Below are 56,200 nucleotides of genomic sequence, written 5' to 3' on the forward strand. Positions count from 1 at the left end.
GAAGCGAATGACGTGGTGGTAAACTACGACCTGAGCGGATACGCGAAGAACGCGCTCAAGAAGTACGTCCCACAACTCTGTGGCGGAAGCTACGACGCGAACGAGATTCACGACGACCACCCTGTTCGGTTCACGAACGAAGGTCCGAAGCTCGACCACAACCCACAGAACGCCATCGAGTGGTACGTCAAAATCCCGCACCACGACGACTACAACCTGTGGCTCCCCGCGCAACCAAACCCCGAACAGCGAGAGTGGCTGGAAGCATTGCACGTGGAGGACGCGACGATGGGCGAGTGTCGGCTGTTCGACCGTGGTGGCGAGTGGTACTTGCACATCGTCGCAACGCGGGACGTGGAAGAACGACCCAGTTCGGCGGACGAACCGCCGATTGGGGTAGACATCGGGGAAGCCTCTTTGGTAACGGTGTGTCACCGTGACGAGCGTGGCTCCCCGGCTACACCCAACCTCTGGAACGACGAGGGCAAGCAAGTGCGACAACTCCGTGAGACGTATTTCATGGCGACTCGACGCCTTGAGAAACGCGGAAGCGAACGTATCGCTGAATCCTACGGCGACGAGTTGTGGCGACACGTCGAACACATCCTTCACACGGCCACGTCGGAGGTTGTCGCCTACGCCGGCCAATTCGAGAACCCCGTGCTGGTTCTGGAAGACTTGACTCACATCCGCGAGAACATGGACTACGGCGCGTTCATGAACCGGCGGCTTCACGGATGGGGCTTCGCAAAGATGCACGCTCAGATTCGGTACAAGGCCACCGAGAAAGGGATTCGCGTGGAGACAGTGAATCCTGCATACACCTCAAAGACGTGCCACTGTTGCGGAGAGCAGGGCTACCGACCCGACCAAGCGACGTTCAAGTGTTCCAACTCGGAGTGTTGGGTTTCGGAGTACCACGCGGACATCAACGCCGCGCTCAATATTGCAGACCGCTACCTCGGCGGAGAGAGCCATTCAAGAGAACACACGGATGGCGATGACTCGGCTGAGGAAGGGGGCTGTTTGACCGGCCCGCAAGACAGCCACGCCGATGCTGAAACCCAGCAATTGACGCTTGGAGCGTATGCGTCTTGAAACCTTAGGGCCGCGCTCGGCCTGAAATCCCATGGTGGGATTCCCGCGACTTTAGGCGCGGGAGGTGGTCAAAACGTTCTGAACGGGAGAAGGTTTTCAATACGGTGGGGTTGGATCCGCGGAGACTCATTCACGAGCGACTAGTACTGAGGTCGTTACCGAGTCGAGAACGTCTTCCGTGGTACTTCCGAAGAGTTGTTCCGAGAGGGTTGATCCCTCGCTTTCTCCGATCACAATGAGGTCGATCCCGTTATCGGCGCTATACTGGTGTATTGCGTCGTCCGGAAATCCTTCGAGAACGGCACGCTCGGAGGTGACACCGGCCTCGTCGGCCCTCTCCTCGGCTTGGGTGAGCGCCGATTCGGCGTCCTCATCGAGCGTTTCAGTGAGGTCGTCCGCGATGTTACCGAGACCTGAGGCGGACATTTCCGTCCCGAGATCTACGACATGTAGGAGATGCACCGTCGCACCCGTACTCGATGCGATCTCCATGCCGTGGTCCAGCGCCGTGGCGCTCGCATCGGATCCATCCGTCGGGATCAATAGGTCGTGGTACACGTCGGCTTGCTACTGGACGGACGACAAAAAGCGTGGCGCGGATAGGACGTGACTGATCAGCATCGGCAGAGTAGCGGATTCGGAATGCCTGCCGAGAGAAATCGTTCGTGCTGGCTTCGTGCTCTATCTCGCATTGCTCTACCGAGATCACGGAATGTGGAATCACTGATAGCGGTAGATACCACGCTCGGAGTAACGCGGTCGATACGACGGAGATGAGGAGCGGAGGGCCGTGTCAGTCGGACCTCGCCCGCGAGCCGGTCGTGGCGACCGACCCGTTCGGGGGATGGGACCGACGGGAAAAGTAGCTGCCCCAAGCTGAAAGGACGGTTGTAGCTTGGGAGGGCGACGGGCGCCGATCGCTCGTGGTACAACCCGCTGCGGCGCTCGATCGGTCGTGCGTAACGGAGTACGCCGTCGGTGTCGAGTTCCAGGTGACCGACTGTGGACCGACGGAATGAGCTGCTCGATCCGTCGTGAACTTCCTCGCGAGGGATCTCCAGTGTCCTCCGGGGGACGGACTCCCCTCCCGTGCGGGTCGGATGCTCGCTACCGCAAGCACGCTTCGTCGTCGGTGTCGTCGTGCTCGTAGTCGTCGATTGCGTCCCCGTTCCGGTCTCGAAGCACCACGAGTCCGGTGCCGTCCATGACCGAGGTCTCGTCTCCGTCCCCGAAGCCAGCGTGATGGATGTAGACACCCGGATCCGTATCGAGCCACGTGTCCTCTCCCGCTCGGCTCCTGAGCTCGAGTATCTCTCCCTCCTCTAGCTCGAGTTCGGGGATCGTGTACTGTCTCGTTGCCTCTTCGTTCACGTACTCTACGGTGAAGTCGGTCACGTCGATGGCACACTCTCCCGTGTTCTCGATCCGGAGGTATTCGTAGCTGATGTACTTTCGTTCGACCTCCTCCGGGCACGTGTACTTAATCTCGAGGGCGTCCTCGGTCCTGCAGGCGTCCTCGTCATAGCGCTTCTCGTCGATGACGTCTCCATCGTCGTTCCGAAGCGTCACGACCCCGGAGCCGTCCATCACGGAGGTATCCGTCGAGTCGCCGAAGCCCGCAGAACGGAGGTAGATGGGTGGAGACGACTCCAGTACGGAGTCCGGGCGGCCGTAGCTCCGAAGCACTATCCGCGCACCGGGCTCTACTTCGAGGTCGGAGAGTTCGTACTCGTTTCCGTTCCCGTAATCGATCGTGAATCCGCCGACTTCGATGGCACACTCGCCGTCGTTTACCAGTCGGACGTATTCGTGGCTGATGTAGTCCCGTTCGACCTCGTCGGGATAGATTTCGGAGATTATCAGGTCGCCTTTGCAGTCGCCGTTCCGGTCCGTCCCGTTTGAGCCGTCGTCTTCGTCCGACCCGTTCGATCCCTCGTCCTCATCCGTTCCGTTCGCCTCGTCGGTTCCGCTCGTTCCGCTCGAGCCCCCGTCCTGCTCGGTTCCGTTCGACTCGTCGTCATCGCTCGTCCCGTTCGATTCGTCGTCCCGGTCCGTTCCGTTTGCTTCGTCGTTCTGGTCGAATCCCTTCGCCTCGTCGGTTCCGCTCGTTTCGTTTGCTTCGTCGTCATCGCTCGTCCCGGTCGAGCCCGGCGAACCGTCCATACCCGTCTCCAGACACCCGCCGAGAACGCCAACGCCCGCTACCAGGAGTGTGCGTCGTTTCATGATACGTCGTTCGGATTCTCGGTTGATACGTCTTGGCGACGGTGAAGCTCGTCTATGACCTACCCGAAGGGTTATCCGATGGAAGTCCCCTCGGACGGGGCGCTTCCGACGAAAGACCCACGGACCCTCCGGACCCACTCCACCGCATGGAGTACGAGACCCCGCTTTTCTTCCACGTCATGCGCTACGCGGTCCGGGCCGACCGGGACGTGATCGACATGGTCAGCGGCAACCCCGACTGGGAGCCCCCCGAGGCGCTCCGGGAGGGCCTGCGGGAGTACGCCGACCTCGAGAGCAGCGAGTTCCAGTATCCTCCGAGCGACGGCCTCCTCGAGCTCCGCGAGGAGATCGCCGCTCGACGGGGCGTCGACCGCGACCAGGTGGTCGTCACCAACGGCGCCGGCGAGGCGAACTACCTCGCGATGGCTCGAGCCCTCGAGCGCGATCGGGGCTCGGAGGTGCTCCTGACGGACCCGGTCTACCCCTACTATCCGGGGAAGACGACGCTGCTCGGCGGGAGCCAGCGGTTCGTCGCCGCAGGGGAGGACGGGCAACTCGACCCGGAGAGGGTTCGGGAGGCCGCGAGCACCGACACCGGCTGTCTCGTCGTCAACACGCCGAACAACCCCACTGGAGCGGTCTACCCCGAGGAGACGATGCGGGAACTCGTCGCCGTCGCCGAGGAGTACGACGCGATCCTCCTCAGCGACGAGGTCTACGACCACTACGACCTCTCGGGGACGTTCGCGAGCGCGCTCGGCGTCGAGTCCGAGAACCGGATCGTCACCGACTCCGTCTCGAAGACGCTCGCGATCACAGGGTTTCGCGTCGGCTACGCCGTCTTTCCTCACGACCTCGTCGAGGAGGCCAAGAGCCGCCACATGCTGATCAACGTCGCCGGCAGCCGACCGGCCCAGTACGCCGTCCTCGACGCTCTCCGCGAGACCGATCCCGCCTACCACGAGGCCAACCGGGAACTGCTCGCCGAACGGGTCGAGACCTTTACCGGGGCCCTCGAGGCGGCGGGCGCTGAGTACACCCGTCCCGACGGAGCGTTCTACGTGATGGCCCGATTCGAGGGGTATCCCGGCACCCTCGAGAACGTCGAGGCACTGATCGACGATATCGGCGTCGCGGGGATGCCAGGGGAGGCCTTTGGCGACTCCCGTTCGGACTGGCTCCGGTTCGCGCTGGTCACGCCCCGCGTCGAGGAGGCCGCAGAGCGCCTCGCCGAGCGGTTCGGCTGAGGCGTGAGCGGCCGGCGTAGCGGACGGGAGCGGACCGGGAGGCCTTTGGCGCGGCTTCCCCCATCTCCTCCAATGCGTCCGGCACACCCCACGGAGGAGGCCGTCGGCATCGAGGGTTACGCCAGCGAGGCCGACGGCGTCGGCGGTCGACTGCGGGGCCGCGACGACCGGTTCCGGGTCCGCGAGCTCGAGGCGTTCCCGACCGAGCTCCTGGATGCGAGCACGGACGCCTACCCCCACCTCGTCTTCCGAGCGACGCTGTCGAACTGGGACACCAACGACTTCGCCAAACGGCTCTCCGATGCCCTCGAGATGAGCCGCGAACGGGTCTCGTGGGCGGGAACGAAGGACAAGTACGCCCGGACGACCCAACTGTTCTCGATCGACGCCCCCGATCTCGCGCCCGCAGACCTCCCGGAGATCGACGGCGCGGGGATCGAGCCCATCGGCCGGGCGGGGCGGGGACTCGAGTTCGGCGACCTCGCGGGCAACGCCTTCGATATCGTTGTCGACGACCCCGAGCGCCCCGAGAACGCGCCGGGGATCACCGAGGAGCTGGCGGCGTTCGCCGGCGACGGTGGACCCGATAGCGGGGACGGCGAGGACGAGGCTGCGGAGGGCGACGGGCAGGCGATCGGCGTCCCCAATTTCTTCGGCCAGCAACGGTTCGGCAGCCGTCGACCGGTGACCCATGCCGTCGGTCTCGAGATCGTTCGGGGCGACTGGGAGGGGGCGGTGATGGCCTACCTCGGCGGCCCCACGGCGGACGAACCCGAGCAGACCCAGGAGGCACGGCGGTTCGTCGAGGACACCCGCGACTGGCAGGACGCCCTCGAGGAGTTCCCGCGGGGACTGGGCTACGAGCGGTCGATGCTCCACGAACTCGCCGGCCACGGCGAGGAGCCGGATCCCGACGTGTTCCGGGCCGCCATCGAGAAACTTCCCTCGAACCTCCAGCGGCTGTTCGTCCACGCCGCCCAGTCCTACGCGTTCAACCGGATCTGTAGCGAGCGGCTCCGGCGCGAGTTGCCGTTCGACCGGCCGGTCGAGGGCGACGTCGTCTGCTTTCTCGACGGCGACCTCTCGGGGGAGCTCGCGGTACCGGACCCCGACCGGAGCCAGCGGGTCACCGATCGACGTGTGGAGTCTGTCGCGCGCCACTGTGCGCGCGGGCGGGCGTTCGTCACCGCGCCGCTGGTCGGAACCGACACCGAACTCGCCGACGGCGAACAGGGCGAGATCGAACGCGAAGTCTTGGACGAACTCGACCTCGCGCCCGCCGACTTCGATCTCTCCGGCGAGTTTCACTCGACTGGAACCCGGAGGGCGATCCTCGTCCGGACCAAGATCGAAGTCGAGCACGACCCTCTCGAGTTCTCGTTTGCGCTCCCGAAGGGCGCGTACGCGACCGTGGTGGCCCGAGAGTACATGAAGGTCGACCCGATCGACATGGGATAGACGAGAACGCGCCCGTTTTAGGGCGCCGGCCGAAACCTCGGCCATGGAGTGTCGGCAGTGTGGCTCCCCCATAGAGAAGCCCGGCGACTTCTGTCTGGTCTGCCGGGAGGCCAACACGGGAACGGTGGTCCTCGAGGCGGGCCGCGAGCGGGCGACGATCACGATGCTCGACGGCGAGGAGGTCGTCGGCGAGACGACGGTGACGACGACGCCCGAGGAGGGAGAGTTGGAGCCGGTCGAACGTCGGAACTTCGCGGGGCTCCTCGGCGACGAGATCCGGCGCAAGCGCCCCGAGGAGGTGTACGCCGCGGGCGACCGGGAGGTGGTCCGGGCGGTGAGAGACGACGTCCACCACACGTTCCTGCGAGTCGACGACGAGGACCCCGTCGGGGCGGTCCTCGCGGGCCGGGGCGACCGGGCGCCGGACGTCGTCGAGACTCCGCCTCTGGAGAAGATCGGCGGGAGCCACTCGACGCTCATCGGGGGTCGAACCGGGATGGCGGCGATCCGGGCGGTCGCCGATCACCCCCACGTCAAGAAGGTGATCCCCGGACCGATCGACGCGGGCGGCTCGGGCTCGCAGTCGGGCCTGCGCGCGAAGGTGACCCGCGCCGACGACGGCGGCAACATCCGGATGCTCCTGCGCGACGGTTCGAGCGTCCAGGAGAACCGGATCGTGACGACTGCCCGCGATCGGGAGATAGGCGAGCGGATCCGGGAGGATCTCAACGGCGTCCTGGACGAGGAGGGGTTTCGGTGACGGACCGGACTCAACAGGTTTATTGGCCCGCTGACGATAGGGATAGCATATGGCTCAAGGAACCCGAATCGTCGGCAGCGCGGGCCGGTTTGGCGCACGCTACGGCCGCGTCTCCCGCCGGCGGGTCGCCGAGATCGAAGCGGACATGGAATCGGCCACCGTCGACGACGACGACGTCACCCGCGTCGGCACCGGCATCTGGAAGAACGAGGAGACGGGCGAGCTCTTTACGGGAGGCGCCTACCGGCCGGAAACCCCCGCAGGCCGGACCGTTCGCCGGTCGATCCGGGCCGCCCTCGGCGAGGACGAGTAATGGCCTACAAGTGCTCGCGCTGTAAACGCGACGTCGAACTCGACGAGTACGGCGGCGTCCGCTGTCCGTACTGTGGCCACCGCGTCCTGCTCAAGGAGCGCAGCCGCGACGTCAAGGAAGTCGCCGTCGAGTAGCCGGTGGGGTCTTCGCCCGTACACGAGGCCGTTCTCTCGTTCGAGTACGACTCGCCGGGCAGCGCGCGGATCGTCGCCGAGAGCGTCGCCCGCGAGGTCGGCGAGATCGACGACGATCGGTCGTGGACCGAACTCGACCGCGAGGAGAGGCGAGTTACGATCGAGATCGGCGCCCGCGACGCGGTCGCGCTCCGAGCGGCACTCAACACCTGGTTCTCGCTGATCGACGTCGCCGAACGGGTTGAGGAGATCGCCTCGCGGGACGGTCCTTCGGTCGAGGGTGCGCGTCGCGACGAGTGACGGGCCCACCCCCAACGGGGTTTCGATCGATGGACAAAGCTTGGCTTTATCAGGCCGGATCACGACCGTCGAGATATGCAGGGTAATCTGCCGCCGGAAGCACAGGAGAAAATCGACGAACTGCAGGGCCTCCAGGAGACGGCCCAGACCGTCGCCGTCCAGAAACAGGAAGCCGAGTCGACGATGACCGACGCCGAGAACGCCCTCGACGAACTGGAGGGCATCGACGAGGACACCACGATGTACCGCCAGGTCGGCGAACTGTTCGTCGAGACCGAGTACGACGACGCCGAGGAAGAACTCTCCGAGAAAGTCGACAGCCTCGAGGTCCGCCTCGAGACCCTCGAAAAACAGGAGGATCGCGTCCAACAGCAGTTCGAGGAGCTCCAGGGCGAACTCGAGGACCTATTGGGCGGTGGCGGCGCCATGGGCGGTCCCGGCGGTCCCGCAGGCGGCGCGTAGGATGGCCGAGGGGGGACCCACGGACGAGGAGGTCGTCCGGACCGCGGCCGAGGCCGCCGAGGGCGTCGTCTTCGCCCGCTACAAACAGTCGGCGGTCCGCGATCTGGACGTCACCGTCAGCTTCGAAAACGACGTTCTCGACGTCGACGTCTACCTGAACCCGCCCGCCGACGCCGACCCGGACCCCGACCGGGTCGCCGACGACGCCGCACTGGCCGCACGGTCGGCCGTCGACGACCTCTTCGCTTCGAGCGGGTAACCGTTCTCGCGTGACGTTTTCGCTGGCCCTTTCGCTCGCCCCCAGTCGCCCCCTTCGAGAGCGTCCCGTGTCCTTCCTGAGGGGATATTATACGATATAAAGTTATCTCATATCGACTATGGTTCGGACCCCCGAGATCGTGAGGCGGACCCATATAAGCGAATTAGCGGCCGTGATACCAGCTATCGGAGAGGCCGGACGATGGCTTCCTCAATCGGATTATCGGCCGCCTCGTCACTTGGATAGGATACTTCACGAGAGATACAGAACGAGCGCCGACTTCCCGGTCGACGAGGAATCGAGAAACCTGGAAATAGTAAACCAAATTATTGGATCGATATACTATCGAACTTATGGTACTATCGGCCCGGGCGGGGTCGGAACCGACCCCGTGCCGATCGGGGATCGGGTCCCGGGACCGTCACGGCGCCCGGGATGGCGAACGCCAGGTCGTCGCCGGTCGCGTTCGCTCGCGAAGCGGTCCCTGTCCCGATGGATATTAAACGGTCGGCCAGGGAATGGGGCCATGCATCGGAGTCCGGCCGCCCGCGGTCCCCGTCCCGGGCGATGAGTGCGAGCGAGCGGTTCTGGGACCTGGTCTGTGACCATCGGCCACATCTGACCTTTCTCCTTTCGTTGCTGGTCGGGCTCGGAGCCATTACCGTCCTGGGCTTCTGGCTGGCCGACCCCGGCTCCCCGGAGTACGTCATCGCGGTCGTCAACATGGGAATCGTCCTCGTCGCCTTCGTCCCGATCGGCTACTGTATCCGGCGGTGTCTCCGGCGCGAGCAGTACGCCGAGGACTCCAGCGAGTGAGCCGGCGGCCGGGAACTATTTAACGCTCACGCGGCCCATACCGAGCATGGATCAGACGCGTGAGGTGCCGACCCACCTCGTCGATACCGCCAGATCCGATCCCGACGCGATCGACGGAAAGGACGTCGAGACACTCCTTGCGGACGACCGGGAGGAGATGCGCAACACGGGCCTGAAGGTGTTGGTCGGGCTGGCCATCGACGATCCCGACCGGGTCGTCCCGTTCGCCGACGACGTCGTCGACTGCCTCGACGAGTCCTACGGGCTCGCGCGCAGCCACGCCGCGCTCGTCTGCTGGCTCCTCGCCGAGGAACGCCCCGACCTCGTCGAGCCGGCGATCCCGAAACTCGTCGCCAACCTCCGGGACATCGCCCCGCTCTACCGGTTCCGGGCGGCACGGGCCGTCGCGGCGCTGGGCCGGCAGCGACCGGCGTCGTTCGTCGACCACGCCGACGGGCTGGTCGCGGCCATCGTCGAGGGACCGAACCTCCCCGAACCCGGCGAGCCGACACCACCGGACGCCGAGGAGACGATCGACCTCCCCGAACCCGATCTCGCGCGCTCGGCCGCGACGAAGGAGGTCGCCGCGAACGTCCTCGTGGCGGTCGCCGGCGAGGCCCCGGCGGTCGTCGCCGACCGCTTTCCCGATCTGGTCCCCGAACTCGAACACGACGACCAGGTCGAGCACGTCCGGGGCGGGATCGTGGACGCCATCGGACGCGTCGCCAGAGCCGACCCGGCGGCCGCAGAGTCCGCGATCGACCCCCTGATCGACCTGCTCGAGGACGACTCGCGGCTGGTCCGGAGCCGGGCGATCCGGGCGCTCGGCTATGCCGAGGCCGCCGGGGCGATCGAGCCGCTCCGGGAGGTCGCCGAGAGCGATCCCGACCCGGACGTTCGGGATCTCGCGAGCGAGACGGCCGACTGGCTCGAGGAGAACGTCCTCGCGTCGTAGCCGCCACAGCGACGGAACCCGCCGGTTGGTCGGGAATCTCCGCCGTCGGAGGGCGTTTCTTGCCGAGTCCATCACGTGAAACAACTAAGTAATGTTTATGTATGTCGGGCAGAACAGGATAGGTGTATGGCTGATAAGCGTCAGCAAGACGGATACGACGGGGTAGTCTCGCGACGACGGTTCGTCGCGCTCACGGGCGCGTCGGGTGCCGCCGCGCTCGCAGGGTGTATGGGCGACGACGGCGGGAACGGGAACGGAAACGGGAACGGAAACGGAAACGGCAATGGGAACGGGAACGGAAACGGGAACGGGAACGGGAACGGAAACGGGAACGGGAACGGTAATGGCAACGGCAATGGGAACGGAAACGGCAACGGCGAGGGGAACGAAAGCGAGGGCAACGAGAGCGAGGGCGACGCTCCCGCACAGGTCGACCAGTGGTTCGTCACGGGCAACTGGAGCGACCCGACGAACGTCCAGTTCAACCCCTACAACCCGGCGAACCAGGGCGGCCAGCTCGAGAACGCGCTCTGGGAGGAGTTCGCGAACTACAACATCGCGACCGGCGAGTGGATCGCCCACGCCGCGACCGACTGGGAGATCGGCGAGGAGGAAGTCACCGTAGAGCTCCGGGACGACCTCGTCTGGAGCGACGGCGAGTCCGTCACCGCCGAGGATGTCGTCGTCGGGATGCGCCTCGCGGAGTACCAGGACGGCGAGATCTGGGACTTCGCGGAGTCGGTCGAGGCCGACGGCGAGACGACCGTCGTCATCACCCTCTCGGGGCCCGCAAACCAGGAGATCATGCAATGGGTGCTGTTGACCCAGTGGGTCAACGCCCCCTCCCAGGTGTACGGCGAGTACCTCCAGCGGATCGATGACGGGGAGGACTCGGAGGAGGTCATGGGCGAACTGGCCTCCATGGCCGACCGTCAGCCGGTCACCTGTGGCCCGTTCCAGTTCTCCGACGAGGACTCGACCGAGCAGTACATGGCCGCGCCGGCGTTCGACGACCACCCCGACGCCGACTTCATCAACTTCAACGGCTACCGGATGGAACAGCGAAGCAGCAACGACGCCTACTACCAGGCGCTCGCGGGCGGGGAGTTCGACGGCCTCCTCAGCCTGTTCGTTCCCGTCCAGGTTATCGAAGGACAGTTCGGCGACGACTTAGACGAGATCCAGATCCCCGGCACGTTCGGCGCCGGGATCGTCTTCAACCACGACCACGAGGTCTTCGGCCAGCGCGAGGTCCGCCAGGCGATGGCGTTTGCGACCGACTGGGAGCTCGCGGCCCAGAACGCAGACCCCGAATCGAAGCAGGTCCCGGAGGTTCCCTGCGGGATCACGACCGCGGCCATTGAGGACTACCTCGGCGACGAACTCGACAGCTACGAGTCCTACGACCAGAACCAGGAGCAGGCGGCGTCGCTGCTCGAGGACGCCGGCTACGAGCAAAACGGCGACGGGATGTGGGTCGACGGCGACGGGAACACGATCTCGGCCGAGCTCAACTACCCCGCCGGCTGGAGCGACTTCGTCGCGGCCGCCGAGACGGTCGCCTCCCAGCTGAACGAGTTCGGGTTCGACCTCGAACTCGTCGGCGACGAGCGGGGGACCCTAGAGGAGAACCTGGGAGAGAGCAACTTCGAGCTCGCGAACTTCGAGTGGAACGAGGGCGCCGCCGAGTTCAACCATCCCTACTACTCGCTGCGACACAACCTGCTCAACCGCCAGCTGAGCGCCGACAGCTCGTTTTTCAACTACCCCGAGAGCACCGAGGTGCCCGCCAGAGACGGCGACGGGACGATCGAGGTCGACTTCCAACAGCGGCTGAACGACCTCGCCTCCGAGCCCGACGAGGAGGCGGCCCTGGAGATCATCCGGGAGCTGGCCTGGGTCGTCAACCAGGACCTCCCGATCATGCCGATCCAGAGCAAGTTCGAGCAGTCGTTCCTCCGGAACAGCGGCTGGGAGTACCCCGACCCCGGCTCCGACGAGGTCCAGATCCTCTGGCCGCTGTACTGGCTCCCCAAACAGGACAAGCTCCACGCGACCGAGTAACGCGGCCGTACTCTCATCACTCGTATGAACTGGTTCATAAAGCGGATCGGACAGGGACTGTTTACCGTCTTCGCCGTAGCGACGCTCACCTTCGTGTTGGTCCGGACGATGCCCGGCAGCCCCTCACAGCGCCTGGCCTCCCAGATCAGGGAACAACAGCCCAACATGAGCACCCAGGAGATCAACGCGATGGTCGCCCAGCGGATCGGCGTCGACCCCGACCGCCCGCTCCACGAGGCGTACATCGAGTACATGGTGAACCTCGCCCAGGGGAACCTGGGGGAGTCGATCAACTATCAGGAGCCGGTGTTCGACATCATCGCGCGGGCGCTGCCCTGGACGGCGTTCGTGATGACGATCAGCCTGCTTTTCGTCTTCGTCATGGGGCTCGGTCTCGGGGCCGTCATGGCCTACCGGGAGGGCTCACGGTTCGACGTGGGCTCGAGCCTGATCGCCATCTTCCTCAGCTCGGTCCCCTACTACGTCGCGGCGGTCATCCTGATCTACGTACTGGCTATCGAACTCTCGGCGTTCCCGCTTTCCGGGCGGTATCCGAGCGACGTCGAACCGGGGTTCACGCTCGCGTTCGTCGGCGGGGCGCTCTACCACGCCGTCCTGCCGGCGGCGTCGTTCGTCATCACCTCGTGGGGCGGGTTTGCCCTGGGGATGCGGGGCAACAGCATCCAGGTGTTGGGTCAGGACTACATCCGGGTCGCGAAGCTCCGGGGGCTGACCGACCGGCGGATCGCGCTGCGATACGTCGGGCGAAACGCCGTCCTCCCGATGTGGACGAGCTTCCTCATCACGATCGGGTTCATGTTCGGCTCGTCGATCATCTTGGAGGAGATCTTCTCCTACCGGGGGATCGGCTACTACATGTTCGACTCGATCGACAACCGCGACTACCCGGTGATGATGGGGACGTTCCTCGTCATCACGATCTGTGTGATCGTCGCGGTGTTGATCGCCGACATGACCTACGGGAAGATCGACCCGCGTGTCGAGGCCGGAGGTGACAATGAAGCGTACTGACGACGACCGCGCGACCGACGGCGGGACGAAGCCGGCGGCCGACGGCGGCACCGGCGACGTCTTCGCCTTCGAGGCGACCGAGGACGTCACGACCGTCCAGCGCTACCGCGAGTTCCTCCACGAGGCGGTCTACCTGCCCGCGCGGGAGGCCTGGCGCGACTGGCGGATGAAAGTCGGGCTCTTTCTCATCGCCGGCTATCTGGCGATGGGGCTGATCGCCTGGATCTCGGGTTCGAGCTTCGGGATCTGGGAGGGCGTCACGATCATCGAACAGCCGACCTCCAACCAGTTCGGCGGCTTCGAGTACAACAATCAGCCCCCCTTCCAGAGCATGGAGTACCCGCTCGGGACCGACTCGACGGGCCGGGACATCCTGGGAGGGATCGTCCACGCGACCCCGGACATGCTGAAGATGACGTTCGCCGGCGGCGTCTACGTCGTCGTCGTCGCCACCGTCGTCGGCACCGTCGCCGGCTACAAGGGCGGACGGGTCGATTCCGTTCTCACGACGATATCGGACGTCGTCATGACGATTCCCGGCCTGCCGCTGGTGATCGTCGTCGCGACGATGATCGATCCGCGAAACCCCTGGATCATCGGCCCGCTGCTGGTCGTCGGCTGGTGGGCCGGCCTCGCCCGGACGATCCGGGCCCAGGTGCTCTCGATCCGGGAACACTCCTACGTCGAGGCCTCCCGGACGATGGGGATCACCACACCGCGGATCATCCAGAAGGACATTCTGCCGAACCTGATGCCGTACATCATGGTCAACTTCGTGATGTCGGCACGCCAGGTGATCTTCAACGGCGTCGGGCTCTACTTCTTGGGCATCCTGGCCCACGGGAGCTACTCCGACAACTGGGGCGTGATGATGCAGTTCGCCTACACCCACGCGAGCGCGCTGCTCGTCCCCGAACGAGCCTATCAGCTCCTGATCCCGATGGCGGTGATCGTGGGGCTTTCGTTCGGACTCATCCTGTTCTCCCAGGGGACCGACCGACTGTTCAACCCCCGCGTCAGACACCGGGGATCGGGCGAGACCGAAGAGGAGGGCGACGACCAAGTGACGACGACGATCACATAAATGAGCACGCACGAACCAACGCGAACGAACGACGCGAGGACCCACGAGGTCGCCGACCCGATCCTCGAGATCAGAGACGCCGAGGTCGTCTTCGAGATGGACCGGGGCGTCTCGCGGGTGCTCGACAACGTCTCGATCGACATCGAACGCGGCGAGGTACTCGGCATCGTCGGCGAGTCGGGCTCGGGGAAGTCGATGCTCGCCTCCGCGATGCTCGACGCCGTCGTCGATCCGGGCATCCTGTCGGGGGAGATCACGTTCCATCCCCCAGACGGCGAGCCCGTTGACGTCCTCGCCCAGGACCAGGAAGGAATCAGGGAGCTTCGCTGGGAGGACATCTCGATGGTGTTCCAGGGCGCGATGAGCTCCTTTAACCCGACGATGAAGGTCGGAGGCCATTTCGAGGAGACCCTGAAAGCCCACGAGTACGACGTCGAGGCGGGGATGGAGCGGGCCAGGGAGCTCCTGGCCGACCTCTACCTCGAGCCCGATCGGGTACTCGACTCCTTTGCCCACGAACTCTCGGGTGGCATGCAACAGCGCGCGCTGATCGCGCTCTCGCTGGTCCTAGAGCCCGACGTGCTCGTGATGGACGAGCCGACCGCCGCCCTCGACCTCCTGATGCAGCGCTCGATCTTGGCCCTGTTGGAGGAGCTCAAGGCGAAGTACGACCTCACGCTCGTCTTCATCACCCACGACCTGCCCCTGATCGCCGAACTCGCCGACCGGCTGGCGGTGATGTACGCTTTCGAGTTGGTCGAGGTCGCCGACAGCGATTCGATCCTCTCGCGGGCGGCCCACCCTTACACCCGCTCGCTGCTGAACGCGACGCCGAATCTCGACGCGCCGCTGTCGGAGATGCGCCCGATCGAGGGCTCGGCGCCGGACCCGGTGAACGTCCCGGAGGGCTGTTCGTACCATCCCCGGTGTCCGCTCGCCGACGAGGAGTGTGTGAGCCAGGACCCCGGATTCAGGCCAACCCACACCGAGGATCACCTGGCGGCTTGCTTCCACTGGGAGGAGGCAAGCGAGGCGATCCCGTTCAACATCGAACGCGAGGTGAACGATGAGTAGCACGGAGCCGCTGATCTCCCTGAAGGACGTCGAGGTCCACTTCGAGGAGTCGGGGGGAACCTTCGACTTCTTCAGCGAGCCCGAGACCGTCCACGCGGTCGACGGCGTCAGCCTCGACATCGAGGAAAACGACGTGGTCTGTCTCGTCGGCGAGTCGGGCTGTGGGAAGACCACGCTGGGCAAGACCGCGATCGGGCTCCAGCGCCCGACCGGCGGCAGCGTCTCCTATCGGGGCCAGGACATCTGGCAGGCCAAGGACAAGAAGGGCGACGTGGAGGTTCCCTACGGCGACATCCGCCGGGCGCTCCAGATCATCCACCAGGACCCCGGAAGCTCGCTCAACCCCAACCGCCGGGTGATGAAGACCCTTGAGGCGCCCCTGCGGCGCTGGCAGAAAGACATGAGCGCCGGCGACCGTCGTGCACAGGTGCTCCAGATGCTCGAACGGGTCGGGATGACGCCCGCCGAGGACTACGCGAGCCGATACCCACACCAGCTGTCGGGCGGCGAGAAACAGCGCGTCGCGCTCGTGCGCGCGCTGCTCATGGACCCCGACGTCATCCTCGCCGACGAGGCCATCTCGGCGCTGGACGTCTCCCTGCGCGTCGAGATGATGGACCTGATGCTCGAACTCCAGGACCAGTTCGACACCTCCTTCGTCGCCGTCAGCCACGACCTCTCGAACGCGAGATACTTCGCCGCCCACGGCGGCGGTCGGATCGGGGTAATGTACCTCGGCCGGCTGGTCGAGATCGGCCCCGCCGAGGAGATCATCAACAATCCGAAACACCCCTACACGAAGGTGCTCCGGTGGGCGACGCCGAACTTGAAAGAGGAGGCCAGCGGCGAGCCGCCGGTGCGCGCGATCGACATCCCCGATCCGAAGAACCCGCCCGCAGGCTGTCGGTTCCACACCCGGTGTCCGGAGGCCCGGGAGGCTTGTCGGGGCGAGACGCCCGAGTCCTACCAGGTGGACGCCGACCACGAGGTCGCCTGTTTCCGCGAACTCGACGACCACGAGTACTGGTCGAGCCCGGAACTGGCCGGCGAGGGCCCCGGGAACGAGGGCGAACAGTCGTCGGCGGACTGATCGCGGATCGCCGTTTTCGGGCTCACCCGTTTCTCCGCCTCACGCGGAACGTTCTCCATGTTGGTTGCCGACCAGTTCCGTGGGCGTCCTTGTACTCGAGTAGCAGCCGCCTAATTATCGACCGATGACAGTACGGGCCCGACCAGTGGCCAGCGACGGGAGTAGCGGCGTTTCGGCGCTCGGCGCCGGGCTTTCGGTAGCACAGAAGCCCCGCTAGCTCGCCGGGGCCTGCGTCGGCGACGTGAGCCGGGCGGTAGCCGACGGCCGTTTCCCTCCCTCGGTTCCGTCCCCTAGTCTCCGCTCGACCGAACCTCTTCTACAGGTTATGTCTCGATAGGTGAAAACAGATAATCAACGATAGCGGGACGGCTCCCTCTCCCTGTTCTCGATCGAAAAAGTAGAAAGATATACAGGTAATAAATAGATTACAACCGTCGATTCGGGCGTTCGGATCGTGGAACGTCGACAGTGGAGTTACGACCGTAGGGATGTAATCCGTACCACCCGGACCGGCTCGAAACGGTCCGTCCGGAGCTATTGAAAATAAAATATAATTTTATGTATAGAGAATATACCTAAACGCGAAAGTATAGAGAAAGTGTGGGCATCAGCGAGAGTCCTAAAGGGGTGATATTCGGTGATAGAATCCAGCAACGGCGATAATAGGTGGAAACTCAGCCGACCGCTCAATATATAAATATTGATAATAGTAAATTTCGTAGAATGGTGGGAATATTATATTATGGGAATTATATAATTTTCCGGAGAGGTATCAGTCCTGGGTCCGCGGCGAGAGCTCCCCGGATTCGACGAGCGCCTCGAGAGGGTTGTCCTCGACCTCGACGGGGAGGTCGATCCGGGCGCGCCGGCGGACGGATTCGTAGCCCCCGAAGATCACCCCGGCGGTCTGGAGCCCGATCTCGCCGCGGAGTTCGGAGGGGTCGCCGGTCTCCAGAGAGCGGACGACCGCGGCGATCGAGCGGTCCTGGAACACCGAGCCGAACCGTTCTTCCTCGGTCGGTGCGGCGTGCATCGTCTCGCCGCCGACGTCTACGGACTCGCGTTCGCCGTCGCGTTCGACCTCGAGCATCGGCCCGTCGGGGGCGTCGATCCGGATCGTTCCGCCGGTGCCCCGAAGGGCGAGGGCGGCGTCCACGAAGTCCGATCCCTCGCCGGTGGACATGACGCCGTAGACGCCGTTCTCGTAGCGCCACTGGGCCCAGATCTGGTTCTCCTGGTGGGCGCCAAAGCGGACGTCCTCGGTGCGATAGTCGAGTTGGGCGATAACCCACTCGGCAGGCCGGTCGTCGTTGAACATCCCCGCGAGATCGATCGTGTGGGCGCCGGTGTCGTAGAAGTCGCCCCAGCCGATCTCGACGCGCTCCAGGTCCCCGATCGCGCCGTCGTCGAGCAGCCGTTTGGCCTCGGTGAACGGCCGTCCGAACCGGCGCTGGCGGTTGAAGGTGAGCCCGACGCCCTCGCGGTCGCAGACCTCGACCATCCGGCGTGCGTTCTCCAAGGTGTCGGCCATCGGCTTCTCGCAGTGGATCGCCCGGACGGCGCCGCTCTCCGCACAGCCGACGACGATGTCGGCGTGGATCGCCGGCGGGACGCAGACCGAGACGATCTCCGGCTCGACGGCCGCGAGCATCGCCTCGTAGTCCTCGAAGACGTTCCCCTCGCTGATCCCGAACTCGTCGGCGAACGCCTCGCCGTTCTCGGGGACGACGTCGGCACAGGCGGCGACCCGGCAGTCCTCGTGGTTGCGGTAGGCCTCGGCGTGGCGATAACCCATGGCGAACCCCGAGACGGTTGGATTCGCGGGGTCCGGCCCGGTTCCGACGATCGCGACCGTATGCTGGCTCATGCGGCCGGCGGTTTCGGCTCCCGCGAGAAAGCGGTGTCGTTCCCGGCGGCAGGGGTTACAGCGAAACCCGTTCGCCCCGCTCGGCGGCGTCGTAGGCCGCCTCGATCGCCCGGAGGTCTGCAAGCCCGTCGCGGCCGTCGGGTTCGGGGTCGGTTCCCGTCAACACGCAGTAGCCGAAGTAGTCGAACTCCTCGCGGACTTCATCTACGGGTTCGCCCGCGTGTTCCATCCGCATCTCACCGCTTTCGACTATCATCTCGTGGGGAACTACTCCGCCGAACGCCGAGGCGATCCGGACCCTCCCATCGGTGCCGACGAGCTCGAGCTGGCTGCTGGCGTGGGCGTTGAAACTCGCCGTACAGGAGGCCGTCGTGCCGGTCGGGAACTCGAGCTGGAAGGCGACGTGTTCGTCGACGGCCTCGAAGGCGGGGTCGGTCGAGATCGTCGAGGCGTAGACGGAGTCGGGATCGCAGTCCAGCAGATACCGGACGGTGTTCAGCGGGTAGACCCCGAGGTCGACGAGTGCGCCCCCGCCAGCGAGGTCGGGATCGAGCCGCCAGGTGTCGGGCGAGGCATGATCCAGCAGGGGGTTCGAGAAACCGCCATGGACCTGGACGACGTCGCCGACGACGCCGTCCGCGAGGAGATCACGGGTGCGCCTGACCGTCGGCTCGCACTGGAGCCGGTAGGCGGTCATCAGGGTAACCCCCGCGTCGTCGCAGGCGGAGACGACCTCGCGGGCCTCGGCGACGGAGGTCTCAAGGGGCTTCTCGCAGATGACGTGTTTCCCGGCCTCGGCGGCGGCGACCGCGTACTCGCCGTGGAGGGCGTTGGGCGCGGCGACGTAGACCGCGTCGTATGCCTCGCGTTTCTCGCCTGCGAGGAAGGCATCGTAGCCGACGACGTGGTCGATTCCGTACTCCCCGGCGACCTCGGCGGTAGAGCCCGGCGAGCCGGTCACGAGGACCGTCGTCTCGCAGTACGTCCCGTCCTGGATCCCGGGGAGGGCCCGCTCGCGGGCGAAGCCGCCGATCCCGACGATCGCCATCCGGACCCGACCCTCGGGCGATTCGCGCTCCCAGTCCCGGTCGGTGAAGTCGCTGAAGTACTCCTCCAGGGCCATACCCGTCGTACGGAGGGCAGTCACAAGAATCCGACCGTCGCATACGCGGGGTTCGGGAATATCATGTCTTCAGTTCGACTCCGTCGGAATATCGGACAACCAAAACACGACCACAAAATCGAATAGCTACCGATACTGGTCTTTGAAGGAAAATAGTTTTCAACTAGGGCGTGTGAGTGGTGGTCACTGATCGTAACATGGTCGAGATGGAAACCGCCGAGATCGAGACCGACCTGAGCCTGTTCAAGTACGATAACTTAGAGCAGTTGCCGCCCCGGTACCGGGGACTGGACGAGGCCCAACGCGGGCCCCGAATCGAGGCCGCCCTCTCGGAACTCGGCGACAGCGTCGTCGTGTTGGGCCACAACTACCAGCGCCGGGAGATCGTCGAACACGCCGACTTCGTGGGGGACTCGTACGGACTCTCCAAGCGGGCCGCCGAGGCGGACGCCGACTACGTGATCTTCGGCGGGGTGACGTTCATGGCCGAGAGCGCCGACATCATCACCGACGACGAACAAACGGTGATCCTGCCCTCGATGGAGGCCTCCTGCCCGATGGCGGGGATGGCCGAGGCCCTCCAGGTCGATGCCGCCTGGGCCGAGATCACCGGGGCCGCACCCGACGCCGAAATCATCCCGATAACGTACATGAACTCGTACGCGGACCTGAAGGCGTTCTGTGCGGCCCAGGGCGGGCTCGTCTGTACCTCCTCGAACGCCCACCGCGCCTTCGAGTGGGCCCTGGATCGGGGCGACAAGATCCTCTTTCTCCCGGACAAGCACCTCGGGGAGAACACGGCCCATCGGCTGGGGATGGAGGACTCGATCGCCGAGTGGGATCCCTGGGATCCCGAGGGGAAAGACGCCGCGGAGGTCGCAAAGAGCGATATCGTCCTCTGGGAGGGCTACTGCCAGGTCCACGAACGGTTCCGCGAAAGCCACATAGAGCAGGTCCGCGAGGAGTACGAAGGGGCCAGCGTCATCGTCCACCCCGAGTGCCGCCGCGAGGTCGTCGAGGCGGCCGACCGGGCGGGTTCGACCGCCGAGATCCGCGAGACGATCGAGGAGGCCGAGCCGGGCGAGACGTGGGCGATCGGAACCGAGATCCACCTGACGAATCACCTGCGGCGGTGGTATCCCGAGGTGAACGTCGTCCCCCTCTGTGGCGACGCCTGCATGGACTGCAACGCGATGCGCCAGATCGACCCCAACTACCTCACCTGGGTCTTAGAGGAACTCGTAGCGGGCCGCGAGCGAAACGTCATCGAGGTCGCCCCCGAGGAAAAGGAGCTCGCGGGAGTCGCCCTCGAACGGATGCTGGAGGTCTGAGATGGGCGGGAACGAACACGAACGGCGGGACGTGGTCGTCGTCGGAAGCGGGATCGCGGGCTGTGCGGCCGCGCTCGCGGCCGCCCGCGAGGGGAGCGAGGTTCTGGTGGTCACGAAAGCCGAACGGCCGGAGGGCGCGAGCACCGACTGGGCCCAGGGCGGGATCTCGACGACCCGTGGCGATCCGGACTCGCTCAAGCAGGATATTCTGGTCGCGAGCGATGGGACCGCCGACCCGGCGGCGGTCGACACGCTCGTCGAGAACGCCGATGATGCGGTCCACGAGGTCCTCGTCGAGATCCTGGGAATCGAGTTCGATTCCACTGGAACCGGGTTCGACTACGCCCGCGAGGCCGCCCACTCCGAGGAACGCATCCTCCACGTCGACGCCTCGACGGGAACCCACATCCTCCGGCCGTTTCTGAACCATCTCGACGGGATGGAGGGAGTGGAGATCCGCCAGGACACCGCGGTCCTCGAGCTCGTGACCCACGAGGGCCAGGTACAGGGTGTCCTCACCGACGAGGCGCCGACGGGTCATTCGATCTACGCGGGGGCGACGGTGCTCGCGACCGGCGGGATCGGCTCACTCTACCCCCGGTCGACCAACCCCGCGGGCGCGACAGGGGACGGAATCGCCATGGCCGCACTCGCCGGAGCGGACGTCGCGGACATGGAGTACGTCCAGTTTCACCCGACGGCCTATGATGGCGAAAACACGTTCTTGCTCTCGGAGGCGTTGCGCGGCGAGGGCGCACTGTTGCGAAACGCCGACGGCGATCGATTCATGCCCGCCTACCACGCGGACGCCGAACTCGCCCCCCGGGACGTCGTCGCCCGCGCGGTCGCCCGCGAGCGCGAGGAAACGGGGGAGGTCGTCCTCGACGTTTCGCCCGTGGAGTTCGCCGAGGAGTTCCCGGACCTCGAGACGAAGTGTCGCGAACGGGGGGTCGCGGGCGAGGAGATCCCGGTCGCGCCCTGCGAGCACTTCCTGTGTGGCGGAATCGCGGTCGACGACCACGGACGGGCGAGCCTCGACGGCCTCTACGCCGTCGGCGAGTGTTCCCGGACGGGCGTCCACGGTGCCAACCGGCTCGCGAGCACGAGCCTGCTCGAGGGCCTCGTGTGGGGGCTGCGGGCTGGTGAGGACGCGGCGAGCGAGGCGGGATCGGGCTCGAAGCGAAGCGACCCCGCCCTTGAGGCGCCGGAGCTCTTGGACCGGGATCCCGACCTTCCCGAGCGCTTCGCCGAGGAGAAAGCCCGCCGGCTGCGCCGGACGATGGACGACCACCTCGGGCTTGTGCGCGAGCCAGCGGAGATCCGCCGGGCGGCCGCCGTCCTGCGCAGGCTGAAAGGCGAGGTGGACGCCTACGTCCGTACGCGGACCGCCCGCGAGCTATACGAGCTCCGCCACGCCTGCGTCACGGCGCTGCTGGTCGCGCGGGCGGCCGGCGAGAACCCCGAGTCGCGGGGCTGTCACTACCTCGCTGGGGACGAACGGGGGGTCGAGAGCCCGGGCCAGGAGGCCGGGAACCGGCCGTGATCACCGACTCGGACGTCGAGAAGTGGTTGACCGAGGACGTCGGCCACCACGACGTCACGAACCAGATCCCCGGCGAGACGGTCGGAACGCTGTACGCCACGGAGCCGGCCACGGTGGCGGGCCTTGAGGCGGCGACTGCGGTCTTCGACTACCTCGACTGTGAGGTCGAGCGGACCGTCGGCCCCGGAGACCGGATCGAGGCGGGCGACCCGCTCCTCTCGGTCTCCGGACCGGCCCGCGAGATGCTTCGAGGCGAGCGGGTCGCGGTAAACCTCGTGGGCCACGCCTCGGGGATTGCGACGCGGACCGCGCGGGCCGTCGAAGCCGCCCGCGAGGAGAGCCGGGAGGTGCGGATCGCCGCGACCCGGAAAACGACGCCCGGTCTTCGGGGACTCGAAAAGCGAGCGGTCGTCGCCGGCGGGGGCGACACCCACCGGCTCGATCTCTCGCACATGGTGATGGTAAAGGACAACCACGTCGCCGAGATGGGTCTCGAGGGCGCCATCGACCGCTTCCGCGAGCGGGTCTCGTTCGTGACGAACGTCGAGGTCGAAGTCGAGACGGTCGCCGACGCGCCGCGTGCGGCGGCGGCCGGCGCCGATATCGTCTTGCTCGACAACATGGCGCCCGCGGAGGTCACGGAGGCGGTCTCCCGGCTGGCCGACTCCGCGGTCCTCGCGGAGGCCAGCGGCGGAATCACCGTCGAGGACGTGCCGGCGTACGCCGCAACAGGGGTCGACGTGATCTCGATGGGGAGTCTCACCCACTCGGCGCCGTCGACCGACCTCTCGTTTTCGACCGGCGAGGACGGGCATGCAGGCGACTGTCCGCACAACCGTTAATATCCCGTTCGCTGTAGATCCGGGGTACCATGTCACAGGACGACCCCGACCCGAACACGGACCGGAACGCCTCGAGGAGCGATCCCGCTCCCGGCGACTCCGTTCGATCCGAGGAGGACTTCGCCTACGACAGCTGGCCGATCGCCGACCATGGCGAGACGACGACCGGCTCCGGCCACTACCTCGGCACCTTCGGCGCCGCTGGCGGTACGGGTGCCGGCGGGACGGGCGTGTTGGTCTACGACGAGGAACGCGAAACCGTCTTCGAGGCCGATGTCGACGAGGAAGAGCGCCGTCTCATCCCCCGCGAGGACACCGAACGCGACGTCGACGACTCGGGGGGCCTCGGCGGGGTCATCGAGGACCTCGGCGACAGCCTGGGTCTGGACTCGCTTTCGGAGTTCGCCGAGGAACGCCTCCAGGACGACGACCGCGAGGGGGGCGCCCGCGAGATCTCGACGGGGCCGGGCGAGACCGTCGTCGATCCCGAGACCGCGACCTTTACTCAAAGCAACGTCAGCGCCGAGGCCGACCACGACCTCGAGTTCTCGGGGGCCTACACCTACCGCAAGGCGGCAGGCGACGCCGAGGGCGACCGGGACGACCAGGTGTTCGACGTCGAGCGGGACTTCGTCGTGAGCTTCGACCTCCGGGACCCACCGGAGGAGGCCGCTGTCGAGGTCGAAGAACGGGTCCTGCGGGCCCGGACGCCCGAGGAGGACCGACGGGGCGGGGACGCCGAGCCGATCCAGACCGGGCGGACGAGCTTTACGATCGAGTTCGACGCCGCGAGCGATCGCCACGCCGAGAGCGTCGTCGAGGAACGCTGCCGAGAGTGGCATGACGAGCACCCCGAACCGATCGACGACGGTACCACCGCGGGCGTCGGCGCCGGAACCGATGTCAGCACTGACACGGGACGAGGAACCGGTACAGGAACCGATACCGGAACCGACGTGGGGACCGACGCCGACGTCGATCCCGACTCCCGCCGTCAGTAACCGACAGCCGACCCGTCCTTGCGGGGTTCGGTCGCGCCCGCGAGCCCGTCGGGCCAACCGACGAACTGGGCACCGCCGAACATCACCGGGGGAAGCACGCGGACGTCGTGGCCCTTCCGAGCGAGCTTCGTCGCCCCCGGAAGCCGTTCTTCGATTCCCAACGTACCGTCCTCGCGGTAGCGCCACCGGGGCGCGTCGAGGGCTTCCTGGGGGGTCATCCCGTAGTCGACGAGGTTCGAGACGACCTGGACGTGGCCCTGGGGCTGCATGTAGCCGCCCATCACGCCGAAGGCGGCCCACCCCTGCTCGGGGAACTCCCCGATCGCGGGAATCAGGGTGTGGAACGGCCGCTTTCCTGGCTCTAAGCTGTTGGGGTGGTCCGGATCCAGCGAGAAGGAGGCGCCGCGGTTCTGGAGGGCGATCCCGGTGTCGCCCGCGACCAGGCCGCTGCCGAAGCCCGCAAAGCGGGAGTTGATGTACGAGACGAGGTTTCCCTCCTCGTCGGCGACCGTCAGGAGCACGGTGTCGCTATCCTCCGCGTTCGAACCCGGGACGCCGACGGCGGGATCCTGGATCGGCGAGGGACCGATCTCGCCCGCCCGCTCGTGGGCGTACGATTTCGACCCGAGCGGCGGGATCTGTTCGTACGCGGGATCCGTAATGTAGCGGTGGCCGTCGACGAAGGCGAGCTTCGTCGCCTCGGCGAAGGCGTGGACCCGCTCGGGGGAGTCGTAGTCGTGCTCGCCCGCACCGATCTCCTCGGCGATGTTCAAGGCTTCGAGTGCGATCAGTCCCTGGTTGTTCGGCGGCAGCTCGTAGATCTCGCTGCCGTTGTACGTCGTGCTGACGGGATCGACAAACTCGGGTTCGAAGGAGGCGAGGTCGTCGTGCCTCATGAACCCGCCCTTTCCCCGAATCTCCGAGACGATCTCGTCGGCGATCTCTCCCTCGTAGACGGCGTCTGCGCCCTCCCGGGCGATCGTGGCGAGCGAGTCACCGAGTTCGGGGAGTCGGACCCGCTGACCGACGTCGGGTGCCTCGTCGTCGAAGAGGTAGGCCGCGCGTGCGTGGTCGTCGGTGAACAGGCGGTCGGCGCCCGCCCAGTGGGAGGCGATCACCTCCGAGACCGGATACCCCTCGGTCGCGTAGTGGATCGCGGGCTCGAGGACATCCGGAAGGGTGAGCCGCCCCAGCTCGGAGACGGTCGCCTCCCAGCCGCGGGCGCTGCCGGGCACCGTCACGGTGTGGGGGCCGAGAAACGGCATCTTGATTCCCTCGTCGCTTTCGCCTTCGTCGGTCGCGTAGCCCCGGGAGGCGGGGTAGTAGGAGGATCGAATCTCCGGATCGGCCTCCTCGAGGGCGTTCCTGACTGCGTCGATGGTGGCGTCCTCGGGCGCACCGCCACAGGAGCGCATCGCGCCGACGTCGCCGTCGGCGGTCCGGTAGAGCGCGAAGACGTCGCCGCCGAGGCCCGTCGATGTGGGCTCGACGACGTTTAGCGCCGCGGCGGTCGCGACCGCGGCGTCGAAGGCGTTGCCGCCATCCCGGAGCGTCGAGAGGCCCGCCTGGGCTGCCAGCGGCTGGCTCGTTGCGACCATCCCGCGGTCGGCGCGGACGGTCGAGCGCCTCGAGTCGAAGCGGTCGAGATTGGGGTCCATGCGCCCCGGTTCGGAGAGGGTCGTCTAAAGGGCGGGCCTTCCGGCAGGAGACGATCACCCGCCCTCGGTCCCGTCGTCGCGTGTGCGTTCGATCGCGAGGACGAGTTCGGTGTCGAGGTTCTCGGTCCCGTCGGGATCACGGGACTTGTTTCCGTCGCCTTTGTCGCCGAACCCGATATCGAGGACGACCGACGACTCGTAGGTTCCAGCCTCCAGGTTCGACGTCTCCGCGTGGATCTCGAAGGTCCGGGTAATCGATTCCTCGGGCTCGAACTCCGAGACGAGAGCGACGTTCGTGAACGTCTCGAGGTCTTTCCCGTCGGTTTGGACGTGATCGGTCTCCTCGTAGGCATCGCTCCAGAGGGTGATCGCGTCCCCGTTGTCGGATTCGGCCCGAAGAACCCCGAAGGGCGCGGGAGCGCCGGAGGTGACCAGGATCGCCTCCTCGGCGGTGTTGGTGAGCGTGGCCTCGAGAGCGGCCGGTGACTCTGGTTCGACGTGTGGATCGACCAGTTCGATCTCAAGCGCAGCAAACTCACCACCGTCCTCGACGGGGCCGTTCTCGAGCGCGACGGTGTATCCAGCATTGCCCCCGTTTCCCGCCTCCTCTGGGTCGTCCGTTCCGTCGCTTCCGGGATCGCCGTCCCCGATCGCGAGGACGAGTTCGCTCTCGAGGCTCTCGCGGTCCTCGGAGTCGTCCCGAGGTCCGATCCCGACGGTGATCGACGTCCCGTAGGATCCCGGCTCGAGACCGGGAGTATCCTCGTGGATCTCGAAGGCTCGGGTGATCGACTCCCCGGCGCCGATTTCCTCGCCGACCCCGATGTCCTCGACATCCTCGACGCGTTTCCCGTCCGTCCCGACGTATTCGCTCTCCTCGTAGGCATCGTTCCAGAGCGTGATCGACTCGCCGCCGTCCTCGGACTCGGCCCAGAGAACTCCAAAGGGCCAGGGTGCACCCGAAGAGACTGCAAGCGTCCCCTCGGTCTCGTTCGTGAGCGTCGCCTTGAGCGCCGCCGGCGAGCCGGGTTCGACGTGGGGATCGACGAGTTCGACCCGGAGGGTGGCGAACTCGCCGACGGTCTCGACGGGGTCGTCCTCGAGCGCGACGGCGTAGCCGCTCCCGTCGGCGTCCCCGTCCGGGTCGTCGCCCTCCGTCCCGTCGCTGTCGTTTCCCTCGGGTGAGTCCTCGCTCTCCCTGGTCCGGGTTCCATCGGTTCGGTCGCCCGGATCGCCCGTTCGGTTCCCGTCGCTCCCGTTTCCATCGTCGTCCGCGGGGTCGCGCCCGGCCCCCGGACCGTTACCCAGACAGCCGGCGACCGTCGGGCCCAGTCCGCTCCCGACCGCCGCCACGAACGTTCGACGCTTCATATCCGTATATCGGTCGGCGATCACAAAGGTATTCGCGAGACTGAAAGAGCGATTTTACCCACCCGAGGACGCAACGTTGACGGGGACCTGGACCGTCGGTGAACACGGACGATGAACGACGGCTCCCGGCTCCCCGGCGTCGGCGGCGAGGGCGAGGAGGAAGAGCGGATCGTCCTCCACGTCGACGCCGACTGCTTCTATGCGGCCTGCGAGCGCCTCCGGGAGCCGGAACTCGAAGGCGAGCCCCTCGTCGTCGGAATGGGCTACGAGGAGGGAGAGACCATCGGTGCGGTCGCGACCGCGAGCTACGAGGCTCGTGAACACGGCGTCGAGAGCGCCCAGGCGATCTCGACCGCCCTGGAGCGGCTCTCGCGGCGCGACGAGACGGACGCCGACGCGGGCGAAGGGGCTGATGCGGGCGAGGGAAGCGAGGACGAGATCTCGGGCTACTACCGCCCCGTGGACATGGAACACTACGAGGAGGTCGCGGGCGAGGTCCGGGAGATCCTCCACGACTGTGCCGACGTCGTCCGGGAGGTAAGCGTCGACGAGGCCTACCTCGACGTCACCGACCGGACCGGCTGGGAGGTCGCCGAGGGCTTCGCCCGCCACGTCAAGGAGCGGGTCAGGCGGGACGTCGGCGTCACGGTCAGTGTCGGCGCGGCCCCCTCGATGAGCGCGGCGAAGATCGCCAGCGACTACGACAAACCCGACGGGCTCACGGTCATTCCCCCCGGCGCAGTCGAGGAGTTCCTCGCGCCGCTCGAGGTCGACCTCCTCCACGGCGTCGGCCCCGTCACCGCCCGCGAACTCCGCGAGCGGGGGATCGAGACTGCGGGCGACATCGCGAGGGCCGATCCCGACTCCCTGGTCTCGGCCTTCGGCGAGCGCGGCCGGGAACTCTACGACCGTGCCCGCGGCGAGGACGACCGCCCGGTCGAGCCTCGAGGACGACCAAAGAGCCTCTCGCGGGAGTCGGCCTTTGCCGAGGCGGTCGTCGAGGCCGCACCCAAACGCGAGCGGATCCGGACGCTCGCGGCGGCGGTCGCCGACCGCGCCAGCAGGAAGGACGCTCTGTATCGAACGATCGGCGTGAAGGCGGTGACGCCGCCGTACGACGTCCACACCCGCGAGACATCTCTGCCGGGGCCGGTGGACGATCCGCCGCTCGTCGAGCGCACCGCGCTCTCGCTGTTCTCAGAGTTCGAGGACGACCCCGTCCGGAAGGTTGGCGTCAGAGTCGCGAACCTCGAGTTCGCCGGGGGCGACCAGACGAGCCTCGAGGGGTTCGCCGGCGAAGATCCGACGGAGATCGAGACCGGGGACGGCGGGCAGCCACCGGCGGCCGACGACGCTTCGGGCGCGGATTCGACCGCACGCCGGCGACGGCGGGAGGGTCAGACCTCCTTCGGCGACTTCGATTAGCCGACGAGCGTCGCGACGCCTTTCGTCTGGCGGTAGTCCGAAGCCAGTATGGCGGCGATCGCTCCCCGGATCGCCTCGGCGTCGTCGTCGGTCCACTCGGTCGGCTCGCGGATCGGAACCACGAGAAAGCCCCGGCCCCGGAGGTCGGTCGCGTGGAGGGCGACCATATCGAGCTCCCGGCCGAACCGGTGGCGCTGGGTCGTGTACTCCCGGAGGACGTGATCGGTCGCGCGCTCTCCCACGGGAAGCAGGATGTGGGCGTTGATCGCGCGCAACTCCGCGTCGAAGTACCGTTCCAGATCGGCGTACGCCCGCTCGGTCGGCTCCCCCTTCGCGACGCACATATGGAGGTAGCTACAGAAGGCGTTCTCGAGGACCGGCTTCTCGGGAGGTCCGCTCGCGAAGCCGGTCTCGAAGAGGAGGGTGCTGATTGCTCGCCCGGCCTCGGTCTCTGTGAAAGGGATTCCGCTCGTCTCCCCGCCGTGGGGTCCGGGGTGGTCGCCGATCAGGTGGAAGTCGGCGTTGGCGTCGCCGTAGCCGAAGACCGCCTCCTCGCAGGGCGGGCGCATTCCGAAGGGGTTGCTCGTCCGGTCGGTGACGTTCTCCACACCCCGGGTAGGCCAGGGGGGAGAATAACGGCCTCGATTTCCGTTCTCGATCCCGGTCCGGGATCACGGACTGTCCTCGCTCGCCTCGCCCTTGAGTCCGCCGTCGCCCCGCAGGAGGACTACCGATACGCGGCCGACGGCGTCGAAGTCCTTCAGCCGGTAGACGAGTTTCCGGATTCGGTCGGCCGCCCCCTCACAGAAGACGGTCTCGAGACACCACTCGCCGTGGTGGACGTGGGAGGTGGTGTCGATCTCGGCCTGGAACTCGTGTTGGACGTCGTGGAGGTCCTCGATGATCCGGTCGTGGGCGTAGTCGAAGATCAGCGCCGCGACGACGGTGCCACTGGCCTGCTCTAAGCGGTGGTGGGACTCGACGTACTCCTGGATCGCCTCCCGAAGCGCCCGCGAGCGCGAGTCGAGCCCCTCGGCCTGCCAGGTGTGGTCGAACTCCGCGAGCATTTCCTCGGGGACGTTCAGGCTCGTGCGCATGCGCCCGCTTCGAGGGCGAGCGGGAAAGCTCTCGCGCCCGCTCGGCCCCTCGCGGTAGCGGTTGCCTGTGGACGGTAGGACGATCATAACCACGGCCGACCCCGGGATAGGTTCCTGCAGGGAGATGGACGACCTGACCGCGTTCCAGCGCGACCTGCTCTACGTCATCGCCGGCGCCGACCGCCCCTCAGGGCAGTCGGTCCGCGAACGGATCCAGGGCTACTACGACACCGAGATCAATCACGGCCGGCTCTACCCGAACCTCGACACCTTGGTCGAGGTCGGCCTGGTCGAGAAGGGGGAACTCGACCGACGGACGAACTACTACGCGATCACCGCCGAGGGCGAGGCGGCGATCCGGGAGCGCCGGGGCTGGGAGTCGATCTACGTCGAGGAACCGCTTTCGCCCGCGGCTCCATAGACCACATACGGCCGCGAGGGGATTTATCACGCGGGCGTCCGTCCAGCTCGGTAGATGTATCGCGCCGGCCACTACGGCGCCGCACTGCTGGTCTACGCGCCCCTCAGCGCCGCCGTCGCCCTTGCGGGCTACGAGGCGCTCGCGGTCGTCGGGGGGGGGGGGGGCGGTCGCCGTCGCCCTCTCGACGACCCCCGACTACGACCACCGCGTCCCGCTGATCGCCCACCGGGGGCCGACCCACACTCTCCTCTTCGCGCTCGTCGTCGGCGCCGTCCTCGCCGCGGTCGCCGCCGTGGCCGCCACCGAGGAGGCCCCAGTCGAGGCCCCGATCCTTGCGACGTTCGCCTTCACGGTCGGGACGCTCTCGATCGGCTCGCACCTCCTCGCGGACTGGCTGACGCCGATGGGGATCCACCCTTCTGGCCGATCTCGAGCCGGCGGTACTCGCTTTCGGTGACGACCGCCGCGAACCCGGTCTCGAACTCCCTGTTGCTCGCGGCCGGGGTCGGAACGGCGTTTCTCGCAGCCGCGGGCATTTCGACCGTCTAATCGCGCCGGGCGAGGGCGACGCCCGCGGCGAGGGTCGCGAACAGCGCCACGCTGGCGAACAGGTAGAGGGCGTCGAGGGCGGGCGCGAACGTCATCACGGCACGGCGCCCGAGCACCAGAACGGCGACCGCGAGGGCGGGCGCGGCGAGGACGACCGCCCGCGCGGGCCGACCGTCGTACCGGCGGCGGCCGACGATTGCGCCCACGATCACCGCGGTCAGCAGGGCGAGGACGGCGGCGTACTGGGCGGTCTGGATCACGGCGGTGTACGAGCCGATGAACAGCGGGCTCAGGGCGACGTGGACGGGCACGGCCGCGGCGCCGATTGCCATCGCGGCGGTAACGTGGCCCGCCGACAGCGAGGGCGCCCAGACGAGGACGACCGCCACGGCGAACAGCGCGAAGATGGCGACGGCGGTCCAGAAGTGAAGCGAGAGGATCGTCATCTCGTAGGTCAACACGGTTTCGCGACCGAGGAGGACCTGGACCGGGGTCAAGAGGAGTCCGAGGGTGACCGCGTAGCGCACCCGCGGGTCAGCGACCGCGCCCCACCAGGCGGCGAGGGCGGTGCCGACGATGAAGAAGCCGGCGACCATCGCGACGACGCGGTGGATCCACTCGAAGAAACTCGGGAAGTTCGCCGGGAACAGGTTCAGCAGGCCGCCGTCACACAGCGGCCAGTTCGCCTGGCAGGCCAGCCCGGAGCCGGTGGCCTTCGCCGCGACGCCCAACAGGATCGTCGCGGTCACGAGGACGACCGTCGCGGCGAGCAGGTGCGGGAAGCCGGCCCGGGCGAGCGGGCCGGGGAGACCGGAGGTGCGGCTGTCGTACGACACGGATAGGAGGAGGTTGGGATCGGCCCTACTTAGGCTGCCCGTCTCCCCGGCGAGGGCCGTCCGTCGGATTCAAGGCCGCGCCCGACGACGCCCGTCCATGGAGAAAGTAGACCGCCTCGAGGCCGTCCTCGACGGCGAGGATCTCTCTTCGATCTGGTTCGCTCGCCCGAACGCCTTCGCCTGGCTGACCGGCGGCTCGAACGTCGTCGATCGCGAAACGGACGCCGGGGTCGCGGCCGTCGGCTACGACGGCGACCTCCGGGTGCTCACGGACACCATCGAGGCCGACCGGATCGCCGCCGAGGAGCTGCCGGACCTGCCCGACGACACGCCCGTCGAGACGTTCCCCTGGTACGCCTCCTCTCTGCCCGAGGCAATCGCCGAGCGGGTCGAGGGACCCGCGGCCGCAGACGTCGCGGTTCCAGATGCCGAGGTCGAACACGTCGATCCCGTCGACCTCCGCCAGCCCCTGACCGAGACCGACGTCGAACGCTACCGCGCCCTCGGCCGGGACACCGCGGCGGCCGTCGAGTCGGTCGCCCATGGGCTCGCGCCCGACGACACCGAACACGAGGCGGCGACGTCGCTGCGGGCCGCCCTCGGCGCCCGCGGCATCGAGTCGCCGGTCGCCCTCGTCGGCGGCGCAGACCGGGCGACCCGGTATCGCCACTACACGCCCACGGAGAGCGAACTCGGCGACTACGCCCTCCTCTCGGTGACCGCCCAGCGCGAAGGACTCCACGCGAGCTGTACCCGAACGGTGGCGTTCGATCCCCCTTCCTGGCTCGATGACCGCCACACGATCGCCGCGAGGATCGAGACGACGGCGCTGGCGGCGACCCGCGAGATCGCCGGCTCCGGCACCGCGGGCGACGTCTTCGAGGCGATTCAGGACGCCTACGCGACGCTGGGCTACGAGGGCGAGTGGGAGCTCCACCACCAGGGCGGCGCCGCCGGCTTCGCCGGCCGGGAGTGGATCGCGACGCCGGACCACCCCGCAGACGTCCACGCGCCGATGGCCTACGCCTGGAACCCGACGGTCCAGGGGGCCAAAAGCGAGGGGACCGTCCTCGTCGGCGACGGCTTCGAGGCGCTGACTCCCGCCGGCGAGGAGTGGCCGACGAAGGCGGTGGATGCGGTCGGCGAGGTCGTCGGTAGCGAGGTCGAACTCGAGCGGCCGGCGATCCTGGAACGCTAGCGCCCGCCCGCGGGGAACTCCTCGTCGTCGCTCCCCCCGTGGCCGTCGCGCTCGTCGTCGCTCCCCGAGGCGTCCTCGACGTCGATCGTCACCGGATCGACGGCGGGTTCGTCGGAGGCTCCGAAGAGGGCATCCAGGCCCTCCTGGAACTCCCCGAGGAGCCGGCCGGCGAGCTCCGTCGGCTGGATCGCGGTGTAGCCATACCGGCCCTTCTCACCCTCGAGCTCCCGGCGGTCGAGAACGCCCTCCTCTCGAAGATCCGCGATCGTCCGCCGGACCGTCTCCGGGTAGAGCCCGGTTCCGCGTGCGACTTCCTCGCTCGTGGCCCCCGGATCGCGGAGCACGTGGACGTAGACCTTTCCGCGGGTCTCGGTGTCGAGCAGCCGCCCGAGCAGGTCGGTCAGCCGGCGGTCGAACTCGCCCTCCGAGGCTTCGGGCTCGTCGACGATCCGGACCTCGACGTCCTCCCCGTCGTCGGGATCCCGGTCGGCATCGGGTGTCATCGGTGGCCATCGGCCGGCCGCGCGGATAAATCTTGCTCGCCGCTCGTCCCGTTCGGATCCCGGGCCGGGACCGACGGGGCGTCCCGGTCCCCCGATCGCCACCACGAGGAAAAAACATAAGCAAGTAGTTGTTTTCTCACACTTGATTCGGAGAGTGAGTACGGGAAACGACGTGGTGACGGCCGGATCGAACCCGATCCGTTCGTCGCCGACCACCGTTCGCGGACGATTGATCCGGCGGCGGAGAGAGCGAAATCGGAAGGATCGTCTTCGTCGTTCCGGACGCGGTTTCCTCAAAAACGGCTCTAACTATGGAAAACGCCATTTATATAGAGGTCATCCGTCGTAGGATCGGCTACGTTCGGTGCGGCCGACGTTCGTCGGATCACCTCTCTAAGCGTCCCGGATCCCGCATGCTACGGGCTGCCAGTCACGCCCGTCTCCGTCGATCGCCCGCAAAACGGCCGAAACAATCGAAAACCATATTTATCTGTGATTATGTCATATATTCGGATGGGGATTGAACGGCGAGACGGCGCCGGAGACCCGACTCGCCTCCCGCTCGCCGCCCGGATGCGCGTCCCCGATTTCGGGCGGCAACGCCGGCCGACGGTCGGCCGAACCGATCCGATCGGGCCTGGTCCACGCGGGGAGACTATTCCACGGCGTACATCCGGCCGTCGGTCCCGCCGAAGTAGAGCGTTCCGTCCGCGAGTGCGGGACTGGAGCCGACGCCGCGTCCGCCGACCTCGAGGAACCACTCCTCGGTCCCGTCGGTCGAGATCGCGTAGACGCCGAGATCGTCGCGTTCGGTCTGGCCGTGCGTGCCGACGTAGAGCCGGTCGTCGGTCACGGCGGGACTGCTGCCTACCTCGAGGGCGGCCGTCTCGAAGCTCCACCGTTCGGCGCCGGTCTCCCTGTCGAACTTGAACACCTCGCCGTGATGCGTGAGGGGGTCGTCCAGGGTGTTGTACGGCGTGTGGCCGACGTAAACCGCTTCCTCGTCGACGGCGACCGATCCCGAGACGTAGTTCCCGACCGTATCGGCAGTCCACTCGGAGTCGCCCGAGGCGGCATCGACGGCGTGGACCAGTCCGTTCCAGTCGGCGAAGAACACGGTCCCGAACGCGAGCGCCGGACTCGACCAGATCATGTCCTCGGCGTCGTAGGTCCACTCGACGCCCCCCGATCCGATCTCTAAGGCGTACAGCGTCGCGTCCGAGGCGCCGACGTAGACCGTCCCGTTGTCGACCGCCGGCGTACTCACCACCTCGTCGCCGACGTCGTGTCTCCAGACCGTCTCGCCGGACGCCACGTCGAGAGCGTACACCCACCCGTTCTCGGGAACATCGGCGTCCTCGGCGTACCAGCTACAGGCCAGGTTGTAACAGCCGACCCCCAGGATGACGGTGCCCTCCCGGACCGTCGGGCTTCCGCGGATCAACCCGCCGAGGTCGCGGCTCCAGCGTTCCTCGCCCGTCGCGGCATCGAGGGCGTAGAGGTGTCTGTCGTAGGAACCGATATAGACGGTGCCCTCGTCGTACGCCGGCGCGCCCTCGATGCGATGTTCGGTGTCGAAGGTCCACCGTGTCTCTCCCGATTCCGCATCGAGCGCGTAGACCGACTGGTCCGTACTGCCGACGTAGACGGTGTCCTCCGCAACGATGGGACTCCCCCAGAACGGTCCGTCGGCCTCGACGCGCCACGCGACCGAGGGTTCGGAACCGGGGCCCTCGACGCCCTTCGCGTAGCCCGTGTTGTAGCGACCTCCTCGGAACGACGGCCACTCCGACACCGGGTCGGCGACGGGATGGGTGCCCTCGTCCGACTGGCCGGCGGATCGGCCGGCAGAAGGGGCGGTACATCCCGCTCCGACTGCGAGCGCCGACGTCGAGATAGCCGCGAGGAACCCCCTCCGGTTCGTCCTCGTCATACGACCGCCCTTCGGCGTGTCGGGTAATAACGCTGTGGTCGACCAGCCCCTCTACGGGTGCCGGGTCCGCTTGTCTCCCGATCCGACGCGATCGGGTCTCGACTCAGACGACGAGATACTGATCGAGGTCCTCGTTCTCGAGTTCCTCGACGGTTCCCCGGTAGACGATCTCTCCCTGGTCCAGGACGTATCCCCGATCCGCGAGCGCCAGGGCCTCCCGAACGTTCTGTTCGATCAGCAACACGGTCAGTCCCCGGTCTGCGATCTCTCCGATCGCCTCCGAGACCGACCGGATGATCTGTGGGGCCAACCCCTCGGTCGGTTCGTCCAACAGGAGCAGTTGGAGGTCGGGAAGCCGCAGGGTGCGAGCGATCGAGAGCATCTGCTGTTCGCCTCCGGAGAGGGTGCCCGACTGCTGGGTCTTCCGTTCCTCCAGGCGCGGGAACAGGTCGTAGAGTTCGTCGATCCCCATGGTTGCGTTGCCCTCTCCCGGCGCCCGGCGGCGGATCCGGTTCCACTTCCCGCGAGTGATCTCCGACATCCGGAGGTTCTCCTCGACCGTCAACTCGGCGAACAGCCGACGGCCCTCGGGGACGACGCCGACGCCCGCCATCACGACGTCCTCGGCCGGCCAGTCGGTGACGTCGTCGCCGTCGAACCGGATCGTCCCCGAGCGCACTTCGGGGGGTTCCGCACCGACGATGCTCCGGACCGTCGTCGTCTTGCCCGCGCCGTTTCGCCCGAGAAGCGAGACGACCTCCCCCTCGGCGATCTCCATGGAGACTCCCCGGAGGATGTGACTCGCGCCGTAGTAGGAGTGGACGTCCTCGAGTTCGAGGAGGCTCATACCTCCTCACCCCCGAGATACGCTTCCCGAACCGCCGGGTCGTCCCTGATCTCCTCGGGAGCGCCCCTCGCGATGACCCGGCCCTCGTGGAGGGTGAAGATCCGGTCGGAGACGTCGAAGACCACGTCCATGTCGTGTTCGACGAGGAAGATCGTCATCCCCCACTCCTCGATCAGGTCGTCGATCAGGGAGACGGTCATCCGCGTCTCGCCGGGGGACATGCCCGCCGTCGGCTCGTCCATGAACATCAGGTCGGGATCGGTCGCCAGCCCGATCGCGACCTCGAGGCGGCGCTTGTCACCGTAGGGCAGCGACTCCGCGTCGTTTCCGGCCACGTCCTCGAGTTCGATCGTCTCGAGGATCTCGTCGGTGCGATCGCGGACCGCGTCGTACGAATCCCGGCGCCGAAGGAAGTTGACGCTGAACGAGTCGTGTTCGGTCGCAAAGGACGCGACCTCGACGTTCTCCCTGACCGTCAGCTCGGGGAATATCGATGCCGTCTGGAACGAGCGCCCGATGCCCAGTTGCGTAATCTCGTAGGGACTCAGGTCCACGACGTCGGTTCCGTCGTAACGGATCTCGCCGGCCGTCGGCTCCAGCAGCCCGGTGATCACGTTGATAAGCGTAGATTTCCCGGAGCCGTTCGGCCCGATGAGCGAGACGAGTTCGCCCCGTTCGACCCCGATGGTCACGCCGTCCAGTGCTCTGAGCCCGCCGAACTCCTTCGTGAGATCCCGAGTTTCCAGTAGTGCCATCACCGATCACCTCCCGATCGAAGCCGCGATCCGAGGTTCGTCAGCATTCCCCACAGTCCGTCGGGATACCGCCAGACGACCGCGGTGAACGCGACGGCGAGCATCAGGAGCCAGTAGCCCCCGATCCGGTCCCAGCCGTTGACGACGCCCTCGAAGTACAGAAAGACGATCACGCCAAGCACGGGACCGACGATCGTTCCCAGCCCGCCCAGGACGGTCATCATGACTACGTCACCGCTCGTCGTCCAGTGCAGGCGCTCGACGCCGGTGAAGAACGTCTCCATCGGGAGGAGCCCGCCCGCGATCCCCGCAATGAACCCCGAGAGGACGAACGCGGCGAACTTGTAGCGCCAGACGTCGAGCCCGACGAACGCCGCCCGGGTATCGTTCTCCCTGATCGCCTTGAAGATCAGTCCATAGGGTGACTTCCGGATTCGCGTGATGAAGACGACGACGCCGACGAAGAAGACGGCGAGGAACACGTACATGTAGTCGATCCAGAGCGTCCCGAAGAGGCCCGGGAGCGGCTCGCTCAGGTCTATCGTCCCCAGAAGCTCCCCGCGATCGACTCCCAGTCCGTTTATCCCCCCGGTCAGGTCCTCGAGGGGTTCCCTGGCGACGTAGTACAGCATCTGGGCGATCGCCAGCGTCACGATCGCGAAGTAGACGGTGTGGAGTCGCAGGAGGACGAACGGGGTGACCACAGCCAACAGGAGCGCGAACGCCACTCCGGCGACGAGCGCCAGGAGCGGGTCCCCGGAGACCTCGTTGGCGAACAGCGCGCTCGCGTACGCCGCGCCCCCGAAGAACATGGCGTGGCCGAACGAGAGCAGCCCGACCTGGCCCAGGAGCAGGTTGAACCCCAGGGCGAAGATCCCCCAGATGAGGATGACTCTGACGAGGCTGTCGTAGCCGAGGGCCGAACCCGGAACGAACGGCGCACTCGTAAAGAGCCAGGGAAACGTCGCGACGAACGCGATCGTCGCGAGGAGGACGAACCGTTCGGTGTGTTTGATCCGGTCCCAGGTGTCCCAGCTGACCATCGACGAATCCCCGTCGGAGACCTCTTCGGAGGTTTCCGTGCTCATTGGCCGATCTCCCCCGTCGGATAGATCCCGCTCGGCCGAATTGTCAGAACGACGATCGCGAGCGCGTAGATGCTCGCCGTCGCCATGCTCGGCCAGACCTGGGTCACCCCCGCGAAGACGAACCCCGCGAGCAACGCCCCGATCGTCGTCCCCTTGATGCTTCCGACGCCACCCATGATGACGATGACGAGCGCCGGAATGATGTTGCTAAAGCCCATTCCGGCGTTGACGCCGAACAGCGACCCCCCGAGGATCCCCGCCAGACCCGCGTACGCGGCGCCGACTGCGAAGATCAACAGGAACGGCCGGCCGATCCTGATCCCGAGCAGCTCGGTCATCTCCGTGTCCTCGGTTCCCGCCCTGACCGCCAGCCCGTAGTCGGTGTACTTGTAGAAGGCGACGAGTACCCCCAGGAAGAGAAAGGCCAGGACGAACACGTAGATCCGCCACCGCGAGACCGACCCGACGCCCGGAACGAGAATCGGCCCCGACGCCCAGTCGGGTCGCGCGTAGGTGAACCCGGTGCGTCCGAACAGGAGGTTGAACCCCTCCTGGAAGATCAGCAGGACCCCGAACGTCACCAGTAGCTGATCGAGTAGGTCGCGATCGTACAGCGGGTTCGCCAGCAGGCGTTCCATGGCGACGCCGAGGACGAAGACGACGACCGGCGTGGCGACGAGGGCGGCCAGAAACCCGAGTTCGAGACCCAGCGGCGACAACCCGTAGCTCCCGACGAGACCGCCGAACGTGATCTCGAACCCGATCAACAGCCCGACGTAGGCACCCATGAGGTACAGTGCCCCGTGTGCCATATTGACGAACTGGAGCGAGCCGAAGACGATCGACAACCCCAGTGCTACCAGGAGGTAGACCGACGCGACGCTCAGGGCGACGAACAGGAACTGGATCGACGACTCGAGGAGGCTCATCCGAGCCGCCACCTCGTGTGGCTCGATAACATGTCCTGTAGGGCTTTCCATTTGCTAATGAATCTTACGCATCCCGGGCAGATCACGAACCCGGCATCGGGGACCGGATCGGCGCGTCGCACCGCTGTACGGTCGCTTCTCCTCCTGACGGACGACCCTGAAGCGGACGGGTACGTACGTGGCGCTCGAGATCGGTCGCTACCGGGCCGCGTGATCCCGGCCGACCCATCTTCTCTCGGGCGCTTGCGCGTGGCGTTCCGGGAGATGGTTACTCGTCGCCGTACTCGTTGTCACCCATGCTACATTCGCTCGCCGGGTACGACTCGCAGTCGTAGACCAGGGGCTCGGTCGTCTGGATGACCTCGGTTCTGATCCCGAGTTCCTCGGCCGTCGAGTCGTCCACCCCCTGGACGAGGTGCCACGGGCGTTCGACCTGGTGGTCGCACTCGCGGAACTGCGAGGGACCCCACGCCTGCTCCCAGGAGAACTCCTCTAAGGTTCGGACGACGGTCGGCGGGTGGAAGGTGCCGGCCTCCTCGACGGCGGCGGCGTAGACCAGCATCGACTCGTAGGTGTGCAGGGAGCTCTGATTCGGCATCTCGTCGTACTCCTCCTGGTAGGCCTCGACGAACGTCGCCGAAGCCTCGTTGTCGTAGTTGGGGTTCCAGGGCTCCATCCCGTAGACGCCCTCGGCGTCCGACCCCATCGGATCGAGCGTGAACGCGCTGACGTGGGGGATGAACACGTCCACGTCCTCGGTGACCCCCGCGTCGACCATCTGGGAGAGCCCGCTCGCCGCGAACTCGCCGAAGCTGGCGAAGTGGACGACGTCGGCGTCCGAGTCCTGGAGGTCCTGGATCTGCGTCTGGTGGTCGCTTTCGCCCTCCGCGATGGCCGACTCGCCGACGTCCTCCCAGGGCCCGTCCTCGGTGAGATGGGTTCGCACCGCGTCGCGGTTGGACTGGCCGTAGGAGTAGTCCATGAAGATATGGAACAGCTGTCGGTCCTCCCCGAGTTCCTCCGGGAGGAGGTTTCCGGCGGCCATCCCGATGATCTCGGCGTGGAACGTCGGATGGAAGTAGTACCGCGAGCAGTTCTCGCCGCTGATCCCCGCGGACGTCGAGTTTCCGCCCATGAACGGAACTTTCTCGCGCTGGGCGACGTCCTGCATCGCCATCGTGACCGTACTCGACATCCCGCCCGTCCAGAACTGGATCCCGTCCTGCTGGATCATCCCGTTTATGTTCTGGTTCGCGGTGTCCGGGTCACCCGCAGTATCCGCCTTCGTGGGTTCGATCTGGTACTCGAGAACCCCCTCGCCGCTCAGCGCGTCCCAGCTATCGACCAGCCCGCCGCCCTCGTTCAGGTGCTGGACCGCGAGGTCGAATCCCAGCTCCTGGTCCTGACCGTCGGGGCCCAACGCGCCCGAGAGCGGCCCGTTGAACCCGATGGCCACCGTGTCTCCCTCCGGCGGGAAGTTGCCGATCGCCTCGTAGTCCCCTCCGTTGCCGCCGCTTTCGTTTCCGTTCCCGTTACCGTTACCGCTGTCGTTGCCGTTCCCATTTCCGTTTCCGTTCCCGTTGCCGTTTCCACTCGCATTCCCGTTACCGTTGCCGTTCCCGCCATTCCCATTACCGTTACCGTTGCCGCCGTTACCGTTTCCACCGTTTCCGTTACCGTTCCCGTTTCCATTACCGTTGTCGTCGCCGAGACAGCCCGCAAACCCGGCGGCCAACCCGCCGGTGGCGATCGCTTTCAAATAACTACGCCTGAATCCGTCCGGTAGCTCTGATCTATCAGTCATGGTTGATTGGGCAACTCGTGAATACGTGGGACGATACACAAGTTAAAACATTTGGCTATACATCTGACTTATCATTTCAATAATGTCCGGTCGTCGCAGTCATCGGACGGCACGGGCGCGGGCGATGACTCGCCCTCGAGAGCCGGACGCGGTTCAGGACTCTCCCTGCACGAGTTCGTGGAGGCGTTCGGCGATCGTTCGGGCGAACGCCTCGTCGTTGATTGCGTGGTCCGTCTCGATCACCTCGACGTGGTCGTCTACGTTCTCGCGCAGGGCATCGAACAGCGCCGCGTCGGCCTTGGGGTCGTGGAATTCCTCTCCCTCGACGTCGAGCATGGAGACGCCGCCGAGCGGCAGTGCCAGCACCGTCGGTCCCCGGGCCGCGTCGAGCTTCTCGGCGATGATCCGGCCGAGTTCGGCGTTCTCCTCGGCCGTCGTCCGCATCAGCGTCACCTGCGGGTTGTGGACGTGAAAGCGTCGCCCCTCGAACTCCTCCGGGACGGAATCGCGCGGGCCGAAGTTGACCATGTCGAGGGCGCCCACCGAGACCACCTGCGGGATGCCCGCCTCGGCGGCCGCATCGAGGCGATCCGGCCCCGCGGCGAGGACGCCCCCGACGTGCTGGTCGGCCCACTCCGTCGTCGTCACGTCGAGGACGGCATCGATCACCCCCTCCTCGATCAGGTCCTCCATCGCCCGTCCCCCGGTCCCCGTCGCGTGAAACACGATCGTCTCGTACCCCCGATCCTCGAGCCACGCGCGTGCCGTCTGGACGCAGGGGGTCGTGACGCCGAACATCGTGATCCCGATAGTGGGTTTGTCGGGGACCTCCACGTCCGGCTCGTTCGTGACCATCCCGGCCACGGCGAGGGCGGCGTTCGAGATCACCGTCCGGGAGAGCTGGTTGAGCCCCTCGATATCGGCAACCGAGTACGTCATCGTGACGTCGCGGGTCCCGACGTACGGTTCGATATCGCCGGAGGCGACGGTCGAGACCATCAGCTTCGGGACGCCGACGGGCAGGGCGCGCATCGCGGTCGTCGCGACCGAGGTGTTTCCGGAGCCGCCCAGACCGAAGATTCCGTCGAGGACGCCCTCCTCGTGGAGGCGCGTCGCAACGCTCGCGGCGCCCTCGCCCATCGCTTCCATTGCGTCGCCCCGATCGCCCGCCTCCCGGAGCGCCTCCAGCGTCGTTCCCCCTGCCTCGGCCACCGCCGTCGCCGACGTGTCGGGGTCGATCTCCGGCTCGCCTAGGACGCCGACATCGACGAGGTGGACGGCGACGCCCTGGGATTCGAGGACGTCCCGGGCGAACCCGATCTCCTCGCCTTTCGTGTCGAGGGTCCCGATTATGACGACGGTCGGCTCCTCGTTGGAAGGGGCCATCAGAACTCGATCTCCTTGAACTCCCGTGCCTGCTCGCGGATCGCCTCCTCCGTGGGGAGGCGTTCGATGCTCGAGGCGCCGAAGAAGCCGACGACGCCCTCCGTGTGCTCAAGGACGTAGGCGGCGTCGTCGGGCCAGGCGATCGGGCCGCCGTGACAGATCACCATGACGTCCTCGTTTGCCTCCGTGGCCGCGTCGTGGTGGGCCTGGACGCGTTCCGTGGCCGTCTCCAGATCGAGGGCGGTCTCGGCGCCGATGTCCCCCGAAGTCGTCAGCCCCATGTGGGAGACGACGACGTCGGCGCCGGCCTCGGCCATCGCGCGGGCCTGTGCCTCGTCGAAGACGTAGGGGCAGGTCAACATCCCTTGGTCGCTGGCCTCCCGGATCATCTCGATCTCGCGGTCGTAGCCCATCCCGGTCTCCTCTAAGTTCTGCCGGAAACTGCTGTCCTCGTCGATCAGCCCCACCGTCGGGAAGTTCTGGACGCCCGAGAAGCCCCGCCGGCGGAGGTCCTCGATGAAGACGTCCATCTCCCGGAACGGGTCGGTCCCGTTGACGCCCGCGAGCACCGGCGTGTCCTCGACGACGGGGATCACCTCGTTTCCCATCTCGACGACGATCTCGTTCGCGTCGCCGTAGGGAAGGAGTCCCGCGAGCGACCCGCGGCCGTTCATCCGATAGCGCCCGGAGTTGTAGATGATGAGCAGATCGACGCCGCCCTGCTCGGCGAACTTCGCGGAGATCCCGGTTCCCGCACCGGCGCCGACGATCGGCTCGCCGCTCTCGACGACGGACTCCAGTCGATCGAGGGATTCGTCCCGTGTGAACTTCATGGACGACTCGGACATCGTCGCTCCAGCTAATCAATATTGGGGTGGCCGGCTACTGCTCCTCGGGCGGAACCACGGTACACTCCGCGAGGTGACGGAGTTCGGCCTCGGGGCCCGGCGGCCCGTACATCGCCAGGAAGCGGAGCGGCTCCCAGGAGGTGTTCATCGTGCTGTGTTCGACGCCCGCGGGGATGTACAGCATCTCCCCCGCGGTGATCTCCCGCTCCTCGTCGGCGATCGTCTGGACGCCCCCGCCGCTGAGGACGTAGAGGACCTCCTCGCTGTCGGGATGGGTGTGGCGCTCGTGGCCCTTGCCTGGCTCGAGGACGACGACCCCCGCACTGAACGTCTCCGCGCCCGTCGTCTCCGGCGTGCTCAGCCACTTGATCGTCCCCCAGTCGAGCTCGAGCGTCTCGATCGCCTCCGGCCGTACGAACCGTTGCTGGTCGCCCATGACGTCCGAGGTGTCAGCGGTATCGTTCATAAATGTTTGGGAGGTGTTCCCATCGTCCTCCGGCGGGGACGACCGCAGGACGACCGACCAGCGATGGGGCCGTGGCAGAGGGGCGGACGGACTCCTCAACGATCCGGGCGTTCTCCATCGATGAATACCTTGATGATCGATCGACACGTTGGTCCCCGTATGAACGACGGCGCACGCCACCCGGTCAAGGCCCTCGAAACCACCATGGAGATCGTCGAGACGCTCACCGAACTCCGCTCGGCACCCCTCCGTGAGATCGCCGCCGGGTTGGAGATGAACAAGAGCACGGTCCACAACCACCTCAGTACCCTCCGCGAACACGAGTACGTGGTCAAGGAAGGGGAGTCCTACAGGTTGAGCCTCAGATTTCTCACCGTCGGCGGGATCCTCCGAAACGAGATCGACCTCTACGAGGCCGCAAAGCCGAAGGTCGACGACCTGGCCGACGAGACGGGCGAACTCGTCACGCTCGCGACCCACGAGCGGGGGCTGGGCGTCGTCCTCTATCGCGCCAAGGGCGGCAACTCGGTGGAACTCAACACCCACATCGGGACGCAGTTGCCCCTCCACAACTCCGCGCTCGGGAAGGCGATCCTCGGCCACCTCCCCGACGAACGGATCGAGGCGATCATCGACCACCGCGGGCTCCCGCCCGGAACCCCGAATACGATCACCGACGAGGGGCGGATGCACGAGGAACTCGAGCGGATCGCCGAACAGGGGTGGGCCTACGACGACGAGGAACGGTGGCGGGGACTCCGGTGTGTGGCCGCCCCGATCCGGACCGAGGACGGCGCCGTCGAGGGCGCGGTGAGCCTCTCGACCCCCAAAAGTCGGCTGGCGAACGACGACGCCAGAGCGGAGTACGTAGACGCCGTCAAGAACACCGCGAACCTCGTCGAGTTGAGCATCACCTACTCGTAGGTCCTCCTCGAATCACGGGCCCGGTTCGGCCCACGCCGGACACGAGGCGAGAGGCGACCTACCGGATGACGACCCGGTCGAGCATCTCGATCGGGTGTGGCGGAATTTCTCCAGAGCCGTCGCCGATCTGGCTCCGACACGAGCCCCCGGGGGCGACGACCTGCTCGCCGTCGCTCGCCCGAATCTTCTCGAACAGCAGTTCGCCGATCGCTTTCGAGAGGTCGTAGTGTTCGGCCTCGTAGCCGAAGGAACCGGCCATTCCACAGCAGCCCGAATCCAGCGGATCGACTGCGTAGCCCGCTCGGCGGAGCACGCCGACCGCGTGGTGGTCCTTCCCCGCGGCGTGTTGGTGGCAGTGGCCGTGATAGGTAAGGGAGGTCGTCTGGTCGGTCGTCTCGAGGCCCTCGACCAGCCGGTGGACGTCGAGGTACTCACAGACGCCGTACGAGTGGGCGGCGACGATATCGACGGCCGAATCGTCGACGAGATCCGCGTACTCGTCCTGGAAGAGGACCGCGTCGCTCGGCTCGACCGAGACGACCTCCCACCCCTCATCGATGTACTCGGTGAACACGTCCACGTTGGTATGTGCGCGCTCTTTAGCGATGTCGAGCAGGCCCACGGAGTAGGCGGCGCGCCCGCTCGCGACGACCTCCGACGGCACGCGGACGTGGACGCCCGCCGCCTCGAGGACCCGAATCGCCGCCTTTCCCGGCTTCGGATAGTTGTAGTTCGTGTAGGTGTCGGGAAAGAGGAGCACCTTGCGGTCGGCCTCCTCGGCGGAAATTGTTGGCTCCCTCCGGTCGGCCCACTCCCGAAGCGATTCGTCGGCAAAGCGCGGGAGCGACCGGTCGGCCGCGATGTCGAACACCGACTCGAGCACCCGCCGCGACCCCGGTATCGCCGTCGCCCGGTTCGACAGCGGGGCCGTCAGCGATCCGAGCCACGAGAGCCGGTCGATCCGGCCGAAGAGCTTCGTGCGCAGGCTCGAACCCTCCCGCTCGTGGTACTGGTGTTTGACCTCCGTCTTCAGCTTCGCCATGTCCACGCCGGTCGGACAGTCCGACTTGCAGCCCTTGCAGCCGACACAGAGGTCGAGGACCTCCGTCTGGAACCGTTCGGTGTAGAGCTCGTCCTCGGAGAGGTCGCCGCTGATCGCCGCGCGGAGCATGTTCGCACGCCCCCGGGTCGTCGTCATCTCGTCGCCGGTCGCCCGGTAGGTCGGACACATCACGTCCGTCTCGGTCTGGCGACAGGTCCCACAGCCGTTACAGAGTTCGACGAGGTGGGCAAACCCCCCTTCGTCCGAGAAGTCGAGTTCCGTCTGGGACTCCAGCGAGGAATACCCCTCCCCGTACCGGAGGTGCTCGCGCATGTCCGTCGGCTCGGCGTCCCGGTAGACGACCTTCCCCGGGTTCATCCGCCAGTCGGGGTCGAACGCGGTCTTGAGCTCCCGGAACGCCTCCCAGAGCGTCTCGCCGTACATCTTCGGGTTGAACTCCGTCCGGGCCAGCCCGTCGCCGTGTTCGCCCGAGAACGCGCCGTGGTGTTCGACGACGAGGTCGGTCACGTCGTCGGCGATCGATCGCATCGTCTGGATTCCCTCGCCCTCCTTCAGCGAGAGGATCGGACGGATGTGGAGCGTGCCTGATCCTGCGTGAGCGAAGTAGGCCGCCGAGGTGTCGTGGGCCGCGAGGATCTCCTCGAATCGCCGGGTGTAGTCGGCGAGCTCTTCGGGAGGGACCGTCGCGTCCTCGATGAACGGATACGGCTTGGGGTCGCCCTCGAGGCTCATCAACAGGGGAATCGCCGCCTTCCGGAGCTTCCAGAGATCTGCCTGTGCGTCGTCGGTGTACGCCTCGATGGCGTCGAACGCCGTGCCGGATTCGAGAAAGCGCTCGTTCGTCCGCGAAATCGCCGCCTCGAAGTCGGCGACCAGTTCGGAGTCGAACTCGACCATCAGGGCGGCGGCGGTCCCCTCGGGTATCGGCTCCTCGTAGGTCGCGTACTGCTCGGAGTCGCGGGCGAGGCGAAACACCTCGTCGTCCATCAACTCGACCGCGCTCACGTCGTACTCGAGGGCCACGGGAACCGCCTCGAGGGCGTCGATCAGGTCCTCGAAGCAGTAGAGCGCGAGCGCGGTCTCGGCGGGCTTGGTGACCAGGGAGAGTTCGGCCTCGACGACGATGCCGAGCGTCGATTCGGCGCCGACGAACAGTTTCGAGAGGTTGATCGCCCGCTCGCCGTCCTCGTTCCGATAGATGACCTTCTGGAGGTTGTACCCCGAGACGTTCCGTTTGAGGTCGGGATACCGGCTCTCGATCTCCGTTTCGTTGTCCTCGACGAGGCGTCGAACCGTCCGGTAGAGTTCCGCCTCGCGTGAATCGCCCTCGACGATCCGATCCCACTCCGGGCTATCGAGGACGACCTCGCGAGTTTCGATCCGACTGCCGTCGGCGAGGACCACATCCAACCGTTCGGTGTACTCGTCGGTGATCCCGTATCGTACCGAGTGGGCGCCCGTCGAGTTGTTGCCGATCCCGCCGCCGACGGTCGCCCGGTTCGAGGAGGCGGGATCGGGAGCGAACTTCAACCCGTGTGGAGCCAGCCGGGCATCCAGATCGTCCTGGACGACCCCCGGCTGGACGACGGCGCGACGGTCCTCCGGCCGGATCTCGACGACGCCGTCCATGTGCGTCGAGAGGTCGAGGACGACACAGCCCGGGCCGACCGCCTGGCCGCCGAGCGAGGAGCCGGCGCCGCGGGCGATGATCGGGACGTCGTGGTCGGCGGCGATCCGGACGGCCGACTGGACGTCGGCGACGTCCCTCGGCTCGACCGCGCCCGCCGGGCGTGCCCGGTAGATGCTTCCGTCGGTGGCGTACAGGACCCGGGCGTACTCGTCGAACCGAACGGCGCCATCGACCGCGGCCCGCAGGTCCGCCGCGAGTGCAGCGTACTCCGCGGCGTCGTCTCCCAGCGGTCCCTCCTGCCGTGTCTCCCGCGAGTTCGCCGGTGTCTCGTAGGCCATTTGTCCTTCCTTCATCTCAAACCGGGATATAGTTTGTGAGTCAATGCCTGACGGTAGCCGTCGGCGCGACTCCCGCCTCCCCCGAACCGGCCGGCTGCTGCTGACGCCCGCGCTCAGACGTCGAGGTCCAGCGCCCGCTCGACGACCTCCGGTCCGTACCGCTCCTTGAGTTCGTCGTGCTGGTCGGGCCGGTGTTCGTGGACGTCCCGGAACAGTGCGATGGGCGTCCCCGCGGCCTGGTAGGTCGCCTCGTCCCACATCCGGTCGGTGCTGATCTCGACTTCGATCCCGTCGACGACCAACGTGGCCGACTGGGTCATGGCGATGGCGCCCCTGCCGGCCTCCTTTGCGGCCTCGAACTCCGCCATCGAATCGACGATGTCGTCCATGCTCGGGACGTACGAGACCATCTCGACCAGCCGTTCCCGTAACTGCTCCTCGTCGAGTTCGTGGATTTCACCACCTTCCTCGAGACGGTACATCCCCTCGTCGAGCTCCTCGAGGCCCAGTTCGGTGCCGTCGTAGGCCTGCCCTCCCTCGACGTCGTCCAGTTCGACCTCGGACCCGCCGACGTCGAGGAGCCAGCGTTCGGTTTCTGGCGGCAACGGCCCCTCGTTGGCCTCGACGACCTGGCCCGGCGTGAGCGACCAGATCCCGATCATGCCTTTCGCCCGGTTTTCCTCCATCCGGGCGTGGTAGCCCTCTACGTTGCGGATGTCGTCGTATGGACCATCGACGGCGATCAGTCCCGCGGCGCTCGCCCCCCGCGAGGTGTTGTGGCGGAGTTCGGGCCACGCCGGCAGCTCGCCGGTCGGCGTCATCGCGCGCATGTCCTTGGTGTAGTCGACCTCGCCGTCGACGAGCATGAAGAGCCGCTCTAAGTTGTTCGAGGGGTTGCCCATCTCCTCGCGGAGGTCTCCGAGGGCCAACTCGGCGGCCCCGCTCTCGACGATGACCGACATCGAGAGGCTGCCCTCCTCGAGCCCGTGTTCGGATTCGATGATCGTGAAGAACTCGTCGGCTTTCTTCCAGTCGTCTATATCGCCGACCTCGGGGATGACGAACCCGTCGACGTGTTCGACGGCCCCCGCCTCCGGGTCCGCGATCCGGAGCATCTGCTGGAACCCCTCGTACCGGGTCGAGGGATCGTCCCTGTGCCAGACGATGCGCGGGTGGATCTCGCCGGGGAACTCCTCTCCGTGTTCGGAGACGACCTCGACGATGTTCTCGACTCCCTCCTCGCGCATCGAGGGCGCCGTCGCGTCCTCGTTGTCCGGAATCCAGGCGTCGGGTGCCTGCATTCCTCGAAGCTGTGACGCGCTCCGTAACATCTTCGCCGAATCGTCTCCCTCGACGGCCGTCGGCGAGGTGAAAAACGTTCGGACGAACTCCCGTTGGTACTGACGTCTACTGCTCATCCTGTGTCGGATACACAACTCGATCGAGCCATTATAACTCTTTTCGTGCCCTCGACGTTCCGTTCCGGCGTGTCTCGCGGCGTTCCAATGGGCTTTCATTTCCCGTTAGAAAACACATGGCCGGCCCGAGCACGGGAACCGGAGCAGGGATCGGCTTCGAAACTCCCGAAACCCTCCCCACTCGGCGGGCAAAACGGAGAGTGAGGGTCCCAGTAGCGATCCGCGGGCGGCCCCATGTTCTCTAATAGAGAATTGACTCGATCGTTCCCGGAGACGGTCCCACCGCAAACCCGTTCCGCTCAGGAGCGCGTGTCCGGGGCCGCATCGACCACTCCTTTTCAACGATCCTGGATTTACTGACCTATGTTTGTAATCCCTACTGGCTGTGTCCCAGTCGGTCCCGAGTGGTCTCGAGAGACGAGAGGAGCGTAAACGGAACGTGTCCGGTAGAGCGGCTATCGGTGGCTTCCAGAATTCTCTATCAGTGAATCCTTCGATCCGATCGTTTTGAGACGGTTGCCACGCGCGCTGGTGAGACAGTCTCCGGATCCGGTATACCGATCTACCGTTCCTATAGAATTTGAATGTTGATCGAATAAAATATGAATCTGAATCGATTGGTCGTCTATCGGACCGTCAACGGATCTCAGAACCCGATTATAAGGTCGATATATTGGCTATTGGGGAACTACAGGAGTGTTTTGAGCTGGTAGAACGGTTCCCTGTTATCAACAAAGAAATCCAATAGGTTTATTTATTAGTCAGGATATTTTTATAACTAGGATGCGGCCATGCCATCCAAAACGAGGGTTATGTCTGATTCTACTATCCCCATCGAATGCACTTCGGCTGGATCGGACGGTCGACGTACGGTAGTAGGTGCATTCCGACCCGGGACGGAGTGTGCTCGACGCTCGCCCGTCCGTGACGCTCCCGATACCTCGGGTTCTACTCGCCGGTCTCGAGGTCCAGCGACGCACAGAGCACGTCGTCACTTTCCTCGCGGAGTCGGCGCTGACGAGTCGCGCCGCTCTCGCGGTCGTGGACCTCTCGAATGCCGGAGATTCCAAGCCGATCGCACTCCCGCTCGACGACCTCGCCCAGCGAGACGGTCCCTGACAGGTCGCGGTCGATGAAGGTCGCGTCGTGGCCGTGGCGGATCGCGCGCCACTTGTTCTCGTCGAGGAGTTCGCGGCGATGGTCCCTCGAGGGGACGCCGTCGTCGTAGTCGTCGGCTAACGCCTCGACGAGCGCGTGGGTGTACTCGACGAACGCGAGGACGACGTCGGGGTCGGCCTGGCCGTCGGGCGCCCGGATCTCGACGGTGCCGTGGCCGGTGTGGGGTCGGACGTCGTACCAGAGTTCCCCCCGGTCCTCGATCGCGTCGCTCTCGACCATCAGGCGCTCGAAGGCGTCGAACGCCTCGAAGTCCTCGAAGTGGGTCGGCATCCCCGTATTGGGCAGCGCCTCGAAGATCTTCGCGCGGGCGGACTCGAGCCCGGTGTCGAACCCACACCAATAGGGCGAGTTCACCGACAGCGCGAGCATGATCGGCATGTACCACCGCAACTCGTTTGCGATCCAGACCGCCTTGTCGGCGTCGTCGACTCCGACGTGGACGTGGATCCCAGCGGTCGTGTTTCTGTGCTGGGGGTACTGGATCCGATCGAGCTGGGAGCGATAGCGTGGTTTCTCGGCGTGCTCGAGCTCGCGCCAGTTCGCCAGCGGATGCAGTCCCGCTGCGGCGATCCCGAACCCCTGGGAGCCGGCGTGATCGACCAGGGCCTCCCGGATCGAGAGCAGGGCCTCGCGGGCGTCCTCGGGACGCTCGATGACTGGCGTCTGGGTCTCGATCACGAACTTGAACAGCTCGTGGTCGAGACGGTCCTCGAGAATCTCGGGGGGTTCGCTCTCGTAGACGAGTTCGTCGGTTCCGCTCGTGGGCCGGCCCCGCTCGTCGACGACGAAACACTCCTCCTCGATCCCGAGCGTGCCCATCCGCGTGAACGCCTCCGGCGACCCCCGTTCCATCGTCCGGAATCTCCCGCCGACGGTAAATAACGGTTTGGAGTCCGCGTCAGCGCGGGCTGGCGACCACGCCCAGATGGTCGTCGTGGTAGTCGTCGAGGCGACTCCGTTCGAGGACCTCGTACTCCTCTTCGAGTTCCTCGAGGACCTCCTTGAAGACGGCTTCGGGACCGCGGGTGACGTCCTCGCTTCTGGCCTTCACCGAAAGCAGGAGCCGGCCATCGTCGGCGAGGAATCGGCGGTTCAACCGGGCGACCCGGGCCTGGCCGCGGGTGGCGACGTCCTGGACGACGGCGTCGAGTCCAGCCTCGACGACGTGGGCGTACGTCTCGGGCTTGCGGGCGTCCTTGAGAAGCGGGAACAGCCGCGGCCGGGAATCGGCGACCGAGAGGAGGTCGCGTGCGGGCCGGGCCGCGAACTCGACGGCGTAGGTCGGCCCCGCGAAGTCGGCGACGTGACTCACTGTAGTGCCGCTTGCAGCACCCAGGTACAACACTCGATCGCCGCCCGAGAGCCCGACGTCCATCCCGAGTTCGATCATCGCGCCGAGCTTCGACCGATCGGGGTCCCAGGCGCGCCACTCGCCGTCGGTGGGTTCGCCGTAGACGGCCTCACCGCGGGTCGCGAGCCGTTTGCGCCCGTCGATCTCCCGGCGTTCGACGCCCTCGGGGAGGGTCTCACTCATGGCCGTCCCCCTCGGGTCCGTCCCCGGCGCGCGCCTGGATCGTCTCGATGCGCTCGGCGAGGTCGGCCTCGAGTTCCGGCCGTCGGTCGCCCGAGTAGTGATCGATCCGCGCGGCGATCGAGAGCTTGCCGGCGAGGGCCCGCGCCGCGGAACCGCGATCCTCGGGACGCGTCCCCCGGACGGCGTCGTGGGTGTAGATGACGCCGTGTTTCGGCGAGGTGGCCTGTCCCCGGAGGTGGGCGAACAGCGCGTCCTCGGCGCCGAGCACCTGGACCGTGCCACTGGGTTTCTTCGCCAGCGATTCGAGTCCGCCCGCCAGCGAACAGAGCCGCGCGGCGAGGACGGGTCCCGCGAGCGCCGCGAGATTGGGGGTAACGGAGGCCGCCAGCCGCTCGACGTCGTCCTCGAGACGGTCGGCCTCGTCGGCCAGATCGACGACCCGATCGGCGAGCGACCGGACCGCAGGATCGGCGGGACCGGACTCGCCCGCGACGACCGTGCGGGCGTACTCGACGCCGGTCCCGCCCTCGTCGACCGAACTGCCCCACTCCGCGAGGCGTTCGGCGAGTTCGTTCGAGAGCCGGCGGCAGTCGTCCATCGCCCGAACCATGTGGATCAGCCGGCGGTCGTCGGCGACCTCGCGCTCGGCGACGGCGGCTCGGGTCGCCGCGAGCGTCGCCCCGTGGAGCGCGTCGTAGTACTCTTCCGTATCGGCCGCGAACCCCGTCTCGACGGCTGCGGCCGGCCAGTCGCGGGGCTCGTCGGCACGCCCGTCGGTGATGGCCGCGCGGGCGCCCTCGAGATCCCCGGGCTCGACGTCCCGGAACCAGCCCTCGGACTCCTTCATGGACCTCCTTGCCGGCCGAGGCGGATTAACCCCCGCGGTCTACACGCCGAAGGTCGCCCGGAGCATGTCCCGGGTGCCGGGGCCGAGGCCGACGGCGACGACGGTCACCATCAGGAGGTAGGCGAGACGCGGACTCTCCTCGAAGAACCGGGCGTCGAACACCCGGACGATGAGGACGGCCGCGGCGATCTTGACGAGCAGGAACGGCCAGGCCTGGCCGGTGACGGCGACGACGTCGGCGGGGAGCAGCCGGCCGGTGTAGTCGACGATCGCCGCGTTGATCGGGTGTTTCGGGACGAGGTTCGCGGGCAGGCCGAGCGCGGTCGCCCAGTCGAGGCCGACGACGTTCGCGACGCCGTCGACCGCGTGGGCCCAGATGACGACGATCCCCATGTAGCGGGTCCCGTAGTTGGTCTCGGGCGCGTAGGTCTCTATGGCCCACCACGTGATCGCGGTGACGGCGCTCGCCCCGACGAGGACGACCAGCGGGATCAGCGGGTGGAACGTCGAGTAGGGTTCGGTCGCCGCGACGTAGCTCAGGTAGGCAATCGTCCCGACCAGGAGCGTCGTCCCGATCCCCGCAAGCGGGTACTCGTAGCCCTCGACGTACCCCTTCCGGTCGGCGATGACTGCGATCGCCGCCGCCGCGAGCGCGACGAAAAAGACCGTGAAGTAGATCAGCGGGCTGATCAAGAATCCGGAGTAGGGCATCGGGATCGCCAGCTCCCCCGTTCGGGCGAAGGCGGTCGCGTTCGCGTCCTCGACGACCCGGAGTGCCCCCCCGAACAGCATGAACGGGAAGAGGGCGAAAAAGCCCGCCCGGTAGCGATCGACGTCGTAGCGCCTGATCAGAAAGAGGATACCGACGAGCAGGAGCAACAGCGTCGGTACGTAACCCGCGTACGAGACGACGGTGTACCCCGGGGAGGCCGTCGGCCCGGTCGTCTCGGGGCCACACTCAACTGCCGCGCCGCCGTTCCAGGCGACACACGACCAGCTGTGGGCGTCGGCGACGACCGGACCCCAGTAGTACTGCCAGACGAAATCGACGTAGACCCGCTGGGGGAAGGCGACGATCCCGACGACCAGGGCCGTCGCCGCCGCGATGACGACCGCGACCCAGAGACGCACCGGGCCGACGCGATCGACGAACTCGTTCATGCCCGATACCCCGTCGTACGACCGTTTTATGGTTCCGATCCTGTGGCGCTGGCGGCGGATCGCGAGTCGGTCCTACCGCACCTCGTCGGTCGCGCGAGCCGCCGCGAGCGCCTCTCCGTGGATCCCCTCGGCGCCATTGGTCGCGACGAGCCCCCTGCTGTCGTGGCGCCAGGGCTCGCCCGCGAGATCCGTGACCCGTCCCCCCGCTTCCCGGATCATGTGGACGCCGGCGACGGTGTCCCAGGGGTGGGCGTAGACGTTCGAGATCGTTCCCTCCAGCGCCCCCGAGGCGACCATCGCGAGCGTCGCCTGCCCGCAGCCAAAGCGGCGCATGTCGTCGAAGCGCTCGACGATCTCCCGGCAGGCAACGGCGTACTCCTCGCGACGATCCCGTTCCCACCAGAACGTCGGCGACAGCGTGGCGAGTTCGGGATCGTCGACGGCCGAGACGGACATCGCCTCGCCGTTTCGGGTGGCACCCTCCGGACCCGACAGATATCGGTCTTCGAGCGCGGGAAAGACCGAGGCGCCCGCGATCGGTTCGCCGTCGCGGACGACGCCGATCGCGGTCCCGAAGACGGGGATCCCCCGGACGTAGTTGTTCGTGCCGTCGATGGGATCGACGATCCAGGCGGGGCCCGACTCGGGGACCTCCTTCGGGGTGCCCTCCTCCTCGCCGACGACCGTCTCCCCCGGATACTCGGCCTCGATCGCCTCGACGACGGCGGTCTGGGCGTCCCGGTCTGCCTGGGTGACCGCGTCGGTCTTCCCGTCCTTGTAGTCGATCGCGAGTTCGGCCCGGTAGGACTCGAGGGCGATCTCGCTCCCGATCTCGGCCGCCCGGCGGGCGACCTCGATCCGTGGTTCGCGCGTGTCGCTCATGTCGGCGACAAATGGGACCAACCGTCAAAGCCCTGTGGTTGTCTCGGCAGGCCTGGGCTGTCGATCCGGTCGGTAGCCGTCGCTTTCCGGGTTCGATCAGTAGTTTGCGAGGGCAAGAGGTGCGCTCTCTTGCCGCATCGCGGCGCGTCGGCGCGCCTCGTGCGATGCGAGGGGAGGGAATCGAACCCACGAACTCCTACGAGAGCGGATCTTGAGTCCGCCGCCGTTGGCCGCTTGGCTACCCTCGCACGCGGCCGTCCGTTGGGTCGAATCACGGTTAAGTGCCCCGGTTTCCACTCTCTCGCGCTTCGATCTCTACTCGAGACCCGCCGCGTACTCGTAGTCGGCCTCCCGGGCGGCCGGATGGTCGCCGTCGAGTTCGATCCGCCAGCCCTCGAGGGTCGCCGGCTCGGCCAGCGCCTCCGAGAGCGTGGCCCGGACGTCGGTTACGTCCACACCGTAGTAGTCGTCGGGTACGCCCTGGAGGTACTGGAGGGCGGTCTCGAACAGCGAGCGCATCCCGGTATCGTCGCCGAAGTCGAAGTGCTTGTAGGCGCCCGCGGCGACCTGGACCATCCCGTGGAGGAAGGCGCTTTCCGTGGTGCCCCGGCCGTAGTTGTACCACTCGGCCTCGAAGCAGTCGTGGGACTCGTGGAACGCGCCGTCGTTGTAGAGGGCGACGCCGCGGACGACCGAAAGCCGGAGCGTGCCGTGTTCCCACCCGTTTGACGGGCCCCTGCCGGCGTCCCAGCCGGCGGGATTACCCGATGTCGGCGGCCCGACGGACTCCTCGCGGGTGTGGTCGTTCACGGACGGACCTTCGGACTCCACCTACGTAACCGGCACGCCGGGAACCGAGGGTGACGGGAAGTCGCCGAATCGAACCGCCTTTCAACCGGCTCGACCTACGTCCGGCGATGAAAGTCGCCAAACTCGGGTCGGGCCACCCCGAGATCGCGGTCGTCGCCGGGGTTCACGGCGACGAGCCCTGTGGCGTCCGGGCGATCGAACGCCTGCTCGACGACGACCCCGCCGTCAGCCGGCCGGTGAAGCTGATCGTCGCCAACGAGGAGGCCCTCGAACGACGGGTCCGCTTTCTTGACGAGGACCTGAACCGGGCCTTTCCCGGCGACCCCGACGCCGACACCCACGAGGGTCGCCTCGCCGCGGAACTCGCGGCCGAACTCGAGAACTGTCTGACGTTCTCGATGCACTCGACCCAGAGCCACGCCGAGCCGTTCGCCATCGTCAACGGGCTGGGCGACCGTGCGAGGGAGATCTGCCCCCGGCTTCCGATCACCGCGATCGTGGATTCGGGTCCGTTCGCCGCGGGTCGGCTCTTTACCGCCGTCGAGACGATCGAGGTCGAGTGTGGTCTCCAGGGAAGCGAGACCGCGGCGGAGAACGCGGACCGACTGACCCGGGCGTTCCTGACCGCCGTCGGCGCCCTGCCGGGGGACACCGTCCGGCGGGACGTTCCGGTCTTCCGGCTCGTCGATCGGCTCTCGAAGGGCCACGCGGAGAACTACGAGGTCTTCGTCGAGAACTTCACCCGGGTCGACGCCGGCGAGGCGTTCGCGGCCGCCGACGGCGAGGCCCGAACCGCCGAGGAGCCGTTCTACCCGGTGCTGGTCTCTCCGTACGGCTACAGCGACGTCTTCGGCTACGCCGCCCGGAGAGTCGAGGTCGATCTCGCGGAGGGGACGGCGGAGTCGGCGACGGTTCGTGACTGACCGCCGGCTGGCGATGCTTGCAACAGGATTACCCCTCCGGGCGCCAACCATCGGTCATGGTACGCATCTCGACCGTCGTATTGCTGGCCGGCGTCGTATTCCTGTTCCTCCCGGAGCCGATCACATCGCTCCTCGGGGCCGCCGTCATCCTGACGGGGCTCGTCCTGCGGGTGCTTACGGACGCGTGACCGCGCCGGTGCGACCGGCGTGGTAACGCGATTCGCAAACGCCTAAATCCTTCCCCCGGCACCGTACCTACATGACCACCGACACGGCCGGCTCCGAGGGTTCCTCGGGA

Annotated in this window: 54 protein-coding genes, 1 tRNA gene and 1 pseudogene (1 of these 56 cut by a window edge); 28 read left to right on the forward strand and 28 right to left on the reverse strand. The window is 66.7% G+C overall.

Annotated elements, in window-relative coordinates:
• A partial coding sequence (locus DVH23_RS11040; protein WP_157972393.1) for an RNA-guided endonuclease TnpB family protein occupies positions 1-1,098 on the forward strand: 1,098 nt, incomplete at its 5' end.
• 126 nt (positions 1,099-1,224) lie between these two features.
• Here the strand turns inward: DVH23_RS11040 and DVH23_RS11045 are convergent.
• Together DVH23_RS11045 and DVH23_RS11050 are read right to left on the reverse strand one after the other, a co-directional pair.
• Positions 1,225-1,656 (reverse strand): universal stress protein, encoded by a 432-nt coding sequence (locus DVH23_RS11045; protein ID WP_114577494.1) that lies wholly within the window; start codon positions 1,654-1,656, stop codon positions 1,225-1,227.
• Between the two features lie 549 nt (positions 1,657-2,205).
• Positions 2,206-3,324 carry a lamin tail domain-containing protein gene (locus DVH23_RS11050; RefSeq protein WP_114577495.1) on the reverse strand — a complete coding sequence of 373 codons (1,119 nt, stop codon included), beginning with the start codon at positions 3,322-3,324 and terminating at the stop codon, positions 2,206-2,208.
• A 146-nt stretch (positions 3,325-3,470) separates the two neighbouring features.
• Here DVH23_RS11050 and DVH23_RS11055 point away from each other — a divergent pair, with 146 nt between their 5' ends.
• The 15 genes from DVH23_RS11055 (at position 3,471) to DVH23_RS11125 (ending at position 16,372) form a co-directional block, all read left to right on the forward strand.
• Positions 3,471-4,571, forward strand: a complete 1,101-nt coding sequence (locus DVH23_RS11055; RefSeq protein WP_114577496.1) for a pyridoxal phosphate-dependent aminotransferase — start codon at positions 3,471-3,473, stop codon at positions 4,569-4,571.
• A gap of 72 nt (positions 4,572-4,643) precedes the next feature.
• On the forward strand, positions 4,644-6,029 hold the full coding sequence (truD, locus tag DVH23_RS11060; RefSeq protein ID WP_114577497.1) for a tRNA pseudouridine(13) synthase TruD: 1,386 nt from the start codon (positions 4,644-4,646) through the stop codon (positions 6,027-6,029).
• Positions 6,030-6,072: 43 nt separating this feature from the next.
• Positions 6,073-6,789, forward strand: coding sequence for a DUF2103 domain-containing protein (locus DVH23_RS11065; RefSeq protein ID WP_114577498.1), 717 nt, complete (start codon positions 6,073-6,075; stop codon positions 6,787-6,789).
• Positions 6,790-6,838: 49 nt separating this feature from the next.
• Positions 6,839-7,102, forward strand: a complete 264-nt coding sequence (locus tag DVH23_RS11070) for a 50S ribosomal protein L37ae (RefSeq protein WP_114577499.1) — start codon at positions 6,839-6,841, stop codon at positions 7,100-7,102.
• Positions 7,102-7,236: a DNA-directed RNA polymerase subunit P gene (locus DVH23_RS11075; RefSeq protein WP_114577500.1), complete on the forward strand. Its 135-nt coding sequence runs from the start codon at positions 7,102-7,104 to the stop codon at positions 7,234-7,236. The genes DVH23_RS11070 and DVH23_RS11075 overlap by 1 nt, the downstream gene beginning before the upstream one ends.
• 3 nt (positions 7,237-7,239) lie before the next feature.
• Entirely contained in the window at positions 7,240-7,536 is a 297-nt protein-coding gene (locus DVH23_RS11080) for a KEOPS complex subunit Pcc1 (protein WP_114577501.1), read from the forward strand.
• 75 nt (positions 7,537-7,611) lie between these two features.
• Positions 7,612-7,998 (forward strand): prefoldin subunit beta, encoded by a 387-nt coding sequence (locus DVH23_RS11085; protein ID WP_114577502.1) that lies wholly within the window; start codon positions 7,612-7,614, stop codon positions 7,996-7,998.
• Between the two features lies 1 nt (position 7,999).
• Complete coding sequence (locus DVH23_RS11090) at positions 8,000-8,257, forward strand: DUF3194 domain-containing protein (protein ID WP_114577503.1); 258 nt, start codon at positions 8,000-8,002, stop codon at positions 8,255-8,257.
• A 567-nt stretch (positions 8,258-8,824) separates the two neighbouring features.
• Entirely contained in the window at positions 8,825-9,073 is a 249-nt protein-coding gene (locus DVH23_RS11095) for a hypothetical protein (protein ID WP_114577504.1), read from the forward strand.
• Between the two features lie 46 nt (positions 9,074-9,119).
• The gene (locus DVH23_RS11100; RefSeq protein WP_114577505.1) at positions 9,120-10,028 is read left to right on the forward strand and encodes a HEAT repeat domain-containing protein; all 909 of its coding nucleotides are present in this window, start codon (positions 9,120-9,122) and stop codon (positions 10,026-10,028) included.
• Positions 10,029-10,154: 126 nt separating this feature from the next.
• Positions 10,155-12,092, forward strand: a complete 1,938-nt coding sequence (locus DVH23_RS11105) for an ABC transporter substrate-binding protein (protein WP_114577506.1) — start codon at positions 10,155-10,157, stop codon at positions 12,090-12,092.
• Positions 12,093-12,116: 24 nt separating this feature from the next.
• The gene (locus DVH23_RS11110; protein WP_114577507.1) at positions 12,117-13,124 is read left to right on the forward strand and encodes an ABC transporter permease; all 1,008 of its coding nucleotides are present in this window, start codon (positions 12,117-12,119) and stop codon (positions 13,122-13,124) included.
• On the forward strand, positions 13,111-14,208 hold the full coding sequence (locus DVH23_RS11115; protein WP_114577508.1) for an ABC transporter permease: 1,098 nt from the start codon (positions 13,111-13,113) through the stop codon (positions 14,206-14,208). Before DVH23_RS11110 ends, DVH23_RS11115 begins: the two co-directional genes overlap by 14 nt.
• On the forward strand, positions 14,209-15,282 hold the full coding sequence (locus DVH23_RS11120) for an ABC transporter ATP-binding protein (RefSeq protein ID WP_114577509.1): 1,074 nt from the start codon (positions 14,209-14,211) through the stop codon (positions 15,280-15,282).
• The gene (locus tag DVH23_RS11125; RefSeq protein ID WP_114577510.1) at positions 15,275-16,372 is read left to right on the forward strand and encodes an ABC transporter ATP-binding protein; all 1,098 of its coding nucleotides are present in this window, start codon (positions 15,275-15,277) and stop codon (positions 16,370-16,372) included. Before DVH23_RS11120 ends, DVH23_RS11125 begins: the two co-directional genes overlap by 8 nt.
• A gap of 772 nt (positions 16,373-17,144) precedes the next feature.
• On the opposite strand, the gene DVH23_RS11130 is transcribed toward DVH23_RS11125, so the two are convergent.
• Positions 17,145-18,239, reverse strand: coding sequence for a Gfo/Idh/MocA family protein (locus DVH23_RS11130; RefSeq protein ID WP_198667912.1), 1,095 nt, complete (start codon positions 18,237-18,239; stop codon positions 17,145-17,147).
• Positions 18,240-18,294: 55 nt separating this feature from the next.
• Positions 18,295-19,362, reverse strand: a complete 1,068-nt coding sequence (gene gfo6 / locus DVH23_RS11135; protein WP_114577511.1) for a D-xylose 1-dehydrogenase Gfo6 — start codon at positions 19,360-19,362, stop codon at positions 18,295-18,297.
• Between the two features lie 197 nt (positions 19,363-19,559).
• Between gfo6 and nadA the strand changes: the two genes are divergently transcribed.
• Genes nadA through DVH23_RS11155 form a run of 4 tightly spaced genes read left to right on the forward strand, consistent with a single transcriptional unit; the run spans position 19,560 to position 24,079 of the window.
• Positions 19,560-20,693, forward strand: coding sequence for a quinolinate synthase NadA (gene nadA, locus DVH23_RS11140; RefSeq protein WP_114577512.1), 1,134 nt, complete (start codon positions 19,560-19,562; stop codon positions 20,691-20,693).
• A gap of 1 nt (position 20,694) precedes the next feature.
• Positions 20,695-22,236: an L-aspartate oxidase gene (locus tag DVH23_RS11145; protein ID WP_114577513.1), complete on the forward strand. Its 1,542-nt coding sequence runs from the start codon at positions 20,695-20,697 to the stop codon at positions 22,234-22,236.
• Positions 22,233-23,078 carry a carboxylating nicotinate-nucleotide diphosphorylase gene (nadC, locus tag DVH23_RS11150; protein ID WP_114577514.1) on the forward strand — a complete coding sequence of 282 codons (846 nt, stop codon included), beginning with the start codon at positions 22,233-22,235 and terminating at the stop codon, positions 23,076-23,078. Before DVH23_RS11145 ends, nadC begins: the two co-directional genes overlap by 4 nt.
• 29 nt (positions 23,079-23,107) lie before the next feature.
• Positions 23,108-24,079, forward strand: a complete 972-nt coding sequence (locus tag DVH23_RS11155) for a hypothetical protein (protein ID WP_114577515.1) — start codon at positions 23,108-23,110, stop codon at positions 24,077-24,079.
• Here DVH23_RS11155 and DVH23_RS11160 read toward each other — a convergent pair.
• The gene (locus DVH23_RS11160) at positions 24,073-25,737 is read right to left on the reverse strand and encodes a gamma-glutamyltransferase family protein (protein ID WP_114577516.1); all 1,665 of its coding nucleotides are present in this window, start codon (positions 25,735-25,737) and stop codon (positions 24,073-24,075) included. The two genes, DVH23_RS11155 and DVH23_RS11160, sit on opposite strands and share 7 nt — an antisense overlap.
• 54 nt (positions 25,738-25,791) lie before the next feature.
• Positions 25,792-27,108: a hypothetical protein gene (locus DVH23_RS11165; RefSeq protein ID WP_114577517.1), complete on the reverse strand. Its 1,317-nt coding sequence runs from the start codon at positions 27,106-27,108 to the stop codon at positions 25,792-25,794.
• A 111-nt stretch (positions 27,109-27,219) separates the two neighbouring features.
• Here DVH23_RS11165 and DVH23_RS11170 point away from each other — a divergent pair, with 111 nt between their 5' ends.
• Positions 27,220-28,533 (forward strand): helix-hairpin-helix domain-containing protein, encoded by a 1,314-nt coding sequence (locus DVH23_RS11170; protein ID WP_114577518.1) that lies wholly within the window; start codon positions 27,220-27,222, stop codon positions 28,531-28,533.
• Here the strand turns inward: DVH23_RS11170 and DVH23_RS11175 are convergent.
• Both DVH23_RS11175 and DVH23_RS11180 read right to left on the reverse strand, forming a co-directional pair.
• The gene (locus tag DVH23_RS11175; RefSeq protein WP_114577519.1) at positions 28,530-29,141 is read right to left on the reverse strand and encodes a uracil-DNA glycosylase family protein; all 612 of its coding nucleotides are present in this window, start codon (positions 29,139-29,141) and stop codon (positions 28,530-28,532) included. The genes DVH23_RS11170 and DVH23_RS11175 overlap by 4 nt on opposite strands.
• A gap of 63 nt (positions 29,142-29,204) precedes the next feature.
• A complete protein-coding gene (locus DVH23_RS11180; RefSeq protein WP_114577520.1) occupies positions 29,205-29,630 on the reverse strand; it encodes a CopG family ribbon-helix-helix protein in 426 nt (141 codons plus the stop codon).
• Positions 29,631-29,754: 124 nt separating this feature from the next.
• On the opposite strand from DVH23_RS11180, the gene DVH23_RS11185 reads away from it, so the two are divergent.
• Together DVH23_RS11185 and DVH23_RS11190 are read left to right on the forward strand one after the other, a co-directional pair.
• Positions 29,755-30,051 carry a PadR family transcriptional regulator gene (locus DVH23_RS11185; RefSeq protein WP_114577521.1) on the forward strand — a complete coding sequence of 99 codons (297 nt, stop codon included), beginning with the start codon at positions 29,755-29,757 and terminating at the stop codon, positions 30,049-30,051.
• A gap of 54 nt (positions 30,052-30,105) precedes the next feature.
• Positions 30,106-30,600, forward strand: a pseudogene (locus DVH23_RS11190) (metal-dependent hydrolase).
• Here the strand turns inward: DVH23_RS11190 and DVH23_RS11195 are convergent.
• Positions 30,597-31,436: a COX15/CtaA family protein gene (locus tag DVH23_RS11195; RefSeq protein WP_114577522.1), complete on the reverse strand. Its 840-nt coding sequence runs from the start codon at positions 31,434-31,436 to the stop codon at positions 30,597-30,599. The pseudogene DVH23_RS11190 and the gene DVH23_RS11195 sit on opposite strands and share 4 nt — an antisense overlap.
• Before the next feature lie 97 nt (positions 31,437-31,533).
• Between DVH23_RS11195 and DVH23_RS11200 the strand changes: the two genes are divergently transcribed.
• Positions 31,534-32,634, forward strand: coding sequence for a Xaa-Pro peptidase family protein (locus DVH23_RS11200; RefSeq protein WP_114577523.1), 1,101 nt, complete (start codon positions 31,534-31,536; stop codon positions 32,632-32,634).
• Here DVH23_RS11200 and DVH23_RS11205 read toward each other — a convergent pair.
• The 10 genes from DVH23_RS11205 to DVH23_RS11250 all read right to left on the reverse strand — a co-directional run bounded on the left by DVH23_RS11205 (position 32,631) and on the right by DVH23_RS11250 (position 43,163).
• Positions 32,631-33,137 (reverse strand): winged helix-turn-helix transcriptional regulator, encoded by a 507-nt coding sequence (locus tag DVH23_RS11205; RefSeq protein ID WP_114577524.1) that lies wholly within the window; start codon positions 33,135-33,137, stop codon positions 32,631-32,633. The genes DVH23_RS11200 and DVH23_RS11205 overlap by 4 nt on opposite strands.
• A gap of 655 nt (positions 33,138-33,792) precedes the next feature.
• A complete protein-coding gene (locus tag DVH23_RS11210) occupies positions 33,793-35,070 on the reverse strand; it encodes a PQQ-binding-like beta-propeller repeat protein (RefSeq protein ID WP_114577525.1) in 1,278 nt (425 codons plus the stop codon).
• Between the two features lie 103 nt (positions 35,071-35,173).
• A complete protein-coding gene (locus DVH23_RS11215) occupies positions 35,174-35,917 on the reverse strand; it encodes an ABC transporter ATP-binding protein (RefSeq protein WP_114577526.1) in 744 nt (247 codons plus the stop codon).
• Complete coding sequence (locus DVH23_RS11220) at positions 35,914-36,672, reverse strand: ABC transporter ATP-binding protein (protein ID WP_114577527.1); 759 nt, start codon at positions 36,670-36,672, stop codon at positions 35,914-35,916. Before DVH23_RS11220 ends, DVH23_RS11215 begins: the two co-directional genes overlap by 4 nt.
• Positions 36,672-37,760 carry a branched-chain amino acid ABC transporter permease gene (locus DVH23_RS11225; protein ID WP_114577528.1) on the reverse strand — a complete coding sequence of 363 codons (1,089 nt, stop codon included), beginning with the start codon at positions 37,758-37,760 and terminating at the stop codon, positions 36,672-36,674. The genes DVH23_RS11220 and DVH23_RS11225 overlap by 1 nt, the downstream gene beginning before the upstream one ends.
• Positions 37,757-38,689, reverse strand: a complete 933-nt coding sequence (locus DVH23_RS11230; RefSeq protein ID WP_114577529.1) for a branched-chain amino acid ABC transporter permease — start codon at positions 38,687-38,689, stop codon at positions 37,757-37,759. Before DVH23_RS11230 ends, DVH23_RS11225 begins: the two co-directional genes overlap by 4 nt.
• A gap of 268 nt (positions 38,690-38,957) precedes the next feature.
• Positions 38,958-40,493 carry a substrate-binding protein gene (locus DVH23_RS11235; RefSeq protein ID WP_114577530.1) on the reverse strand — a complete coding sequence of 512 codons (1,536 nt, stop codon included), beginning with the start codon at positions 40,491-40,493 and terminating at the stop codon, positions 38,958-38,960.
• A 153-nt stretch (positions 40,494-40,646) separates the two neighbouring features.
• The gene (locus DVH23_RS11240; protein WP_114577531.1) at positions 40,647-41,879 is read right to left on the reverse strand and encodes a Tm-1-like ATP-binding domain-containing protein; all 1,233 of its coding nucleotides are present in this window, start codon (positions 41,877-41,879) and stop codon (positions 40,647-40,649) included.
• Positions 41,879-42,712, reverse strand: a complete 834-nt coding sequence (locus DVH23_RS11245; protein WP_114577532.1) for a phosphoenolpyruvate hydrolase family protein — start codon at positions 42,710-42,712, stop codon at positions 41,879-41,881. The genes DVH23_RS11240 and DVH23_RS11245 overlap by 1 nt, the downstream gene beginning before the upstream one ends.
• 49 nt (positions 42,713-42,761) lie before the next feature.
• Positions 42,762-43,163: a cupin domain-containing protein gene (locus DVH23_RS11250; RefSeq protein WP_114577694.1), complete on the reverse strand. Its 402-nt coding sequence runs from the start codon at positions 43,161-43,163 to the stop codon at positions 42,762-42,764.
• 189 nt (positions 43,164-43,352) lie between these two features.
• On the opposite strand from DVH23_RS11250, the gene DVH23_RS11255 reads away from it, so the two are divergent.
• On the forward strand, positions 43,353-44,117 hold the full coding sequence (locus DVH23_RS11255; protein ID WP_114577533.1) for an IclR family transcriptional regulator: 765 nt from the start codon (positions 43,353-43,355) through the stop codon (positions 44,115-44,117).
• A 58-nt stretch (positions 44,118-44,175) separates the two neighbouring features.
• Here the strand turns inward: DVH23_RS11255 and DVH23_RS11260 are convergent, their stop codons facing one another.
• From DVH23_RS11260 to DVH23_RS11300, 9 genes are all read right to left on the reverse strand, one after another.
• On the reverse strand, positions 44,176-47,148 hold the full coding sequence (locus DVH23_RS11260) for an FAD-binding and (Fe-S)-binding domain-containing protein (protein ID WP_232833754.1): 2,973 nt from the start codon (positions 47,146-47,148) through the stop codon (positions 44,176-44,178).
• A gap of 113 nt (positions 47,149-47,261) precedes the next feature.
• Positions 47,262-48,566 (reverse strand): malate synthase AceB, encoded by a 1,305-nt coding sequence (gene aceB, locus DVH23_RS11265; RefSeq protein WP_114577535.1) that lies wholly within the window; start codon positions 48,564-48,566, stop codon positions 47,262-47,264.
• A gap of 948 nt (positions 48,567-49,514) precedes the next feature.
• Positions 49,515-50,597 (reverse strand): glutamate--cysteine ligase, encoded by a 1,083-nt coding sequence (locus DVH23_RS11270; RefSeq protein WP_114577536.1) that lies wholly within the window; start codon positions 50,595-50,597, stop codon positions 49,515-49,517.
• 46 nt (positions 50,598-50,643) lie between these two features.
• On the reverse strand, positions 50,644-51,279 hold the full coding sequence (locus DVH23_RS11275) for a fibrillarin-like rRNA/tRNA 2'-O-methyltransferase (protein ID WP_114577537.1): 636 nt from the start codon (positions 51,277-51,279) through the stop codon (positions 50,644-50,646).
• A complete protein-coding gene (locus DVH23_RS11280) occupies positions 51,272-52,126 on the reverse strand; it encodes an NOP5/NOP56 family protein (protein ID WP_114577538.1) in 855 nt (284 codons plus the stop codon). The genes DVH23_RS11275 and DVH23_RS11280 overlap by 8 nt, the downstream gene beginning before the upstream one ends.
• A 39-nt stretch (positions 52,127-52,165) precedes the next feature.
• Complete coding sequence (locus tag DVH23_RS11285; RefSeq protein WP_114577539.1) at positions 52,166-53,287, reverse strand: DUF63 family protein; 1,122 nt, start codon at positions 53,285-53,287, stop codon at positions 52,166-52,168.
• 72 nt (positions 53,288-53,359) lie between these two features.
• Positions 53,360-54,169, reverse strand: coding sequence for an inositol monophosphatase (locus DVH23_RS11290; protein ID WP_114577540.1), 810 nt, complete (start codon positions 54,167-54,169; stop codon positions 53,360-53,362).
• Between the two features lie 165 nt (positions 54,170-54,334).
• Positions 54,335-54,417, reverse strand: a tRNA-Leu gene (locus DVH23_RS11295).
• A gap of 67 nt (positions 54,418-54,484) precedes the next feature.
• Positions 54,485-54,979: a DUF309 domain-containing protein gene (locus DVH23_RS11300; protein WP_114577541.1), complete on the reverse strand. Its 495-nt coding sequence runs from the start codon at positions 54,977-54,979 to the stop codon at positions 54,485-54,487.
• Between the two features lie 107 nt (positions 54,980-55,086).
• On the opposite strand from DVH23_RS11300, the gene DVH23_RS11305 reads away from it, so the two are divergent.
• The 3 genes from DVH23_RS11305 to DVH23_RS11315 all read left to right on the forward strand — a co-directional run.
• Positions 55,087-55,902 (forward strand): succinylglutamate desuccinylase/aspartoacylase family protein, encoded by an 816-nt coding sequence (locus tag DVH23_RS11305; RefSeq protein WP_114577542.1) that lies wholly within the window; start codon positions 55,087-55,089, stop codon positions 55,900-55,902.
• A 56-nt stretch (positions 55,903-55,958) separates the two neighbouring features.
• Positions 55,959-56,090: a transporter gene (locus tag DVH23_RS11310; protein ID WP_114577543.1), complete on the forward strand. Its 132-nt coding sequence runs from the start codon at positions 55,959-55,961 to the stop codon at positions 56,088-56,090.
• A gap of 71 nt (positions 56,091-56,161) precedes the next feature.
• Positions 56,162-56,200, forward strand: the 5' end (the start) of a protein-coding gene (locus tag DVH23_RS11315) for a tyrosine--tRNA ligase (RefSeq protein ID WP_114577544.1). 978 nt of this gene lie beyond the right edge of the window; the window shows 39 of its 1,017 coding nt (coding positions 1-39); it begins with the start codon at positions 56,162-56,164; its stop codon lies beyond the right edge, outside the window.

It is taken from the genome of Saliphagus sp. LR7, assembly GCF_003344565.1.
GTDB lineage: Archaea > Halobacteriota > Halobacteria > Halobacteriales > Natrialbaceae > Saliphagus > Saliphagus infecundisoli.

Coding starts and splice junctions, on each gene's coding strand:
- DVH23_RS11050 (WP_114577495.1), bottom strand. CDS start 3,324: ATGAAACGACGCACACTCCTGGTAGCGGGCGTTGGCGTTCTCGGCGGG.
- DVH23_RS11055 (WP_114577496.1), top strand. CDS start 3,471: ATGGAGTACGAGACCCCGCTTTTCTTCCACGTCATGCGCTACGCGGTC.
- truD (WP_114577497.1), top strand. CDS start 4,644: ATGCGTCCGGCACACCCCACGGAGGAGGCCGTCGGCATCGAGGGTTAC.
- DVH23_RS11065 (WP_114577498.1), top strand. CDS start 6,073: ATGGAGTGTCGGCAGTGTGGCTCCCCCATAGAGAAGCCCGGCGACTTC.
- DVH23_RS11070 (WP_114577499.1), top strand. CDS start 6,839: ATGGCTCAAGGAACCCGAATCGTCGGCAGCGCGGGCCGGTTTGGCGCA.
- DVH23_RS11075 (WP_114577500.1), top strand. CDS start 7,102: ATGGCCTACAAGTGCTCGCGCTGTAAACGCGACGTCGAACTCGACGAG.
- DVH23_RS11085 (WP_114577502.1), top strand. CDS start 7,612: ATGCAGGGTAATCTGCCGCCGGAAGCACAGGAGAAAATCGACGAACTG.
- DVH23_RS11090 (WP_114577503.1), top strand. CDS start 8,000: ATGGCCGAGGGGGGACCCACGGACGAGGAGGTCGTCCGGACCGCGGCC.
- DVH23_RS11095 (WP_114577504.1), top strand. CDS start 8,825: ATGAGTGCGAGCGAGCGGTTCTGGGACCTGGTCTGTGACCATCGGCCA.
- DVH23_RS11100 (WP_114577505.1), top strand. CDS start 9,120: ATGGATCAGACGCGTGAGGTGCCGACCCACCTCGTCGATACCGCCAGA.
- DVH23_RS11105 (WP_114577506.1), top strand. CDS start 10,155: ATGGCTGATAAGCGTCAGCAAGACGGATACGACGGGGTAGTCTCGCGA.
- DVH23_RS11110 (WP_114577507.1), top strand. CDS start 12,117: ATGAACTGGTTCATAAAGCGGATCGGACAGGGACTGTTTACCGTCTTC.
- DVH23_RS11115 (WP_114577508.1), top strand. CDS start 13,111: ATGAAGCGTACTGACGACGACCGCGCGACCGACGGCGGGACGAAGCCG.
- DVH23_RS11120 (WP_114577509.1), top strand. CDS start 14,209: ATGAGCACGCACGAACCAACGCGAACGAACGACGCGAGGACCCACGAG.
- DVH23_RS11125 (WP_114577510.1), top strand. CDS start 15,275: ATGAGTAGCACGGAGCCGCTGATCTCCCTGAAGGACGTCGAGGTCCAC.
- DVH23_RS11130 (WP_198667912.1), bottom strand. CDS start 18,239: ATGAGCCAGCATACGGTCGCGATCGTCGGAACCGGGCCGGACCCCGCG.
- gfo6 (WP_114577511.1), bottom strand. CDS start 19,362: ATGGCCCTGGAGGAGTACTTCAGCGACTTCACCGACCGGGACTGGGAG.
- nadA (WP_114577512.1), top strand. CDS start 19,560: ATGGTCGAGATGGAAACCGCCGAGATCGAGACCGACCTGAGCCTGTTC.
- DVH23_RS11145 (WP_114577513.1), top strand. CDS start 20,695: ATGGGCGGGAACGAACACGAACGGCGGGACGTGGTCGTCGTCGGAAGC.
- DVH23_RS11155 (WP_114577515.1), top strand. CDS start 23,108: ATGTCACAGGACGACCCCGACCCGAACACGGACCGGAACGCCTCGAGG.
- DVH23_RS11160 (WP_114577516.1), bottom strand. CDS start 25,737: ATGGACCCCAATCTCGACCGCTTCGACTCGAGGCGCTCGACCGTCCGC.
- DVH23_RS11165 (WP_114577517.1), bottom strand. CDS start 27,108: ATGAAGCGTCGAACGTTCGTGGCGGCGGTCGGGAGCGGACTGGGCCCG.
- DVH23_RS11170 (WP_114577518.1), top strand. CDS start 27,220: ATGAACGACGGCTCCCGGCTCCCCGGCGTCGGCGGCGAGGGCGAGGAG.
- DVH23_RS11180 (WP_114577520.1), bottom strand. CDS start 29,630: ATGCGCACGAGCCTGAACGTCCCCGAGGAAATGCTCGCGGAGTTCGAC.
- DVH23_RS11185 (WP_114577521.1), top strand. CDS start 29,755: ATGGACGACCTGACCGCGTTCCAGCGCGACCTGCTCTACGTCATCGCC.
- DVH23_RS11200 (WP_114577523.1), top strand. CDS start 31,534: ATGGAGAAAGTAGACCGCCTCGAGGCCGTCCTCGACGGCGAGGATCTC.
- DVH23_RS11205 (WP_114577524.1), bottom strand. CDS start 33,137: ATGACACCCGATGCCGACCGGGATCCCGACGACGGGGAGGACGTCGAG.
- DVH23_RS11210 (WP_114577525.1), bottom strand. CDS start 35,070: ATGACGAGGACGAACCGGAGGGGGTTCCTCGCGGCTATCTCGACGTCG.
- DVH23_RS11215 (WP_114577526.1), bottom strand. CDS start 35,917: ATGAGCCTCCTCGAACTCGAGGACGTCCACTCCTACTACGGCGCGAGT.
- DVH23_RS11220 (WP_114577527.1), bottom strand. CDS start 36,672: ATGGCACTACTGGAAACTCGGGATCTCACGAAGGAGTTCGGCGGGCTC.
- DVH23_RS11225 (WP_114577528.1), bottom strand. CDS start 37,760: ATGAGCACGGAAACCTCCGAAGAGGTCTCCGACGGGGATTCGTCGATG.
- DVH23_RS11230 (WP_114577529.1), bottom strand. CDS start 38,689: ATGAGCCTCCTCGAGTCGTCGATCCAGTTCCTGTTCGTCGCCCTGAGC.
- DVH23_RS11235 (WP_114577530.1), bottom strand. CDS start 40,493: ATGACTGATAGATCAGAGCTACCGGACGGATTCAGGCGTAGTTATTTG.
- DVH23_RS11240 (WP_114577531.1), bottom strand. CDS start 41,879: ATGGCCCCTTCCAACGAGGAGCCGACCGTCGTCATAATCGGGACCCTC.
- DVH23_RS11245 (WP_114577532.1), bottom strand. CDS start 42,712: ATGAAGTTCACACGGGACGAATCCCTCGATCGACTGGAGTCCGTCGTC.
- DVH23_RS11250 (WP_114577694.1), bottom strand. CDS start 43,163: ATGGGCGACCAGCAACGGTTCGTACGGCCGGAGGCGATCGAGACGCTC.
- DVH23_RS11255 (WP_114577533.1), top strand. CDS start 43,353: ATGAACGACGGCGCACGCCACCCGGTCAAGGCCCTCGAAACCACCATG.
- DVH23_RS11260 (WP_232833754.1), bottom strand. CDS start 47,148: ATGGCCTACGAGACACCGGCGAACTCGCGGGAGACACGGCAGGAGGGA.
- aceB (WP_114577535.1), bottom strand. CDS start 48,566: ATGAGCAGTAGACGTCAGTACCAACGGGAGTTCGTCCGAACGTTTTTC.
- DVH23_RS11270 (WP_114577536.1), bottom strand. CDS start 50,597: ATGGAACGGGGGTCGCCGGAGGCGTTCACGCGGATGGGCACGCTCGGG.
- DVH23_RS11275 (WP_114577537.1), bottom strand. CDS start 51,279: ATGAGTGAGACCCTCCCCGAGGGCGTCGAACGCCGGGAGATCGACGGG.
- DVH23_RS11280 (WP_114577538.1), bottom strand. CDS start 52,126: ATGAAGGAGTCCGAGGGCTGGTTCCGGGACGTCGAGCCCGGGGATCTC.
- DVH23_RS11285 (WP_114577539.1), bottom strand. CDS start 53,287: ATGAACGAGTTCGTCGATCGCGTCGGCCCGGTGCGTCTCTGGGTCGCG.
- DVH23_RS11290 (WP_114577540.1), bottom strand. CDS start 54,169: ATGAGCGACACGCGCGAACCACGGATCGAGGTCGCCCGCCGGGCGGCC.
- DVH23_RS11305 (WP_114577542.1), top strand. CDS start 55,087: ATGAAAGTCGCCAAACTCGGGTCGGGCCACCCCGAGATCGCGGTCGTC.
- DVH23_RS11310 (WP_114577543.1), top strand. CDS start 55,959: ATGGTACGCATCTCGACCGTCGTATTGCTGGCCGGCGTCGTATTCCTG.